We start from the raw sequence: 57199 nt of genomic DNA, 5'->3' as shown, positions 1-57199 counted from the left end.
GTTCGGGCATCACTCGGAAGCGAACGGGCACCGAGCATCGAGGCGGAGGCCAACGACATGTACGCACCGGAACGGCAGCAGGAGATCCTCCGGCTCGCACGTGACGGCGGCCGGGTGGACGTGCTGTCGCTGGCAGAGGAGTTCCAGGTCACCGCGGAAACGATCCGCCGTGACCTGAAGGCCCTTGACCGCGCCGGCCTCGTCCGACGGGTGCACGGCGGTGCCATCCCCGTCGGCCGTCTCGACTTCGAACCCGACCTCACCGAACGCGAGTCGACCGCCGCCGACGAGAAGGACCGCATCGCCAAGGCCGCGATCGCCGAACTGCCGACCGAGGGCACGATGATCCTCGACGCCGGTACGACGGTCGCGCGGGTCGCCGCCGCGATCCCGCTGGAGGCCGCCCTCACCGTCGTCACGCACAGCCTGCCCATCGCCGCCCGCCTGGCCGACCACCCGGGCATCCAGCTCCATCTGGTCGGGGGGCGCGTACGGCACCGCACGCGCGCCGCCGTGGACGCCTGGGCGCTGCGCGCTTACGGCGAGATCCGCGCCGACGTGCTGTTCGTGGCCGCGAACGGCTTCTCCGCCGAGCACGGTCTGACCACCCCGGACCTCGCCGAGGCCGCGGTCAAGCGGGCCGCGGTCGCCGCCGCCCGCCGCGTGGTGCTGCTGGCCGACTCCTCCAAGCACGGCCAGGAACACTTCGCCCGCTTCGGTGACCTGAGCGACGTGGACCTGCTGATCACCGACAACGGCCTGAGCCCCGAAGACGCCGCCGTCATCGAGCGTGGCGGCACGGAAGTAGTGCGCACATGATCCTCACCGTCACCCCCAACCCCTCCCTCGACCGCACCTACGAGGTCCAGGCCCTCAAGCGCGGCGAGGTCATCCGGGCCGACACCGAGCGCATGGACCCCGGCGGCAAGGGCGTGAACGTCTCGCGCGCCGTCGCGGCCGCCGGCCGGCGCACGGTCGCCGTCCTGCCCCTGGGGGGTGCGCCGGGCGCACTCGTCGCCGACCTGCTCGACGCGCAGGGCATCGAGGTCGCGCCCGTCCCGATCACCGGATCCACCCGCTCCAACATCGCGCTCGCGGAGGCGGACGGGACACTGACGAAGATCAACGCCCCCGGCCCCGCACTGTCCCCGGCCGAACAGGAACTCCTCCTGGACACCGTCCGCGAACAGTCACGGGACGCCGACTGGATCGCGTGCTGCGGCAGCCTGCCCCGGGGGCTCGCGCCCTCGTGGTACGCCGACGTCGTCACGCGGGCGCACGCTGGGGGCGCGCACATCGCGCTGGACACCTCGGGGCCTGCGCTGCTGGAGGCGCTGCGCGCGCGGCCGGACGTGGTGAAGCCCAACGCCGAGGAACTCGCGGAAGCCGTCGGGCGCCCCCTGGCCACCGTGGGCGACGCGCTGAAGGCGGCCGAGGAGCTGCGCGGCATGGGCGCGCGCGCCGTCCTGGCGAGCCTGGGCGCTGACGGGCAGCTCCTGGTGGAGGACGCGGGCGCCTGGTTCGCCACCGCGCGCGTGGACACCGTCCGCAGCAACGTCGGCGCCGGCGACTCCTCCCTCGCCGGGTTCCTGATCGCCGGCGGCAGCGGCCCCGAGGCCCTCGCCTCCGCCGTCGCCCACGGCGCCGCAGCCGTCCAGCTCCCCGGCAGCGTCATGCCGACCCCCGCCGACCTGGACCCGGCGGCGGTGACCGTGACGGCCGAGATCCCCCTCGACCGCGAACTGACGGAGCCGGCGCCATGAACGCCCTGATCCGCCGCCGTACGACGGCCCCGACCCGGCCGTGGCGAGACTCCCCGTTGCTCACCACGGCCGCCACCCCCACTCCCACCGCCTCCCCCCACAGCACCCCCGTCCCCCTCCCCGCCCACCCCACTCCCCGGGCGATACGCGTGCATAGGAGCCCGCGATGAGCGACATGATCACCGCGGACCTGGTCGATCTCGACCTGTCCGCCGACACCAAGGACGCGGCGGCGCGTGCCCTGGCCGAGCGCATGGTGGCCAAGGGCCGGGTGACCGACCTGGACGGCTTCCTCGCCGACGTGGCCGCCCGCGAGGCCCAGATGCCGACCGGTCTCGACGGCGGCATCGGCATCCCGCACTGCCGCAGCGCCCACGTCACCGCGCCGACCCTCGCCTTCGGCCGCAGCGCCGCCGGCATCGACTTCGGTGCCGCCGACGGTCCGGCCGACCTGATCTTCCTGATCGCGGCACCCGCCGGCGCCGACGACGCCCACCTCACGATCCTCTCCTCCCTGGCCCGCCAGCTGATGAACACCGAGTTCACCTCGGCGCTGCGCGCGGTGACCGACGCGGAGACGGCGGCGGCGCTGATCCGCGGGGACGAGACGCCGAGCGCGACGCAGGCGCCGGCGGAGCCTTCGGATGAGGGTGCGGAGCCGGAGACGAGCGCGGGCGCAGGCGCCGGGGAGACAGGATCAGCCGCGGGCGCGAGTACCGCGGCGGGCGCCGCTGAGGGCGCCGTGGGCGCTGCGGGTGCCTCTGAAGACTCCGCTGCGGCGTCGGTGGCGGCCTCCGCCGGCGCCGCGGCGGACACCACGGCACAGACGCCGGGCCCCTCCGCCCCCGTCCGGGCGGCCTCCGCGGGCGCCGCCTCCGCCGCGGACTCCGGCGAGCGGCCCTTCCGTATCGTCGCCGTCACCTCCTGCCCGACCGGAATCGCGCACACGTACATGGCGGCCGAGTCCCTGGAGAACGCGGGACGTGACGCGGGCGTCGAACTCGCCGTCGAGACGCAGGGCTCGGCCGGCTTCACCCGGCTGGACCCGGCGGTGATCGCGGCGGCGGACGCCGTGATCTTCGCCCACGACGTTCCCGTACGCGACAAGGACCGCTTCGCCGGCAAGCCGACCGTCGACGTCGGAGTGAAGGCGGGCATCAACCGCCCCGCCGCACTCATCACCGAGGTGCGCGAGAAGGCGGCGCGCGGCGAGACGAGCGCGCCGGCGTCCGCGCCGGGCAGCACGCCGGTCGAGCGGGCGGGCGACTCCACCGAGGGATACGGCACCAAGCTCCGCAAGTGGCTGATGAGCGGCGTGAGCTACATGGTCCCGTTCGTGGCCGCGGGCGGTCTCCTCATCGCCCTGGGCTTCGCGATCGGCGGCTACAAGATCAACAAGGCGCCGTCGGTGATGGACCACTTCATGTGGACGCAGGCCGACAGCTGGGGCGCCCTGCTCTTCCAGATCGGCGGCGTGGCCTTCGGCTTCCTCGTCCCCGTCCTGGCCGGTTACATCGCCTACGGCATGGCCGACCGGCCCGGCCTCGTCCCCGGCTTCGTGGGCGGCGCGATCTCGCTGACCATCAACGCGGGCTTCCTCGGCGGCCTGGCGGCCGGTCTGATCGCCGGTGGCGTGGTGATCGCCGTCCAGAAGGTGCAGATCCCCAAGGCGTTGCGCGGCATCATGCCGGTGGTGGTGATACCGCTGATCTCCTCGGCGATCGTCGGCTTCCTGATGTTCGTCGTCATCGGCAAGCCCATCGCCTCCGCCCAGAAGGGCCTCACCGACTGGCTGAACGGTCTCACCGGCACCAACGCGATCCTGCTCGGCGCCCTGCTCGGCCTGATGATGTGCTTCGACCTGGGCGGCCCGGTCAACAAGGTCGCCTACACCTTCGCCACCGCCGGCATCGCGGTCTCGAACCCGAGCGACTCCGCGATGAAGATCATGGCCGCGGTGATGGCGGCCGGCATGGTCCCGCCGCTGGCGATGGCCCTGGCCACCACCGTCCGCGGCAGGCTCTTCACCCAGACCGAGCGTGAGAACGGCAAGGCCGCCTGGGTGCTGGGCGCCTCCTTCATCTCCGAGGGCGCGATCCCGTTCGCCGCGGCCGACCCGCTGCGTGTGATCCCGTCGTCGATGGTCGGCGGCGCGCTCACCGGCGCCCTGTCGATGGCCTTCGGCGCCACCCTGCGCGCCCCGCACGGCGGCATCTTCGTGGTCCCGCTGATCGGCAACCCGTTCCTGTACCTCATCGCCATCGCCGCCGGCGTCTGCGCCACCACGGCCCTGGTCGTCCTCCTCAAGGGCATGCGCAAGCAGAGCCCCGACAGCACGGTCACCGACCCCGCCGCAAACGCGGCCACCACGACGAAGGAGACCAAGCAGCCCGTGGCGGCCTGACCGGCGCACCACCTCACACCGCACCTTGTCCCTTTGGTTCGCTGTGAGTTGTTCACGGCACATGCGAGTTGCGTCACGGTCCGGGGCCAAAGTCCCGGACCGTGGTGTGTACTGGATCGCATGCCTGCGCATGTCACGAGTCTCCAGCTGGCCGGCCTGGCCGTCCTCACCCTGGCCGGCGTGGTCTGGGCGATCAGCGTCCTGCGCCTGCTGCGCCGCTTCCGCGCGGAGGCCGTCCGAGAGCTCCGGGTTCCCCGCCTTCCGGTCCTCCCGTCCCAGCCGCAGTCCGGTCCCCAGCGGGAGTCGGTGGAACTGACCCCGGCGGAACGGGACGCCTTCGCCGGGCTGGTGCGGCAGCTCGGCGGTCACTGACCGGCCAGGGGCCCACGCAGGCCGCCCACGCGCTACCCCTGTCGCGCCGCGCGCCGCTCCATGGCGTCCCGGGCCGCGTCCTGCGACATGTACACCTCGCACATGTGCCGCCCGTCGGGCGTCGCCGTGTGCTCGACCTCCCACAGGGAGACCTCGCTGCCGTCCGGCAGCAGGAACGCGTGCTCGTACAACGCGTAGCTCAGACCCACGCGTCCGGCCCGCCCGGGGCGCCCGAACGCCTGCGTGATCTCGTGCGCGGTCGCCGTCGCCAGCAGCGCCGCCGTCCTCGCGCCGGGCCGGTCCGGGTTCTCCGCGCGGCGCAGCAGCCGGCGCGCGTGGTCCGCCGAGTCGTCGGAGGCGAACACGTGCCGGGGCTCCGGGACCGCCCACAGCCGCATCAGTGCCGGCAGCTCGAACTCCGGCGTCTGCGGTGGCACCCCGAGCCGCGCCGACGCCGTCTGCAGCTCCTCCTCGTCGACGTACACCTCGTGCTCGCAGATGCCGCCCGGCGTGGGGTTGTGCGCGAGCTCCCACAGCGTGACCGCGGAGCCGTCGGCGAGCAGCCAGGTGTGCCGGTACGTCTCCCGGTGCAGCCCCGCGCTGTGGTACGCGGAGTGCAGCGAACTGTCGTGCGCCAGCGCGCTGTCGAGCTGCCGTATCACCTCGTCGGGCAGCTCGAACGAGTTCAGGGCGCGGCCGAGGAGTCGCGCGAGATGCTCCTCCGGAGACTCGGGCGACCCGGCTGGTTCGTACGCTGCCGTCTCGTACGGAACGCTCAAGACAACTCCCGGCGTTGCTGCATGTCACCTTGTGGGTGCATACCGTAGCCCCTCGGTCGGACATCATGTCCGGGAACCGAGAAAACGTACGCCGGGAAAACGCGCGGGCCGCGCGAAAAGTTCCCGCGCGGCCCCATGGAACGTCAAAACCCGCCGCTCAGACGGCACTTCCGGCGGTCCAGGCGCTCCACGGCATGTTCCAGCCGTTGAGTCCGTTGTCCGGGGCGACCGTCGAGTCGGGGGAGTTCTTCACGATCACCACGTCACCGATCAGCGAGTTGTCGAAGAACCACTTGGCCGGCGTGGCGCCCTGCCCACCCTGCACATCCGCCAGGCCGACGCAGCCGTGGCTGGTGCCCTCGCGGCCGAAGGGCGGGTTGCCCGTGTTGTACCAGTAGTTGCCGTGGATGAAGGTGCCGGAGTTCGTCAGGCGCATCGCGTGCGGGACGTCCGGGATGTTGTACGCGTTGCCGAGGCCGACCGTCCGGCTGTCCATGGGCGTCTGCGTGAACTTCTCGGAGATCACCATCTGCCCGTTGTACGTGGTGTGGTCCGGGCTGCCGGTGGAGATCGGGATGGTCTTGATCGTCCTGCCGTCCCGCACCACGGTCATGGTCTGCGTGGTGGCGTCGACCGTGGAGACCTGCGAGCGCCCGACGGTGAAGGAGACGGTCTTCTTCTGCACCCCGTAGACGCCCTTGGCGCCCTGGACCCCGTCCAGGGCGATCTTCATCGTGACCTTGGAGCCGGCCTTCCAGTACTCCTGCGGCCGGAAGTCCAGCCGCCGGTCCCCGAACCAGTGCCCGACCACCTGCTGACCACTACTGGAGTCGACCGTGATGTGCGACTGCACGGCCTTCTTGTCGGTGATCGACTTGTCGAACGTGAACGACACCGGCATGCCCGCCCCGACCGTGGTGCCGTCGTCCGGGGAGTAGGTGCCGACGAAACTGTTGGCCGACGTGACAGTGGTGAAGATGGACTTGGTCGCGGTGATGCGCCCGTCGGCGTCCTTCGCGGTCGCGTCTATCTCGTACTTCGTCCCGCGGTCCAGCTGGTCCTTCGGCTTCCAGCTGGTGCCGTCCGCCGACACCGTCCCCGCCACGGCCTTCTGCGTCCCGGCCACGGACATCGTCACCTCGGTCAGCCTGCCGCCGCTGACCTTCACCCCGGTCGCGTTGATGGACGCGCCGGTCGAACCGTCCTTGGCCGAGATCACGATCTGGGCCGCCGACGCCTTGGGGGAGTCCTTGCCGCCCTTGCCGTCGCTGGTGGCGTTGGCGCTGCCACCGCAAGCGGTCAGGGTGAGGGTGCCGATCACCAGGGCGGCACAGGCCCCCAGTACGCGCCGCGCTGCAATGTCCGGCGTTGTCACGGGCTGCTCCAGGTTCGTGTGATGTGCGTGTTCCGTTCCGGTGCGTGGAGAAAGAGGGCACTGGCGGCCGGGAAGGTTCCCCCCGTTCCCCGTGAACGCCATCACGTGACAGAACCGCGACAATTCAAGCCCCGAGGGGCCGTCCGGCCCCGGTTTCTCACCACGTCACGTTCCCAACGGGCCGTGGAGCTACCGGCGTTGACCGCCATGCGCACCAAGAGCACGCGGGTGAGGGCGTCACCCACCCCCGCCCGCCTAGCGCGCCCCGTACAACTCCCCGTACGACGGCCACGTCCCGCCCGGCCCGTCGACCGACTCGGCGGCGCGCACGCCCCGCACGATCGCGCGCGTCACCACGTCCGCTCCGGCGGCGAGGAGGGCGTTGAGCTCCAACGGGTGCTCGGCGAGCGGGCGCGCGCCGGTCGCCAGCGCGAACACCGTGTCGCCGTCGTTCATGAGGTGCACCGGACGTACGGCGCGTGCGATCCCGTCGTGCGCCGTGCCCGCCACCTTCTGCGCCTGCGCCTTGGAGAGGTTCGCGTCGGTCGCGACCACCGCCAGCGTCGTGTTGAGCGGAGGCGGCGCGTTGTGCGCGGCGCTCTCGTCGAGACGCCGGCGCGCGGCCTCGTGCACGTGCTCCGCGGGACACTCCACCCGCCCCTGCGACAACTCCCCGTACAGCGCCCCCGTCCCGGGCTCGATCACCGACCCCGCGGCGTTCACGACCACCAGCGCGGCCACGGTGATCCCCGAGTCCAGCACCGTGCTCGCGGTGCCCACCCCGCCCTTGATCCGGCCCGCCACGGCACCCGTGCCGGCTCCGACACACCCCTGCGCCACCCGGGCGCCCGGCGCACTCGCCGCGGCGGCCTCCACCGCGGCGCGTCCGGTCGCGGCGTCCGGCCGCGCCCGGAAGTCCCCGCCGCGCCCCAGGTCGAAGACGCACGCGGCGGGCACGACCGGCACGACGTGCGCCGGGTCCGGGCCCACCCGTACTCCGCGCCGCCGCTCCTCCAGCCAGGCCATCACGCCGGACGCCGCGTCGAGCCCGTACGCGCTGCCACCGGTCAGCACTACGGCGTCGACCCGGTGCACCACGTTGCGCGGGTCGAGCGCGTCGGTCTCCTTGGTGCCGGGGCCGCCGCCGCGTACGTCCACGCCGGCGACGGCGCCGCCTTCCGGGGCGAGGACGACCGTCGTACCGGTGAGCCAGCCGTCCCCGCTGCGGGCGGTGTGCCCCACGCGCAGCCCTGCCACGTCCGTGATCGCGTCAACAGTCATGGGCGCCAGTCTCGCCTGCCGGGGCGCGCGGGAGGGCTCAGCCGGCCGGAGCGGTGGCGCCCGCCGCCCGCTCCCGGTGGACCATGCGCGCCGTCAGCATCACACCGGTCGCCACCGCGGCCGAGCACACGAACCCCGCCGCGAGCACCGCCCAGTCGCCCAGGAAGCTGCAGCAGATCACCAGCAGTGCCGTGACCGGCAGCACCAGCTGCTGGGCGATGCCGACCTTGAAGTGCCGCGAGTGCAGCAGCCAGACGGTCAGCAGGTACAGCGCCGTCGGCAGCGTCACGGCCGCCGACGCGGACAGGGTGGAGATGTGCGTCTTGCCGACCGCGTGCTCCACGGCCACCTCCAGGCCCGCGCCGATCGCCGCGGCGGAGGCGAAGATCAGGTAGTGGCCGTAACCCCAGAGGAAGGCCTGTCCGTTGGCGCGCAGGTGGCCGTGGATGGGCACCACGAAGTAGATCCACCACGCGGAGAAGACGATCAGCAGCCCGCCCGCCGCGATCGGCAGCAGCTCGCCCAGGGCGCCGTGCTCGTCCACGGCCGACTTCACGGCGACGGTCGCCGCGGCGACCGTCTCGCCGAGCACGATGATGGTGAACAGCCCGTACCGCTCGGCGATGTGGTGCGGATGCCAGGAGGTCTCGTAGCCCCTCTCCGCGTACAGCGGTACGCACATCTCCGCGAGCGCCATCACGAGGAAGACCCACGGCCGCGCCGGCCCGGGCAGCAGTACCAGTCCGAGCCAGCCCACCTGGCACAGCAGCACGCCGCACACGTAGCGCACCGCCGTGGTTCTCTCGGCGCCCTCGGCCGATCTCGCGGCTCTCAGCCACTGCGCGACCATCGCCAGCCGCATGATCACGTAGCCGATCCAGACCACCAGGTAGTCGTGCTGCTGGAAGGCCCGGGAAATGCCGGCGGCCAGCACGAGGACGCCGGCGACCTGCACCAGGGTGACGACCCGGTAGAGCGCGTCGTCGTTGTCGTACGCCGAGGCGAACCAGGTGAAGTTCATCCACGCCCACCAGATGGCGAAGAACTGCATGGCGTAGTTGAGGATTCCGTTGCCCGCGTGCCCCTCCGCGACGGCGTGCACCAGTTCCACGCCCGCCTGCGCGATCGCCACGACGAAGCACAGGTCGAAGAAGAGCTCAAGCGGGGAGGAGACCCGGTGCGCCTCGTCGCGCCCGCGCGCGGTGAGCCGTCGCAGGGGACCGGAGGGCCGTGGTGCGCCCGAGGAGGCGGGTGCCGGAGGGGAACTCGACGTCATGCCTCCCAGGACAGCAGAAATCCTGCCCGAAATCTTGTGCACCGATTCACAAAGACGCGGCGGTTCGAAGTCCTCCACAAACCCCAGGTCAGATGGCACGTCTCGGCCACCGACCGGCCGGCGCCGGGCCTTGGGGGCAGGGCCCCGGGAGGGCTGGGCGAGGGTGCCGGGACCGTACCCTTGAGCCATGAGCACCGCCCCCGAATCCGAGCCCCGCGCCCCGAAGCCCGCGCTGGTCTTCGACGACCCGCTGGACCAGCAGTCCTCGGACGACACCGACCGCGGATGGGGCGAGCGCACGGACGGCGACAGCGCCGCCGACCTGAAGCGCTTCCTCGACGAGAAGCCGCCCCACCACCTGTGAGCCGTCCGCGGCGGCCCTATCGCTCGTCGTGCCCCGATCCACGCTGCGCGACCAGCGCGTCGCGGATCTCCTTGAGCACCTCCAGCTCGGTCACGTCGATGACCTCCTTGGTGCCCTCCCGCGCCGCCTTGCGGGCCGCCTGCCGGGCCAGGTACTTCGACATCGGCAGGATCATCAGGAAGTACACGACCGCCGCGGTGATCACGAACGTCAGCGTGGCGCCGAGGACAGAGCCCCACAGGATCGGTACACCGCTCTTGACCGTGCCGTCCGGGCTGACCGCGCACGGGTCCTTCAGACAGGAGCTGTAGTGGTCCAGGTTCTGTGTGCCGATCGCTCCGACCAGCGGGTTGATGACCCCCTTGACCACCGAGTTCACGATGTTCGTGAAGGCCGCGCCGATGACCACCGCGACTGCCAGATCGACGACGTTGCCGCGCATCAGGAAGGCCTTGAAGCCCTGCCAGACGCTCGGTTCCTTCTTCGCGCTCACCTCGGGGACTCTCCTCGTATGCACAGGGTGTGGAACGAAACGCTCCGCAACCTACGGCACCGGGTGGCCGTCGTGTCCAGTCCCGCCGCTTGATCGAGCGACTTGACGGCAAGCCGCCGGGAAGGTGTCCGAGCCGGTTCAGCACAGCGTCACCGCCAGCCGCGCCGTCGCGCTCGCGCCGACGAGCCGCGCCGCCGTGGCACGCGGCACCGACAGCACGACCAGCGCCCCGCTCTCGGCGCCGCCCTCCAACGGCTCGGGCACCCTGGTCACCCGCGCACCGCGCGCGAGCACCCGGGCGACACCCCCGGCCGACGGGTCCTCGGCGGCGATGACATCGACGCGGTCGCCGGGCCGCAGCAGCCTGACCGTGGCCGCGTCGGCGATCCGCACCGGCGCCGTCACCGCCTCCACGGCCGCGTGCCGGCGTACGGGCACCGTGACCGGGTGTCCGCGGGCCCGGTCCACGCCGTGCGGATCGGCCCCGGTGCGCGGTCCCGCGGCGACGAGCGCGGCCGCCGTCACCGCGAGGCCGGCCGCGACGGCCCGCCTCCGGTGCCGTACGAGCCGCTGCAGCTGATACCGCCCGCCGCGCACGCGCACCGGAGGGAACTCGGGGACCTCACCGGTCGCCGGGGCATCCGTGCCCAGTGGGCGCGGAAGCCGGAGGGGAGGCGGGAAAGGCGGAGCAGGTGAAGGCGGAGTGACGGACGGATTCAGGGACGGGGACAGAGGCACGGAGATCACCGCCTGCGACGAGGAATTCGGCTTGCGATGCCACGATGAGGCCTCGCGCCGAATTCCGCCGGAGCCGGTGGACCACGGGCGGAGTGTGGACAACCCGCCCACCCGAACGGGGAATTCCGGGTCTTCCCGCGAAGGCGTTACGGCAGCTCGAAGCCCGGATCCATGCCGCCGAGCGCGTTCGTGCACAGGCAGTCCCGGGCCCCCGTCTCCGGCAGTGCCGCCACCGCGTCGAAGAGCACGCCGCGCAGCCGGTCCACGTTGGCCGCGAACACCCGCAGCACTTCCTCGTGCGAGACGCCCTCACCGGTCTCGGCGCCGGCGTCCAGATCGGTGACCAGGGTCAGCGACGTGTAGCACAGCTCCAGCTCCCGGGCGAGGGCCGCCTCCGGGTGACCGGTCATGCCCACGACCGACCAGCCCTGCGCCCGGTGCCACAACGATTCCGCACGGGTGGAGAAGCGCGGCCCCTCGACCACGACCAGCGTGCCGCCGTCCACCGGCTCCCAGTCCCGGCCCCGGGCGGCCTTCAGCGCGACGGCCCGTCCGGTGGGGCAGTAGGGGTCCGCCATCGAGACGTGCACGACGTTCGGCACGGTTCCGTCGGGGCGCGGCAACCCGTCGAAGTACGTCTGCGCCCGGGACTTCGTACGGTCCGCGAACTGGTCCGGCACGAGCAGGGTGCCGGGGCCGTACTCCGGCTGCAGCCCGCCCACCGCGCAGGGCCCCAGCACCTGCCGGACGCCGACGGAGCGCAGCGCCCACAGGTTGGCGCGGTAGTTGATGCGATGCGGCGGCAGATGGTGGCCGCGACCGTGCCGGGGCAGGAAGGCGACCCGCCGGCCGGCGACGTCACCGAAGAAGAGGGAGTCACTGGGCGGCCCGTAGGGGGTCTCCACCTGGACCTCGGTCACGTCGTCGAGGAACGAGTAGAAGCCCGAGCCACCGATCACGCCGATCTCTGCGTTCGCCATGACCAGCACACTAGCGGGCGGTGCGACCGCGGTGGACCCGGTGCCCGGAAGCACCGAAGACCCTGCCGTCGCACGACGGCAGGGTCCGGGGAAGACAGGTCAGGCCGCGGAGCTGCTCGTGGAGCTCGACGAGGACGGCTTGGAGTCGGACGCCGAGGAGCCGGTCGACGACGTGCCCGAGGACGTGCTCGAGGACTTCGACGCCGGGCTGCTGCTCGACGAGGAGCCGCGGGAGTCGTTGCGGTAGAAGCCGGAGCCCTTGAAGACGATGCCGACCGCGGAGAACACCTTCTTCAGGCGGCCATCGCAGTTGGGGCACTCGGTCAGGGCGTCATCGGTGAACTTCTGCACCGCCTCAAGGCCCTCGCCGCACTCGGTGCACTGGTACTGGTAGGTCGGCACTGTCTTCCTCCTGGCACTCTTACTCGATGAGTGCTAACGACGATCCATACTGACGTATTCCGGGGGATCAGTCCACCGTCACCGGCACGCGGTGACCGACGCCACGTGCGACGGTGCGGTTCTGCCGCTGCGCGACCAGCCGCGAGCGCAGCGCCAGCAGGGTCGCCAGCGCGAGCACGGTGCCGGCCATCGGCACCAGGAACCCCGCGCCGTCCCACAGCCGGTCCTCCAGCTGCCCGGCGACGGTGACGGCGGCCGCCTGCCCGAGCGCGACGGCGCCGGTCAGCCAGGTGAAGGCCTCGGTACGGGCACCGGCCGGGACCAGGCCCTCGACCAGCGTGTAGCCCGTGATCAGCGCCGGCGCGATGCACATGCCGACCAGCAGACCGAGCCCGGCGAGCAGCGGCACCGAGTGCGCCGTCCACAGGGCGGAGGCGACGACGGCGAGAGCCGTGTAGCCGACGACCAGGCGGCGCTGGGGGGCGACCTTCCAGGCGATCGCGCCGCAGACGATGCCGGACAGCATGTTCCCGGCGGCGAAGACGCCGTACAGGACGCCGTTCAGGCCGGGCTCGCCGATCGACTCGGTGAACGCGGCCAGCGACACCTGCATGCCGCCGAAGACGGACCCGATGCCCAGGAAGGTCACGACCAGCACACGCACGCCCGGCACGCGCAGCGCGGAGGCGTGCTGCACGCGCGCGTGCCCGCCGCCGCTCACCTGCGGCTGCGTGCCCTTCTGCGCGGCGAACAGCAGACCGCCGACGAGGGTGAGCGCGCCCTCCGTGACCAGGCCCGCCGCCGGTGTCACGGCGGTGCACAGGGCCGTCGCCAGCAGCGGACCGAAGACGAAGGTCAGCTCGTCCGTGACCGACTCGAACGCCGCCGCCGTGGTCATCAGGGGCGAGCCCTGCAGCTTCACGCCCCAGCGCGCGCGCACCATGGGGCCGACCTGCGGCACCGAGGCGCCGGTCGGGACGGCCGCCAGGAACAGCGCCCACAGGGGGGCGTGCGCCAGCGCGAGCGCGGTCAGCGACAGGCCCGCCAGCGTGTGCACCAGGACGCCGGGGACCAGTACGGCGCGCTGGCCGTAGCGATCGGCGAGGCGGCCGCTGTACGGCGCGAACAGCGCCATGGAGACACCGGTGACGGCCGCCGTGGCGCCCGCGGCGCCGTACGAGCCGGTGGTGTGCTGCACGAGCAGCACGATGGAGAGGGTGAGCATCGCGAACGGCTGGCGCGCCGCGAAACCGGGGAGCAGGAAGGTCCAGGCGCCGCGGGTGCGCAGCAGCTGTCCGTATCCCGGGCGGGACGAGGCCGGCGAGGTCTTCTCCGCTTCGGTGGTGGTGACCGTGGATCCCACGGCCCGTGCCTTTCTGCCGCCTGGTAGCGCGCGGGCCGGGTGGGCCGGGGCGCCGAGAGCTGTCCTCTTGCGCGGACTGCGGTAGATACCGGCGCCCACTACGGGTGGGGGGACTCGGCCGCCATACGGTCGCGCCAGCTCTGCGTCAGGCAGAGTTGGTTCGATCAGGGTGCGCCTTCATGCTACAGGGACCGCCGCCCAGCCCGGCTGTGAAAACGAGCACCACGGGGCGGGGACGCCTGGGATTTCACGGGATGTGAACCGTACGAAGCGCCGACTCAGTGCGAGCCGTGCGAGCTGTCCGCCCCGTTCGTGCCCAGCCAGCTCGCCAGCTTGCCGCCGTGGGCGACGGCGCGCAGGCGTCGTTCGGCCGCGTCGCGGACCGGGTCGGTGGCGACGACCAGCAGCTCGTCGCCGCGGCGCAGCACTGTCGTGGGCATCGGGACAAACGATTTTTCTTCGCGGACGACCAGGGTGACGGCGGCCCCGGGAGGCAACCGCAGCTCGTTCACCTCCACGCCGTGCATCCGGGAGCCCTCGGGGATCGTGACGGACAGCAGGTGTCCGCGCAGCCGCTCCAGCGGCGCCGACTCGATGCCGAGGTCGGAGGCCTCGCCCGCCTCTCCCAGGCGCAGCGTGCGCGCCAGCCAGGGCAACGTCGGCCCCTGGACGAGGGTGTAGACCACGACCAGGACGAAGACGATGTTGAAGATGCGGCGGCTGCCGGTGACGCCGTTCACCATCGGGATGGTGGCCAGGATGATGGGCACCGCGCCGCGCAGTCCCGCCCACGACATCAGCGTCTCCTCCCGCCACGGCACGCGGAACGGCGCGAGGCTGAGCACCACGCTCAGCGGCCGGGCCACCATGGTCAGGACGAGCCCGATGACCAGGGCGGGCCAGACGTCGTCGCCCAGCTCGTGCGGGGTGACGAGCAGACCGAGCACGACGAACATGCCGATCTGGGCGATCCAGCCGAGTCCCTCGGCGAATCCGCGCGTGGCGGGCCAGTGGGGGAGCTTGGCGTTGCCGAGCATCACCGAGGCCAGGTAGACGGCCAGGAAGCCACTGCCGTGCGCGAGGGCGCCGGCGGCGTACGCCGTCACGGCGATCGCCATCACGGCGATCGGGTAGAGGCCGGAGGCGGGCAGGGCCACGTGCTTGAGCCCCCAGGAGCCGAACCAGCCCACCGCGAGGCCTATGGCCGCGCCGATGGCCAGCTCCAGGGCGATCTCGCCGAGCAGGACGTACCAGTGCTCGACCGGGCCGGCCGTGGAGAACGCGACGACCAGGATGACCACCGGGGCGTCGTTGAAGCCGGACTCCGCCTCCAGCGTGCCGGTCACGCGCGCGGGGAGGGGGACTCTGCGCAGCACCGAGAAGACCGCCGCCGCGTCCGTCGAGGACACCACCGCGCCGATGATGAGGGCCTGCCGCCACTCCAGCCCGATCAGATAGTGCGCGCCGGCCGCGGTGACGCCCACGCTGACGGCGACTCCGGCGGTCGCCAGGACGGAGGCGGACGACAGGACCGGCCTGATCTCCTTCCACTTCGTGCCGAGGCCGCCCTCGGCGAGGATCACGACCAGGGCCGCGTACCCCATGACCTGGGTCACGGCGGCGCTGTTGAAGTGGATCTCGCCGATGCCGTCCTGGCCCATGAGGACGCCGATGGCCAGGTAGACGAGCAGGCTGGGGAGCCCGCTGCGGGAGGAGATCCGGACCGCCGCGACGGCGACGAGCAGGACCACGGAGCAGACGAGCAGGAGCTGGTTGAGGTGGTGAACAGTCAGCGGCGTTTCCTCCCCTGGGATCTCCGGTTACTTCATTACCTTACCTAACTCTTGACGCTTTCTTGACGCTCGGCGGGGCAAGATCGAACGTCCGTGCGCGCTGGTTCCCGACTCCGAGTCAAGGGGGACAGGGCCCTGCGCCTATGGTTGCTCCAGCGCTCATTCAAAGTCACAGCCCGACCTGCCGCTCGCGTTAGGACAGCAAGGACAGCGATGCCCCCCAACACCACCGCCACAACGGGTGACACCGCGACGACCGGTGCCGCGCCCGCCAAGTCCGGCAGGAAGAAGGGGCGCAAAGCCCGATTGCTGGTGCTGGTCCTGGTACTGGCCGTCATCGGAGGCATCGCCTACGGCGGGTACTGGTCGATCAGCACCGTCCGCGCCTCCTTCCCGCAGACCAGGGGTTCGATCACGCTGCAGGGCCTGTCGGGTCCGGTCGACGTGAAGCGGGACGGCAACGGCATCCCGCAGATCTACGCGTCCTCCGACGAGGACCTGTTCATGGCGCAGGGCTACGTCCAGGCGCAGGACCGGTTCTACGAGATGGACGTGCGCCGGCACATGACCTCCGGGCGCCTGTCGGAGATGTTCGGCAAGAGCCAGGTCAAGAACGACGAGTTCCTGCGCACCCTGGGCTGGGACCGGGTCGCCAAGCAGGAGTACGACACCAAGCTGTCGGCCGCCACCAAGAAGTACCTCCAGGCGTACGCCGAGGGAGTCAACGCCTACCTCCAGGGCAAGGACGGCAAGGACATCTCCCTGGAGTACGCCGCCCTGGGCTTCGTCAACGACTACAAGCCGCAGAAGTGGACCCCGGTCGACTCCGTCTCCTGGCTGAAGGCGATGGCCTGGGACCTGCGCGGCAACATGCAGGACGAGATCGACCGCGCCCTGATGACGAGCCGGCTCGGTCCGCAGCAGATCGCGGACCTGTACCCGGAGTACCCGTACAGCCGGAACAAGCCGATCGTGCAGGAGGGCCAGTACAGCTCGCTGCGCAGGTCCTTCCAGCAGGGCGGCGGCACCGGCTCCGCCACCGGCACCTCGCAGAGCACCGGCACGACGGGCACGGCCGGCGGCACCACGGGCGGCTCCGGCGGCACGACGGGCGCGACCGGCTCCTCCGCCTCGGGCCCGACCGGTTCGTCGCTCACGAGCCAGCTGGCGGGCCTCTACAACGTCCTGGACGACGTCCCGGCCGCCGTCGGCGTGAACGGCCAGGGCATCGGCTCCAACTCCTGGGTGGTGTCCGGGAAGTACACCATCACCAAGAAGCCGCTGCTCGCCAACGACCCGCACCTGTCGGCGTCGCTGCCCTCCGTCTGGTACCAGATGGGCCTGCACTGCCGCAGCGTCTCCACCAAGTGCCAGTACGACGTGACCGGCTACACCTTTGCCGGCATGCCCGGTGTGATCATCGGTCACAACGCGAACGTCGCCTGGGGCATGACCAACTCCGGCGTCGACGTCACCGACCTCTACCTGGAGAAGGTGACCGCGAACGGCTACCTGTACGACGGCAAGGTCCGGCCGTTCACGACCCGCGAGGAGACCATCAAGGTCGCCGGCGGCTCGTCCAAGACGATCGTCGTCCGCCAGACCCAGGACGGGATGCCGCTGCTGTCCGACCGTGACGACGAACTCGTCCAGGTCGGCAAGAGGGCCACGGTCAACACCGCCGCGCCCGACCGCGGCGACGGCTACGGCATCGCCCTGAGGTGGACCGCGCTCGACCCCGGCACCTCCATGGACGCCGTCTTCGCCCTCGACAGGGCGGCGGACTGGAGCGACTTCCGCCAGGCGGCAGCCCTGTTCGACGTGCCCTCGCAGAACCTGATCTACGCCGACACCGACAACCACATCGGCTACACGCTGCCCGGCAAGATCCCCACGCGCTCCTCCGTGGACGACGGCTCCATCCCGGCGCCCGGATGGAGCTCGAAGTACCGCTGGACCGGCTTCATCAAGCAGGACGAGCTGCCCTACGAGTACAACCCCAAGCGCGGCTACATCGTCACCGCCAACCAGGCCGTGGTCGACAAGGACAAGTACCCGTACACCCTCACCACCGACTGGGGTTACGGCACCCGCAGCCAGCGCATCACCGACCTGATCGAGTCCAAGATCAAGGACGGCGGCAAGATCTCCACCGACGACATGCGGCAGATGCAGCTGGACAACAGCAGCGAGATCGCCAAGCTGCTGGTGCCGAAGCTGCTGAAGATCAACCTCGACGACAAGAACGTGCGCGAGGCACAGAAGCTGCTGGAGGGCTGGGACTACACCCAGGAGTCCGACTCCGCGGCGGCCGCCTACTTCAACGCCGTCTGGCGCAACGTCCTCAAGCTCGCCTTCGGCAACAAGCTCCCCAAGGAACTGCGCGTCAAGGGGCAGTGCCTGTGGGTCGACAAGATCGACAGCACCGGTCCGGTCGACGAGGACAGCAAGGTGCGCGAGTGCGGTGAGCGCGACGCCGACCAGGCGCAGCCGGACGGCGGCGACCGCTGGTTCGAGGTCGTGCGCACCCTGATGGAGAAGCCGGACAGCGACTGGTGGAAGACGCCCAAGTCGGGCACCCGCCCCGCGGCGAACAACATGGACGAGCTCTTCGCCCGCGCCATGATCGACGCCCGCTGGGAGCTGACCGCCAAGCTCGGCAAGGACATCGACACCTGGAGCTGGGGCCGGCTGCACCGTCTGTTCCTGAAGAACCAGACCCTCGGCACCGACGGACCCAAGGCCCTGCAGTACATCCTCAACCGGGGCCCCTGGAAGCTCAGCGGCGGCGAGGCCACGGTGAACGCGACCGGCTGGAACGCCGCCGGCGGCTACGGCGTCGTCTGGGTGCCGTCCATGCGGATGGTCGTGAACCTGGCCGACTTCGACAAGTCCAAGTGGATCAACCTGACCGGCGCCTCCGGGCACGCCTTCAGCGCGCACTACACGGACCAGACGAGCCTGTGGGCCAAGGGCGAGCTGCTGCCCTGGTCGTTCTCGGGCAAGGCGGTCGACGACAGCACCAGCGACACGCTCGTCCTCAAACCGTGAGCGGCTCTTTGCCACGGCGCTGAGAAGGCCCTCCACGCGCGCGTGGAGGGCCTCTTCACATCCGGAACCGGTGCACGCCCGACGGCGTCACCACCGCGTGCACCGGCTTGTCGTGCGCCTCCGCGGGGACGTGCGCGACGACCTCCGTGTCGTACAGCAGCACCACGAGCCGGGGGCGTGCGCCCGCACGCTCCAGACGGGCCAGCACGCGGTCGTACGACCCTCCGCCGCGCCCCAGGCGCATCCCGCGGGCGTCGACGGCGAGCCCGGGCAGCAGGACGACGTCCGCGGCCGTCACGGCGTCCGGGCCAAGACGTGCGCCGGAGGGCTCGAAAAGCGCCATTTTCCCGCCGTATTGGACCCGCGCGAGGGAGTCCGGGCCGGCGTATTCGCCCCAGTCCAGGTCGTTGTCCGGCAGGAGCGCCGGGAGCAGGACACGCACGCCCCGCGCGCGCAGCGCGTCCAGCAGCGCCGGCGTGCCGGGCTCGCTCCCCACGGAGACGTACGCCGCCACCGTGCGCGCACCGGCCAGCTCGGGCAGCTCCAGGGCGCGCTCCGCCAGCGCGCGGCCCGTCTCGCCGACGTCATCGGCCGTCAACCTGTTCCTCACCGAGAGGAACTCCCGCCGCAACATTCGCTTGTCAGGCTCGCTCGTGCGTCCGTCGTGTTCCACGGGTCGTTCTCGCACCCTTCTTGAATGCTGTCATAAAGGGTCAACCAACCGGAGCCACAGTTTCCCCACAAAGGCACCGGATAAGGTTGCGGGCATGACTCAGTCGCACCCCAGGATCAGCAAGGCTGTCATTCCCGCGGCCGGCCTCGGCACCCGGTTCCTGCCGGCCACCAAGGCCACTCCCAAGGAGATGCTGCCGGTTGTCGACAAGCCGGCGATCCAGTACGTGGTCGAGGAGGCCGTGTCGGCGGGGCTCGACGATGTCCTCATGATCACGGGACGCAACAAGCGTCCCCTCGAGGACCACTTCGACCGCAACTACGAGCTGGAATCGGCGCTCGAGAAGAAGGGTGACGCCGAACGGCTCGCGAAGGTGCAGGAGTCCAGCGACCTGGCGACCATGCACTACGTGCGCCAGGGCGACCCCAGGGGCCTCGGCCACGCCGTGCTGTGCGCCGCCCCGCACGTCGGCCACGAGCCCTTCGCGGTGCTTCTGGGTGACGACCTGATCGACCCGCGCGACCCGCTCCTGCAGCGCATGATCGAGATCCAGGAGCGGCACGGCGGCAGCGTGATCGCCCTCATGGAGGTCGCGCCCGAGCAGATCCACCTCTACGGCTGCGCGGCCGTGGAGGCGACCGCCGACGGCGACGTCGTCAAGGTGACCGGGCTGGTCGAGAAGCCGGACCCGGAGGACGCCCCGTCCAACTACGCCGTCATCGGCCGTTACGTCCTCGACCCGCACATCTTCGACATACTCCGCAAGACCGAGCCCGGCCGCGGCGGCGAGATCCAGCTCACCGACGCCCTCCAGCAACTCGCCGAGGACGAGAAGGTGGGCGGGCCGGTGCACGGCGTCGTCTTCCAGGGCCGCCGCTATGACACCGGTGACCGTGGCGACTACCTGCGTGCCATTGTCAGACTCGCGTGCGAACGTGAAGACCTGGGCCCGGACTTCCGGACCTGGCTTCGCAGTTACGTAGCCGAGGAGATGCAGCAATCTTGAGCAGCGCCGCGACCAGCCCCGCCGGCCCGGACGACCTGTGGTCGGTGGACGAGCACCTGGAGGACATCCTCTCGACCGTCCGCCCCCTCGAACCCATCGAGCTGCAACTGCTCGACGCCCAGGGCTGCGTCCTGGTCGAGGACGTGACGGTGCCCGTGTCCCTGCCGCCGTTCGACAACAGCTCCATGGACGGGTACGCGGTGCGGGTCGCGGACGTGGCGGGCGCCGGTGAGGAGTTCCCGGCCGCCCTGGAGGTCGTCGGGGACGTCGCGGCGGGCGCGGCCGACCCGGTCCGGGTCGGACCCGGTCAGGCCGCCCGCATCATGACCGGCGCCCCGCTGCCGCCCGGCGCCGAGGCCGTCGTCCCGGTGGAGTGGACGGACGGAGGACTCGGCGAGGGCCCGGTGAGCGGCATGCGGGCGCGCAGTCTGGCCCCCGAGGGCGCCCGGGGGCAGGTGCGTGTGCACCGGCCCGTCGAGGCACGCGCGCACGTGCGCGACCAGGGCAGCGACGTGAAGGCCGGAGACCGCGCCCTGGAGGCCGGGACGATCCTCGGCCCGCCGCAGATCGCGCTGCTGGCCGCGATCGGCCGCGGCACGGTCCGGGTGCGCCCGCGTCCGCGCGTGGTCGTCCTGTCCACCGGCAGCGAACTCGTGCAGCCCGGCGAGAACCTGGCCGGCGGCCAGATCTACGACTCCAACAGCTTCGCCCTGACCGCCGCCGCGCGGGACGCCGGAGCGATCGCCTACCGGGTGGGCGCCGTCGCCGACGACGCCGAGACCCTGCGCTCCACCATCGAGGACCAGCTCGTCCGCGCCGACCTGCTGGTGACCACGGGCGGGGTGAGCGTCGGGGCGTACGACGTCGTCAAGGAGGCGCTGTCGTACGCCGGCGACGCGGACGAGGCGGGCAGCGGGGTGGAGTTCCGCAAGCTCGCCATGCAGCCCGGCAAGCCCCAGGGCTTCGGTTCCGTCGGCCCCGACCACACGCCACTGCTGGCGCTGCCGGGCAACCCGGTGTCGTCGTACGTCTCCTTCGAGCTGTTCGTCCGCCCCGCCATTCGCGCCCTGATGGGCCTCCCGGACGTGCACCGGCCCCGGGTGCGGGCCACCCTGAAGGCGGACAAGGCACTGCGCTCGCCCAAGGGACGCCGGCAGTTCCTGCGCGGTGCGTACGGCGACGGCGAGGTGGTCCCCGTCGGCGGCGCCGGCTCGCACCTGATCGCGGCGCTGGCGCATGCCGACGCCCTGATCGTCGTCCCCGAGGACGTGGAGTCCGTCGAGCCCGGCACCGAGGTGGAAGTGGTCCTGCTCGGCTGAGCCCCGCTGGTTGGAGGTACCGTGTCGCGCACAACAGGCCCGTGCACCGCACTGTGACGGGCCCGGACCGGGAGCGGCACACACCATGGCTGAGTCATTCCGGGGGGAGACCCCCGGACCCCCTGCGCAGGACGGACTGACGCACATCGACGAGGCGGGCGCGGCCCGCATGGTCGACGTGTCCGGGAAGGACGTGACGGCGCGCACCGCCCGCGCCGCCGGCCGCGTACTCGTCTCACCCCGCGTGGTCGAGCTGCTGCGCGGCGAGGGGGTGCCCAAGGGCGACGCCCTCGCCACCGCGCGTATCGCCGGGATCATGGGTGCCAAGCGCACCCCGGACCTGATCCCGCTGTGCCACCCGTTGTCGGTGTCGGGTGTGAAACTGGACCTGTCGGTCGCGGACGACGCCGTGGAGATCCAGGCCACCGTGAAGACGACGGATCGTACGGGCGTCGAGATGGAGGCCCTCACCGCGGTGACGGTCGCCGCGCTCACCGTGATCGACATGGTCAAGGCGGTCGACAAGGGAGCGGTCATCACGGACGTACGCGTGGAGGAGAAGACGGGCGGCAAGTCGGGCGACTGGAGCAGGGCATGAGCTACCGCGCTCTCGTGGTCACCGCCTCCAACAGGGCTGCCGCGGGTGTCTACGAGGACAAGGGCGGCCCCTTGATCGCCGACGGCCTCAGGAGCTTCGGCTTCGACGTCGACGGCCCCCGGGTCGTCCCGGACGGGGACCCCGTGGAGGCGGCCCTGCGCGCGGGCGTCGACGCCGGGTACGACGCCATCGTCACCACCGGCGGCACCGGGATATCGCCCACCGACCGCACGCCCGAGGCGACCCGTGCGGTGCTCGACCACGAGGTGCCGGGCATCGCAGAGGCCATCCGGGCGTACGGGCGCCAGAAGGTCCCGGCGGCGGCGCTCTCGCGGGGCCTGGCCGGGGTGGCGGGGCGGACCCTGATCGTCAATCTGCCGGGCTCCACGGGCGGTGTGAAGGACGGCCTCGCCGTGCTGGAGCCCCTGCTGGTCCACGCGGTCGAGCAGATCCGCGGCGGCGACCACCCCAGACCCAGTAGCGGGGGTGCGAGCTGAACAGCCCTTCCTGGCCCGTCGTGCTGGCGGACGGCGATGTCGTCCTCCGGCCGATAAAGCTGCGCGACCAGCGGCCCTGGCGTGAGGTGAACCGGCGCAACCGGGACTGGCTGCGCCCCTGGGAGGCGACCATTCCGCCGCCCACGCCGAGCGGACCGATCACGCACCGGCCGACCTACCGCCAGATGGTCCGGCACCTGCGCTCCGAGGCCCACGCGGGCCGGATGCTGCCGTTCGTCATCGAGTACCAGGGGCGGCTCGTCGGGCAGTTGACCGTCGCCGGGATCACCTGGGGTTCGATGTGCTCGGGGCACATCGGCTACTGGGTGGACGAGGCGGTGGCCGGACGCGGAGTGATGCCGACGGCCGTCGCGCTCGTGGCGGACCACTGTTTCCGCACCGTCGGACTGCACCGCATCGAGGTCTGCATTCGCCCCGAGAACCGGCCCAGCCGCCGGGTCGTGGAGAAACTGGGATTCCGCGAGGAGGGACTCCGGCCGCGTTATCTCCACATCGACGGGGCCTGGCGCGACCACCTGGTGTTCGCGCTCACCGCGGAAGAGGTGCCCGACGGGTTGCTGGCGCGGTGGAAGCGGGCACGGTCCCAGCAGGCGCGGCAGAAACCCCAGAACACCGGAAATTGAATACGTGTTCGAAATTGATCGGTTGTTGACCGTCTCGGGGGCATTGAATTCGCACCTACGGTGGTCCGCTGATCGCATCGGTCGCAAAAAAAGCTGGAAATATCAGCCAGATCGTGCGACACACCGGCCCAATTGGCGGATGGCCTCGCGTAAACCCCTCTACGGTGTGAGACGTGAGCAGCAGCGGCCTCATCTACGCAGTCATTGTCGGGGCCTGGGCCGCCTACTTGGTGCCGATGTGGCTCCGTAGGCAGGACGAGCTGAACGAGGCCCGTCCGACGGAACGCTTCAGCACCGCCATCCGGCTGCTGTCCGGACGGGCGGGAATGGAGCGCCGGTACGCCAAGGACCTGCGGGCGCGCTCCGCCCAGGAGGGGGAGCCGGACACCGGCGACCCGGACGCCGTCACCGACTCGGTGGACGTCCGGGCCTTCGCCATGCCTCCGACCCGCCGTCAGGCGCACGCCGACGCCGAGCCCGAGGCGACCGGGAGGGCGGAACCGGCACGCGAACAGGCCGCCGCGCCCGCGTCCGGCCCCGCGTCCGCGCCCAAGCGAGTGCCGCCCGTGCGGCCCACGCCCTCGGCGCAGGCGGCCGCGGCACGAGCCCGGCGCTCGAAGGTCCTCGCGCGCCGCAGACGCACCACCGTCGTACTCTTCCTCGCCTTCACGCTCGGCGCGATCGTCGCCGCCGTCGGCGGACTCGCCTTCCTCTGGGCGCCTGCCGCCCCGGCCGTGCTGCTCAGCGGGTACATCGCGTATCTGCGCTCCCAGGAGCGCCGTCGCTTCGCCTACCAGATGGACCGCCGGCGCGCCGAGGCCGCCGCCCAGCGGCTGCGGGAACGCCAGCCGCGTCGGCGTGCACCCCTCGACACGGGCTCCGCCGCCGACGAACCGGAGGAGGCCCCACAGGCCGGGACGGACACCGGGCTCGCCGCGCTCGCGGCGGACCGGCGCGCCCTGGTCGAACAGACGGATCACGCCGAGTGGGTCGACCAGCAGCGGGAACGGCAGCGGCGGCCGGGCGGGGACAGCTGGGACCCGGTGCCGGTGCCCCTGCCGACCTATGTGACGGCACCGGTCGCGCCGCGCGCCACGTCCGACGTGGACCTGGGGGCGCCCGACACGTGGAGCTCGGCGCGCTCCAGCTCGGTCGCGCCGGAGCACGAGGCGAACCACGCGCCGACGGCCGGGGCGGACGAGCAGGTGCCCGCGTCCGCGGACAGGCCGGCGGACGCTCGCGGCGACGCGCTCCCGCACGCCCGGAAGGGCTCGCGCGGCGCAGTGCCCGGCGCGGCCGCGGCGCGCCGCGCGCGCGAGCGCGGACGCACGCCCCTCTTCGACCAGTACGAGGACGGCGACCGCCCGCGCGCGGCCAACGAGTGACTGCCGTCACGCCGCCGGAAGCCCGCCTCTGACCAGTCAGGGAACGGATTTCCAAGCACCCCGATGGGGATGCTAGAGTTTCACTCGTTGCAAGGGCCTGTGGCGCAGTCCGGTAGCGCACCTCGTTCGCATCGAGGGGGCCAGGGGTTCAAATCCCCTCAGGTCCACGCAGCATGAAGCCCCAGTCGGCGAAAGCCGACTGGGGCTTCATCGTGTCTACAGCTGCTTCGCGAAGCAGCGGCTTTCCTCGTGGTGGCGGTAGTAGCCGAACTTGGTGCAGGGCTCGTATCCGCAGGACGTGTACAGCGCGATGGCCTCCGGCTGCTTGCTGCCGGTCTCCAGGACCATGCGGGCACGGCCGGCCGCGCGGGCGTCCTCCTCCAGGGCCGCGAGGATGCGACGGGCCAGACCCCGGCCGCGCATGTCCGCTATGACGAACATGCGCTTCAGTTCGGCGTCGCCGTCCTCGTTGCCCTCCTCGTTGCGGTCCTGGCTGCGCCAGCCGCCGGTGGCCACGGGCCGGTCGAACGCGTCGTACGCGATCAGGTAGACGCCGTGGGGCGGGTCGAAGTCCGCCGTGTCGAGGGCGGTGGCGTCCCCCTCGGAGCCGTAGCGCTCGGCGTACTCGGCCTGGACCTCGTCGTTGAGCTTCACGGCGTCGGGGTGATCGAAACGAACGCGACGTATATTCATGCTGGGTATCGTACTTCTATGCAGACGGTTGGCCTCGGGCTTTGAGGACCCCGACCAGTGTGCCGGTATCGTGCCGGGGTGCTGACTGTGACCTCGGTGAACGTGAACGGGCTGCGGGCCGCTGCCAGGAAGGGCTTCGTGGAGTGGCTCGCGCAGACGGAGGCGGACGTCGTCTGCCTGCAGGAGGTGCGAGCCGAGCCGCACCAGCTGCCCGAGGAGGTACGGCGGCCCGACGGCTGGCACGTCGTGCACGCCCCGGCCGCCGCCAAGGGCCGCGCGGGTGTCTCCCTCTACACGCGGCGTGAACCCGACCGTGTCCGGGTCGGGTTCGGCTCGGCCGAGTTCGACGGCGGCGGGCGCTATGTCGAGGCCGACCTGCCCGGTGTCACGGTCGCCTCCCTCTATCTGCCCTCCGGAGAGGTCGGCACCGAGCGGCAGGACGAGAAGGTCCGTTTCATGGGGGAGTTCCTCGCCCATCTCAAGGTGCTGCGCGAGCGGGCCGCCGCCGACGGCCGCGAGGTGGTCGTGTGCGGCGACTGGAACATCGCCCACCAGCAGGCGGACCTCAAGAACTGGCGCGGCAACACCAAGAACTCCGGCTTCCTGCCCGAGGAGCGGGAGTGGCTCGACCGGGTCTTCGCCGCCGGCGAGGGCGGCTACGTCGACGTCGTACGCGCCCTGCACCCCGGGGTCGAGGGGCCGTACACCTGGTGGTCGTACCGGGGGCGGGCCTTCGACAACGATTCGGGATGGCGCATCGACTACCACGTCGCCACGCCCGGTCTCGCCGGGAAGGCCGTCAAGGGCTTCGTCGAGCGTGCGGCCACGCATGCCGAGCGCTGGTCCGACCATGCGCCGGTGACCGTCGTCTACGACCTCTAGTCCCGCTTGCTGATCCGCCGGTCCAGGGCCAGGGAGAGTTCGGCCTCCACCACGCTGCGGGCCAGGGGGCGCAGTCGGTGCAGGTCCTCCTCGGGGGCGTGGCGCAGGATCAGGGTGGCGAAGAGTTCGGCCAGGGCGTCGGCGTGTTCGCGGACGCGGGCGCCGGCGGCGAGGACCTCGGCGAGCGGGATGCCCTCGCGGACCAGGGCGGAGGATACGTCGAGCAGACGTCGGCTGATGTGGACGATCTCGTCGCCGTCGGTGCCGAGGTAGCCCAGCTCCATGGCGGCGGCGAGATTCTCGGGGGTGACCTCGCCCTCGAAGCGGGCGGCGAGCTCCTCCGGGGTGAGGCGGACCGGCTCCTCCTCGGTGGGAGTGCCGACGCCGAGCAGGTCGGCGACGTTCCGGCCCTGGTCGAGGGCCTCCGCGAGTTCGGCGATGCCGTTCAGGGTGTGGCCGCGCTCCAGCAGGGCGGCGATCGTGCGCAGGCGGGCCAGGTGGTGGTCGTCGTACCAGGCGATACGGCCCTCGCGCCGGGGTGGCGGGATCAGCTTGCGCTCGCGGTAGAAGCGCAGGGTGCGCACGGTGATGCCGGCGAGACGCGCCAGCTCCTCCATGCGGTACTCGCGCCCGCCTTCCTTGCGTTCTGCGTCCTCTGCCACGCCCGCAGCCTATGTTGTACCGCGGGTAACTTTCCTTCCCCGCCCCCCTACCGCTCGGTACGGAGCTGCTCTACAGTCCCATTGCGCCAGTGTTCACTGGCAGGGTTTCTGGGTTCCTAGGTGATGCGTGGAGGCTTCGTCGATGGCCGAGCACGAGCATGTACGGGTGGCGGTGATCGGGTCCGGGTTCGGCGGGCTGGGGGCCGCCGTGCGGCTGCGCCGCGAAGGGATCACCGACTTCGTCGTCCTGGAGCGGGCGGACAGCGTGGGAGGCACCTGGCGGGACAACAGTTACCCCGGGTGCGCCTGTGACGTGCCCTCCCACCTCTACTCCTTCTCCTTCGCGCCCAACCCCGACTGGCCGCGCACCTTCTCGGGGCAGCGGCACATCCGCGCCTATCTGGAGCACGTCACCGACCTCTTCGGACTGCGCCCGCACATCCGCTTCGACTCCGAGGTCAAGCTGATGACCTGGGACGCCGAGAACCTGTGGTGGCGGATCGACACCGCGCGTGGCACGCTCACCGCCGACGTCGTCGTCTCCGCCACCGGACCGCTGTCCGACCCGAAGATCCCCGAGATCCCGGGCCTGGACTCCTTCCCGGGCAAGGTGTTCCACTCCGCCCGCTGGGACCACGACTACGACCTGCGCGGCAAGCGCGTGGCCATGATCGGCACCGGCGCCTCCGCCATCCAGATCGTGCCCGCGATCCAGCGCGAGGTCGGCCGGCTCACCCTCTTCCAGCGCACCCCGCCGTGGGTGATGCCCCGGGTCGACCGCGCCATCAGCGGCGTCGAGCGCCGGCTGCACCGGGCCGTGCCCTTCACCACCCAGCTGAGGCGCGGCCTGCTGTGGGGCATCCGGGAACTGCAGGTCCAGGCGTTCACCAAGCACCCCGACGAACTCGGCCTGATCGAGCAGCTCGCCAAGCGCAACATGGCCCGCGCCATCAAGGACCCGGCCCTGCGCGCCAAGCTCACCCCCGACTACCGCATCGGCTGCAAGCGGATCCTGCTGTCCAGCGAGTACTACCCGGCGCTGGCCAAGCCGAATGTGGACGTCGTCGCCAGTGGGCTGGGCGAGATCCGTGGGTCGACCGTCGTGGCGGCCGATGGCACCGAGACCGAGGTCGACGCGATCATCTTCGGTACGGGTTTCCACGTCACGGACATGCCGATCGCCGAGCGGGTGGTCGGGGCGGACGGCATCACCCTCGCCGAGTCCTGGAAGAGCGGCATGCAGGCGCTGCGCGGTGCCGCGGCCGCCGGCTTCCCGAACTGGATGACGATCATCGGGCCCAACACCGGCCTCGGCAACTCCTCCATGATCCTCATGATCGAGTCCCAGCTGAACTACATGGCCGACTATCTGCGGCAACTGAGCGTCCTCGGTGGCCGTACGGCCCTCGATGCCCGGCCCGCGGCCGTCGAGGACTGGAACCACAAGGTCCAGGAGCGCATGAAGCGCACCGTGTGGAACACCGGCGGCTGCACCAGTTGGTACCTGGACGCGAGCGGCCGCAACACCACCATCTGGCCCGGTACGACCTCCGAGTTCCGGCGCGCGACGCGGCGGGTGGACCTCTCCGAGTACGAGGTCGTCCGCAAGCCGGCCGTGGTGTCCGGGAAGCAGAGCGAGGCCGTCGCATGAGCCGCCGAACCTCCGTGCCGGCCGCGGCCTTTGGGCCGTACGCGCCGCCCACCCCCGCCCGCGAACTCACCGTCGTCTCCGCCGACGGTGCCCGACTGCACGTCGAGGTGCACGGCCCCGAGGGCGCGCCCTGCGTGGTCCTCTCCCACGGCTGGACCTGCTCGACCGCCTTCTGGGCCGCGCAGATACGGGAACTGGCCACCGATCACCGCGTGATCGCCTACGACCAGAGGGGCCACGGGCGCAGCCCCGCGAGCCCCGCCTGCACCACGCAGGCGCTGGCGGACGACCTCGAAGCGGTGCTGGAGCAGACGCTCGCGCGCGGGGAGAAGGCGCTGATCGTCGGTCACTCCATGGGCGGGATGACGGTCATGGCCGCGGCCACCCGCCCCCGTTTCCGTGAACACGCCGCCGCCGTTCTGCTGTGCAGCACCGGCAGCTCGCGGCTGGTCGCCGAGGCGCGGGTGGTGCCGCTCGGCGCCGGGCGGGTACGCACCTGGATCACCGGGCGGGTCCTCGGCTCGCGTGCCCCCCTCGGACCGGTCACGCCGGTCGCGAAGAGCATCCTCAGGTACGCCACCATGGGCGCCGGTTCCGCCCCGCACATGGTGGAGGCGTGCGCGCGGATCGTGCACGCCTGCCCGCGCGCAGTGCGCCACGCCTGGTCGCGCGTGCTCGAGGCGCTCGATCTCGACCACGGCGTACGGGAGTTGCAGGCGCCCACCGCTGTCGTGCACGGCGCCTCCGACAAGCTCACGCCCCCCGTGCACGCCCGCGCCCTGGTCGCAGCGCTGCCGCACTGCGTCGGCCTCACCGAGCTGACCGGCGTCGGCCACATGACGCCGATCGAGGCCCCCGACCTGGTGACCGGCCGGATCCGGGAGCTCGTCACCACGTACGTCGTCGCGGAGAGCACCCCCGAAGCAACGGATTCCGCGCAGATCAAGGAGGGCGCATGAGCAGGGTCGGTCTCGAAGGGCAGGTCGCGGTCGTCACCGGAGCGGCGCGCGGTGTCGGTGAGCTGCTGGCGCGCAAGCTCTCCGCGCGCGGTGCGAAGGTCGCGCTGGTCGGCCTGGAGGAGGAGGCGCTCAAGGAGGTCTCCTCGCGCCTGCACAGCGACAGCGCCCACTGGTACGCCGACGTCACCGACCACGAGGCGATGAGCCGGGTCGCCGAGGAGGTGAAGGCGCGGTTCGGGAAGGTCGACATCGTGGTGGCCAACGCCGGTGTGGCGACGGGCGGTCCGTTCGCCGACTCCGATCCGCAGGCCTGGCGCCGAGTGATCGAGGTGAACCTGATCGGTTCGGCGGTGACCGCGCGGGCGTTCCTGCCGGTGCTGGTGGAGAGCCGGGGCTATCTGCTGCAGATCGCCTCGCTCGCCGCGATCACCCCGGCGCCGATGATGACGGCGTACTGCGCGTCCAAGTCGGGCGTGGAGGCGTACGCGCACAGTCTGCGCGCCGAGGTCGGCCACCAGGGCGTGCGCGTCGGCGTCGGGTACCTGTCCTGGACCGACACCGACATGGTGCGCGGTGCCGACCAGGACGACGTCATGCGGGAGTTGCGGCAGCGGCTGCCGTGGCCGTCGAACAAGACATACCCGCTGGGGCCGGCGGTCGAGCGGCTGGTCGCCGGGATCGAGCGGCGCTCGGCGCACGTGTACGGGCAGTGGTGGCTGCGCGGCATGCAGGGCGTGCGCGGGTATCTCCCGGCGCTCATCGGGACGGTCGGGCAGCGCGAGATGAAGCGGTTCGCGCCGCGCCTGCAGGGGATGCGCTCGGGGCTCGTCGGCGCAGGTGGGGCGGCGGACGAGGCGGCGCGTGCTACGCACCGTGACTGATCCACATGCGTTCCGTGGTCGCCCGTGTGAATCTGAGTGAGGCCCCACTGAGGGGCCATCCCCAACTCACCCACCACGGGAGTGAACCCACATGGGTATGAAGGACAAGGCCAACGAGTGGCAGGAACAGGGCAAGCAGAAGCTCGGCGAGGCCCGTGAGCGGGCCGGCCAGCAGCAGTCCCAGCGTGGTCAGCAGCAGTCCCAGCGTGGTCAGCAGCAGTCGCAGCGTGGCCAGCAGTCGCAGCGCGGTCGCGAGAACATGCGCGACATCGAGGACACCGAAGCGGAGATGGAAGACCGCTTCGACCGGGACTACGACGCGTAGTCGCTGCACTCGGCTTTGGCCGGATCGGCGTGGGGCGCCCTTCTTCGCGAAGGGAGCCCTGCGCTGGTTTTCTACCGGCGAGGTGGCAGCTTCGGGCGGGAGCGGTTGGGGACCTCGCTGTGGTCGGGGGGAATGGCGGCGGGGTTGGTCTCCAGGAGGTCCAGGGCCAGTTGGATGGCGTCGTCCATCTGGGCATGACGGCCTTCCGCCCAGTCCAGCGGGGTGCGCATGATCTCCAGGTCGGGGGCGACTCCGTGGTTCTCCACGGACCAGCCGTAGGCGTCGAACCAGGCCGCATTCATCGGGACGGTGATGACGGTGCCGTCGCCGAGGCGGTGGCGGCCGGTCATGCCGACCACGCCGCCCCAGGTGCGCTGACCGACGACCGGGCCGAGCTTCAGCAGCTTGAACGCGGCCGTGATCATGTCACCGTCCGAGGAGGTCGCCTCGTCGGCCAGGGCGACCACCGGCCCCCTCGGCGCGTTGGAGGTGTACGACACCGGTTGCGCGTCCCGCGTCAGGTCCCAGCCCAGGATGGTCCGGGTCAGCTTCTCGATGACGAGTTCGCTGATGTGCCCGCCCGCGTTGCCGCGCACGTCCACGATCAGGGCGGGACGGGAGACCTCCATGCGCAGGTCGCGGTTGAACTGGGCCCAGCCGGAGCCGCCCATGTCGGGGATGTGCAGGTAGCCGCACTTGCCGCCGCTCAGCTCCCGGACCACCTCGCGGCGTTTGGCGACCCAGTCCTGGTAGCGCAGCGGCCGTTCGTCGATGAGCGGGACGACGGCGACCCGGCGGGCGCGGCCCGGCTTCCCCTCCGGCGGGGTGAAGGTCAGCTCCACGGTCGTACCACCGGAGCCGGCGAGGAGGGGGAACGGCCCGGTGACCGGATCGACCGGGCGGCCGTCGACGTGGGTGAGGACGGCGCCCTCGCGGATGCCCGTGCCGGCCAGCGGTGAACGGGCCTTGGAGTCCGATGAGTCGCCGGGCAGGATGCGTTTGACCGTCCAGCCGCCGTCGCGGCGCACGAGGTTGGCGCCGAGGAGACCCTGCCAGCGCTGGTAGTGGGGCGGGCCCTCGTTGCGGCGGGCGGCGGTGACGTAGGCGTGCGAGGTGCCGAGTTCGCCGAGGACCTCCCGCATGAGGTCGGCGAACTCGTCGGGGGAGGTGACCCGTTCGACGAGCGGCCGGTACTGGTCGAGCACGGCGTCCCAGTCGATGCCGCACATGCCGGGGTCCCAGAAGTAGGCGCGGATGATCCGTCCCGCCTCGTCGTACGCCTGGCGCCACTCGGCCGGCGGGTCGACCACGTGCAGGATGCGGCGCAGGTCGATCCAGACGGTGGTGTCGATGTCGCCCATCTCCGTGGCGGGCACCGCGCGCAGGTCGCCCTCGTCCACGACGACCAGCCGGGTGCCGTCGCCGCTCACCGTGAACCAGTCCAGGTGGTCGACCAGTTCGGACTTCTTGGCCTTGGTGAGGTTGAAGTACTCCAGGGTCGGCCGGCCGCTGATGTCGGCCGGGTTGGCGAAGGTCTCGCCGAGCGCGCCGGAGATGGGCCAGCGCAGCCAGACCAGTCCGCCGCCGGCGACCGGGTACAGCGCCGAGTACTTGGAGGCGATCACCGGGAACGGCGTGACCCGCATCGCCAGACCCTCCACCTCCACGGTCACCGTGCCGGCCTCGCCCGTCTCCTCCTCCTCGACGGGGTCGAGCCCGCCGGCGGCCGGACGGCCCTCCGGGTTCAGGGCGAAGGGCGAGGGGGTCGCCGAGTTCAGCGGGACGAGGTACGGGCGGCAGCCGAGCGGGAAGGACAGGTCGCCGGTGTGGACGTCGTACACCGGGTCGAAGCCGCGCCAGGAGAGGAAGGCGAGGTAGCGGCCGTCGCGGGTGAAGACGGGGTTCTCGTCCTCGAAGCGGCCGTTGGTCACGTCCACGATCATCCGGTCCTTGATGCGGGCCAGCTTGATCTGGCGCAGGGAGCGGCCGATGCCCGGGTGGGACCAGGTCAGCCACGCGCCGTCCGGCGAGAAGGCGAGGTCGCGGACGGGCCCGTTGATGGAACGGATCAACTCGGTGACCCGGCCTCCGACGTCCCCCGAGGCTTCGCCGCCCAGGTCGCCGACGGCTTCCGGCGATTCGGTGTCCTGCTCGCCGGTGGTTTCCGCGGGTCGGGTGTCCTCGACTCCGGCGGCTTCCGCGTGTTCGGTGCCCTGGCCTCCGGCGGCATCTGTGGCTCGGGCGCCCCGGTCTGCGGCGGCTTCCGCGGGTTCGATGCCCCGGTCTGCGGCGGCATCTGTGGCTTGGGCGCCCCGGTCTGCGGCGGCTTCCGTGGGTTGGGTGTCCTGGCCTCCGGTGGCATCTGTGGCTTGGGCGCCCCGGTCTGCGGCGGCTTCCGTGGGTTGGGTGTCCTGGCCTCCGGCGGTATCTGTGGCTTGGGCGCCCCGGTCTGTGGCGGCTTCCGTGGGTTGGGTGTCCTGGCCTCCGGTGGCATCTGTGGCTTGGGCGCCCCCGTCTGCGGCGGCTTCCGCGGGGTCGGTGCCCCGGCCTCCGGTGGCTTCCGCCGCGCCGGTGTCCTGACCTCCGGCGGCTTCTGCGGGTTCGGTGTCCTGGTGGTCGGCGCCTGCCACGCCTTCGGTGTCCTGGGCGTCGGTGGTGGCCGTGGGCCCGGTGTCCTGGGCGTCGGTGGTGGCCGTTGGTTCGGTGTCCTGGGCGTCGGTGTCCGTCGTGGCGCCGAGCTCCTCACCCGCCTCCTCCGCGACGTCGATCAACAGCAGGCGCCCGTCGTGCGACGCGATCGCCAGCCGTTCGCCCAGTGGGTCGGAGACCATCTCCAGGACGCGGCCCAGCCGGCCGGAGGCGAGGCGGTGGTGGGGGCGGTCGCCGGTCGCGCGGGGCAGCTGGGCGAGCTCGACGGCGTCCTCGCCCTCGGCGTCGGTGACGTACGCGACCTGGCCGGTCGTCCCCAGCATCTCCGGCAGCCGTACCCGTACGCCGGGCGTGTCGGCGATCGTACGGGCGGGGCCGTCGCGGTGAGTGAGCCAGTACAGGCTGCCGCGTACGACGACGGCGCTGGCCCGGCCGGTGTCGTCCACGGAGATGCCGTCGACGTTCTGCGCGGCCGGCACCTGGTAGCGGCGGCGGCCGGTGGCGGGCCCGGAGAGGCGGACGTCCAGCTTGCGCGGTACGGCGCCGGGGGAGAGGTCGTCCACCAGCCACAGCTCGCCCGCGCACTGGTAGACCACCCGGGTGCCGTCGCTGGAGGCGTGCCGGGCGTAGAAGGCGTCGTGGTCGGTGTGGCGGCGCAGGTCGGTGCCGTCGTGGGCGCAGGAGTAGAGGTTGCCGACGCCCTCGTGGTCGGAGAGGAAGGCGATCCGGCCGGCGACGAACATGGGGGAGGCCAGATGGCCGCCGATATCGGGCACGAGTTGCCGTCCGTGCAGCCACAGGCGGCCCATGGCGCCGCCGCGGTAGCGCTTCCAGGAGGCCGGTTCGTGCGGTGGGGTGCCGGTGAGCAGGAGGGTCTTGTGCTCGCCGGCGACGTCGGCGACCTGGATGTCGGCGACCGGCCCCCAGGGCAGCCGCCCGCCGGGGTCGCCGTCGGTGGGGACCTTGTAGGCCCAGGTGAAGTAGGAGAAGGGCTGACCGTGGGAGGCGACGGCCAGGATGTCGCCCTCGGGGGTCCAGCCGCACACCTGGGTGTCGGAACTGCCCCAGTACGTCAGCTGCCGCTCGGGGCCGCCCTCGACGCCGACGAGATGGATCTCGGGCACGAGGCTGTGCCAGGTCGTGTAGGCGATCCGGCGGCCGTCGGGCGAGAAGCGCGGGTGCCCGGTCTTCGTACGGTCCGCGGTGAGCCGCCAGGCACGGCCCGCCGTATCGAGCGGGGCCAGCCAGAGGTCGTCCTCGGCCACGAAGCACAGCAGGTCGCCGTAGAGGTGGGGATGGCGCAGATAGCTCACCACCCCATGCTTTTCCGCCCGGTGGGGCCCAGCAACTTATGCGGCGCTCACGGCCGTGACCCAAGACACGTACGAAACGGTTTCGTTTCGCATGGACTCAGGGTATCTTCATGGTGGTACGAAGCAGGACGCTCCGGAGTGGGAAGGTGAGTGGCATGACCGAGGTTGTCGCAGCGGCACGTCGCAGCCGGATCACACCCGAGCGTGAGGCCGAGTTGTACGGGGCAGTGCTCGACCTGCTCCGTGAGGTCGGCTACGACGCCCTCACCATGGACGCCGTCGCCGCCCGCACCCGGTCCAGCAAGGCCACCCTCTACCGCCAGTGGGGCGGCAAGGCCGAGCTGGTGGCGAAGGCGGTGCGGCACAGCAAGCCGGGCGGTTCCGCCGACGACGTCGACACCGGATCGCTCAGGGGCGACCTGCACGCCCTCACCCTGCGCTCGGACGACTGCGAGATGGAACAGAACTCCGCGCTCATGCGGGGCCTGGCGATGGCCGTCCACGGCAATCCCGACCTCCTGCGGGCGTTCAAGGACCATCTCATCGAGCCGGAGATGGCGGAGTTCCGCCGCGTGCTGCAGCGGGCGATCGACCGGGGCGAGGTCCGTGCGGACAACCCCGCGATCGACTACGTGATGCACATGATGATCGGCGGGTTCGCAGCCCGCTCGCTCATCGACGAGCAGCCGCCGACCCAGGCCTTCCTCCTGTCGTACATCGACGCCGTGGTCCTCCCCGCCCTCGGCGCCACCACCAGCTGATCGCCCTCTGATCCCCGAGCAAGCCCACCACCTGACGTCACCGCTCACGTCGTCGGGCTGATCACCCCTGCCCTGATGAACCCCACGACCTGACCGGGAGTACGCCTCCGTGGCCACGTTTCTGTACAAACTCGGCCGTCTCGCCTTCCGGCGACGGCACTTCGTCGCCCTGATATGGGTCGCGCTGCTCACCCTCGCCGGGGTGGGCGCCGCCTCCGCGCCGCCCGCCGGCAACACGTCCTTCTCCATCCCCGGCACCGAGGCGCAGAAGGCCTTCGACCTGCTGGAACAGCGCTTCCCCGGGATGAGCGCCGACGGCGCCACCGCACGGGTCGTCTTCAAGGCGCCCGGCGGCGAGAAGATGACCGACGCCGGCAACAAGGCGGCCGTCGAGAAGACCGTCAAGGAACTGAAGAGCGGCTCCGAGGTCACCTCGGTCGCCGACCCCTACGCCGGGCACGCCGTCAGCAAGAACGGCACGATCGCCTACGCCTCGGTGAAGTACAAGGTCTCCGGCATGGAGCTGAAGGACACCTCCCGGGACGCCCTGAAGGAGGCCGCGCAGCACGCGCGGGACGCCGGGCTGACCGTCGAGGTCGGCGGTGACGCGCTCACCGCGACGCCGGAGACGGGCTCCAGCGAGGCCATCGGCATCGTGATCGCCGCCGTGGTCCTCGTCATCACCTTCGGCTCGCTGCTCGCGGCCGGATTCCCGCTGCTCACCGCCCTCATCGGCGTCGGCATCGGCGTATCCACCATCACCGCGCTCGCCAGCGCCCTGGACCTCGGCACCACCACCTCCACCCTGGCGTCCATGATCGGTCTGGCCGTCGGCATCGACTACGCCCTCTTCATCGTCTCCCGCTACCGCGCCGAACTGGCCGAGGGCCGCGAGCGCGAGGAAGCGGCCGGACGGGCCGTCGGCACGGCGGGCTCGGCCGTCGTCTTCGCCGGTCTCACCGTCGTCATCGCCCTGGTCGGCCTGTCGGTCGTCAACATCCCGATGCTGACCAAGATGGGCGTCGCGGCGGCCGGCACCGTCGCCATCGCCGTCCTCATCGCGCTGACGCTGATCCCGGCGCTGCTCGGCTACGCGGGCCGCAGGGTCAAGCCGGCGGGCCAGAAGAGCAAGCTGCTCGGCGGCGGCCGTACGCCGAAGAAGCCGGGCCGCCCCAACATGGGCACCCGCTGGGCGAGCTTCGTCGTACGCCGCCCGGTCGCCGTCCTGCTGCTCGGTGTGCTCGGCCTCGGCGCGGCGGCGATCCCGGCCGCCTCCCTGGAGCTGGGCCTGCCCGACGACGGCTCCCAGCCCACCTCCACCACCCAGCGCCGCGCCTACGACCTGCTCTCCGAGGGCTTCGGGCCCGGCTTCAACGGCCCGCTGATGGTCGTGGTCGACGCCAAGGGCAGCGAGCACCCCAAGGCGGCGTTCACCAAGGTCGGCGACGAGATCAAGGGCCTCAAGGACGTCGTCACGGTCACCCCGGCCGTGCCCAACAAGGCCGGCGACACCGCGACCATCACCGTCGTACCCGGGTCCAAGCCGTCCTCGCAGACGACCGAGGACCTGGTGCACACCATCCGTGACAAGGGCGTCGACATCGCCCGGTCGACGGACTCCAAGATCCTGGTCACCGGTACGACGGCGATGAACATCGACGTCTCGCAGAAGCTGAACGACGCCCTCCTGCCCTACCTGGCGCTGGTGGTGGGCCTCGCGTTCCTGCTGCTGATCGTGGTCTTCCGCTCGATCCTCGTCCCGCTGAAGGCGGCCCTCGGCTTCCTGCTCAGCGTGCTCGCGGCCCTCGGCGCGGTCGTCGCGGTCTTCCAGTGGGGCTGGCTGTCCGGCCTGATGAACGTCGAGCAGACCGGCCCGGTCATGTCGATGATGCCGATCTTCATGGTGGGTGTCGTCTTCGGCCTGGCGATGGACTACGAGGTCTTCCTCGTGACCCGGATGCGGGAGGCGTACGTCCACGGCGAGAAGCCCAGCCAGGCCGTGGTGACCGGCTTCAAGCACGGGGCACGGGTCGTGACCGCGGCCGCCGTCATCATGATCGCCGTCTTCTCCGGCTTCATCGGCTCCAGCGAGGCGATGGTCAAGATGATCGGCTTCGGCCTCGCGGTCGCCGTCTTCTTCGACGCGTTCATCGTCCGCATGGCCGTCGTCCCCGCGGTGCTCGCCCTGCTCGGCAAGCGGGCCTGGTGGCTGCCGAAGTGGCTCGACCGCGCGCTGCCCAACGTGGACGTCGAGGGCGAGGGCCTGCGCGCCCAGTCGGAAGCGCGGCGCAAGGACGCCGACCCCGACGAGGAGAAGGAGCTGGTACGGGCCTGACGTACCGCTTCTGACAGAGCGGCCGGTGAGGGTGCCCGTGGGGACGGGGCTGCACCCTCACCGGCATTCTGTCGCCCCCCTGCAAAACGCCGTGAGCACGGCTCGGCCGATGGCGTAGCGTGCCCGGCATGACGACGACAGCCGCCACTGACGCCGACGAGTCCGGAGCCCACCCCCGTTTCGCCGAAGCCCTCCGCACCCTCGGCCTCGCCGACGTCCTCGCACGGACCCGGCGGTTCCCGGAGGCCACCCGGACCGCCGCCGAGGCCGCCGCGGCCATCGGGTGCGAGCTCAGCCAGATCTGCAAGTCGCTGATCTTCGCCGCCGACGGGGCACCGGTGCTGGTCCTGATGGACGGGGCCTCACGCGTGGACGTGGAGCGGGTGCGGGAGGAACTGGGCGCGGGCAAGGTCACCCGGGCCGACGCCGGTGTGGTGCGCGAGACCACCGGGTACGCCATCGGCGGTGTGCCGCCCTTCGGACACCGCACGCGCACGCGTGTCCTCGCCGACCGCTCGCTGCTCGCCCACGACGTGGTGTGGGCGGCCGCCGGTACGCCGCACACCGTCTTCCCGATCGAGCCCGGGGCGCTCGTCGCGCATGCCGGCGCCGACCTGGTGGACGTGCGCGAGCCGACCGCGTGACGCCACTCGTCACGGCCGCCGTCCTGCTGGCCGCGGTGACCCACGCGAGCTGGAACGCCATCGCGCACCGCATCACCGACAAACTGGTCGGCTTCACCCTGATCTCCGGCGGCGGGGTGCTGATCGGCCTGGCGACGGCGCCGTTCGTGGCGTTCCCGGCCGGACCCGCCTGGCCGTACCTGCTGGCCTCGGCGGTGGTCCACATCGCCTATTACGCCCTGCTGATGACCTCCTTCCGGCTCGGTGACTTCGGGCAGGCGTACCCCCTCGCACGCGGCAGCGCCCCGCTCGTGGTCACCGTGCTGGCCGCCCTGTTCGCCCATGAGGTGCCCGGCGCCTGGGCGATGGCCGGGATCGCCGTGTCCTGTGTGGGGCTCATGGGTGTCAGCCTGTGGGGGCTGCGCGGCGGCCGGCCCGACTGGGCGGCGATCGGCGCGGCCCTCGCGACCGGGCTGACGATCGCGGTGTACACCGTCATCGACGGCCTGGGCGTACGCGCGGCGCACTCCCCGCTCGGGTACATCGCCTGGCTCATGGCCATCCAGGGCGTCGTCGTCCCGGCCTACCTGTACGCACGCGCGCGTGCCGGCACCGTCCGGCTGCTCCGGCCGTACGCCGCCCTCGGCCTCCTCGGCGCCGCCCTGTCCGTCACCGCGTACGCCCTGGTCCTGTGGGCCCAGACCCGCGCCGAACTGGCGCCGATCGCCGCCCTGCGCGAGTCCTCGATCATCGTCGGCGCCGCGATCGGAGCGGTGCTCTTCAAGGAGCGCTTCGGCGGGCCCAGGATCGCGGCGGCCGGACTGCTCGTGGTGGGGATCGGGTTGATGATGCACGCCGGGTAGGTGGGTAGCCCGGTAGTGAGGAGCACCGGGCAGCAACAGGAACGACAGGGAGCCGTCAATGACCGACAAGCCGACCGTCACCGTACTGGGCACCGGCATCATGGGGGCCGCGATGGCCCGCAACCTGTGCCGGGCCGGGCTGGACGTGCGCGCGTGGAACCGTACGCGCGAGAAGGCCGAGCCGCTCGCCGCCGACGGCGCCCGCATCGCCGGCACTCCCGCCGCGGCCGTCGAGGGCGCCGACGTCGTCCTGACGATGCTGTACGACGGCAACACCGTCCTGGACGTCATGCGGGAGGCCGCGCCCGCCCTGCGGCCCGGCACGGTGTGGGCGCAGTGCACCACCGCCGGGATCGAACTGGTCGGCGACCTGGCGGCCTTCGCGGCCGAGCAGGGGCTCGTCTTCTACGACGCGCCCGTCCTCGGCACCAAGCAGCCCGCCGAGGCGGGACAGCTGACCGTGCTGGCGGCCGGGCCGCGGGAGGGGCGGGAGACGGTCGCGCCCGTCTTCGACGCGGTGGGCGCGAAGACCATGTGGACCGGCGACGACGGCGGCGCGGGCAGCGCCAGCCGGCTGAAGCTGGTCGCCAACAGCTGGGTGCTCGCCGCCACCGCGGCGGCCGGTGAGGTCCTCGCCCTCTCCCAGGCCCTCGGGGTGGATCCGCAGGGCTTCTTCGACCTCGTCGCGGGCGGCCCGCTCGACATGGGCTACCTGCGGACCAAGATCGCGCTGGTGCTCGACGGCAAGCTGTCCCCGGCGTCGTTCGCGGTGGCCACCGCCGAGAAGGACGCCCGTCTCATCGTGCAGGCCGGCGAGCACGGCGGCGTACGGCTGGACGTCGCCGCGGCGACCGCGGAACGGTTCGCGCGGGCCGCCGCACAGGGGCATGCGGACGAGGACATGGCCGCCGCCTACTTCGCGAGTTTCGACGGCAAGGACGAGTAGGGCGGGACGCCGGGCGGCCGGGGCGACGTCGACATGACGGGCCGGGGTGCCGGGGCGCACCCTGGAAGCAGCGGTTTTCGGAGGTGATCGTCATGATGCACACCGCTGTCGGATGGCATGTCGAGCTGGAGTTCATGGAGGACGATCAGCACACACGGGCAGCGGCCCTGGTGCGCTTGCCCGACGGAACGGAGGTACGGGCGCACGGGCACGCCACCCGGCACAGCGTCGACTCCAACCAGCCCAGGGTGGGCGAGGAGATAGCCGGCGCGCGTGCCCTCAACGAACTGGCCATGCAACTGCTGACCAAGGCGCACGACGAGATCGACGCGGCGTCCGGACGGACCTCGCACACGATCAACGTGTGAGCTTCTACGCGAGCGCCGTGCGTACCGCCCGTACCAGCGCCTGTGCCCTCGGGTCCGCCGTCACGCTCTTCCGGAAGCCGTTGGTGACATAGCCGAAGGCGATGCCGGTCTCCGGGTCGGCGAACGCGAGGGCGCCGCCCCGGCCCGGGTGGCCGAAGGAGCCGGGGGAGAGCAGCGGGGACGCCGCGCCGTGCAGCATGTAGCCGAGGCCGAACCGGGTGCCGACCACCAGGACCCGGTCCGGTCCGGCGGACTGCTCGCCGCGGGCCAGCTCCCTCGTCTCCGGGGTGAACAGCCGGGTGCCGCCGTCGACCTCGCCGATCAGCGAGGCGTAGAAGCGCGCCAGCCCGTCGGCGGTGGCGATGCCGTTGGAGGCGGGCAGGGCGGCCGCGCGGTAGGCGGGGTCGTTCTCGTCGGGGAGCGGGGTGATCGCGGCGAACGCGCGCCGGGTCAGCGAGTCCGGGTCGGCGTAGGCCTCGGCGACCGCGCGCTTGGGCCGGGTCTTCAGGCCGCCCACGGCCTCGGGTGCCTCGGCGGGGCCGACGCGGCCCGCGCGCGCCTGCTCCGGCTCCGGCAGGCCGAGCCACAGGTCCGCGCCGACGGGACGCGCGATCTCCTGCGCGATCCACTCGCCGACCGGGCGGCCGGTGATCCGCCGGATCAGCTCGCCGGTGAGCCAGCTGTAGGTCTGCGCGTGGTAGCCGTGGTCGGTGCCCGGCTCCCACACCGGCGCCTGGGCGGCGACCGCCGCGGCGCCGAGATCGGGGTCGGCGGCCTCGGCGGGGGTGAGCGGGCGGTCCAGTACGGGTACGCCCGCGCGGTGTGCCAGCAGGTGCCGTACGAGGGTGTGCTCCTTGCCGGCCGCCTTGTACTCGGGCCAGTACGTGCCGACCGGGGCGTCCAGGTCCAGTTCGCCGCGCTGGTGCAGGAGCAGCAGCGCCGCGGCGGCGACGCCCTTGGTCGCGGACCGCACGATCTGCGCGGTCCCGGGCTCCCACGGGGCCGTGCCTTCCGTGTCCTCGACGTTCTTCGCGCCGGCCCACAGATCGACGACCCTGTGCCCGTCGCGGTACACGGCGACGGCTGCGCCACGCTCCCCGAGCAGCGTGAAGTTCGCTGCGAACGCCTCCCTGACCGGCTCGAAGCCCTCGGCCACTGTGCCGTTCACGTCCACGCCCGCCGTCCTTTCGATCACTGTCCCATCGCCTGCGACAGTGGGTGGAACACCGGCTGCGCGCCTGGGATTCCTCGGTGGGATCAGCCCAGCAGGATCGTTACGTCGATGTTGCCGCGCGTCGCGTTGGAGTACGGGCAGACCTCGTGCGCCGCGTCCACCAGGCGGGCCGCCACGTCCGGGTCCAGGACCGGCAGGGAGACGCTGAGGGCGACCGCGAGGCCGTAGCCGCGGTGCTTGTTCGGTCCGATGCCGACCTTGGTGGCCACCGTGGAGCCGGTCAGGTCGTAGCCCTCCCGGTTGCCGACCAGGATCAGCGCGTTGTGGAAGCAGGAGCTGTAGCCGGCCGCGAACAGCTGCTCCGGGTTGGTGCCGTTGCCGTCGCCGCCCAGCTCCGGAGGCATCGCCACCTTCAGCTCGAGCTGGCCGTCCTGGCTGGTGACGTAGCCGTTGCGGCCGCCGTGGGCGGTGGCCTCGGCGACGTACATGATCTTCGTCGGACGGGTGTCGACAGCGGTGTCCTCGGTCATGGCCGGCCTCCCCCGGAACAAGTGGCGCACAAGTACATCGTGCACAAGGTACTGGCCGGTAGGTCAGCAGCTGGAGGCAGGGGGCCGCAACTGGGGGTAACGCGAGCTCAGCGCCGGTCGGCCGCCGCGTCGGCGCGCCCGGTGAGCCTCCACAACGCCTCGCGCAACCACGCGACCTCCTGCGCGCCGAGGCCCGTCGTGGTGAGCAGGGCGCCGGGTACGCGCTCCGCGCGCTCCCTGAGTTCCTCGCCGCGCCCCGTGCACGTGACGAGCACCGAGCGCTCGTCGCCGGCCGAGCGCTCCCTGCGCACCAGACCCGCCCCCTCCAGCCGCTTCAGCAGCGGGGAGACGGTGCCGTAGTCCAGCCGGAGGGCGCGCGCCAGCTCCTTCACGCTGGTCTCGCCGCGCTCCCACAGCACCAGCAGCACGAGGTACTGCGGGTAGGTGATCCCGAGGTCGTCCAGGAGGGGACGGTAGGCGGCGGTCACGGCGCGCTGTGCCGCGTACAGCGCGAAGCACAGCTGGTCGTCCAGCAGCAGCGACCCCTCGGCGGCGCGGTCCTCGTTCGTCACCCGCCCATTGTCACGGACTTCGGGTCGAAGCCGAAGGGCAACTCCAGCCGGTGCGCCCGCATCAGCTCCGCGTCGCAGAGCAGTTCGCCGGTCGGGCCGTCGGCCGCGATCACGCCGTCGCTGAGGACGAGGGAGCGCGGGCACAGCTCCAGGGCGTACGGCAGGTCGTGGGTGACCATGAGCACGGTGACGTCCAGGGAGCGCAGGATGTCGGCGAGTTCGCGGCGCGCGGCCGGGTCGAGGTTGGAGGACGGCTCGTCCAGGACGAGGATCTCCGGCTCCATCGCGAGCACGGTGGCCACCGCCACGCGCCGGCGCTGCCCGAAGGACAGGTGGTGCGGCGGGCGGTCGGCGAAGTCCCGCATGCCGACCCGTTCGAGGGCACGGTGCACCCGTTCCTCCAGCGCGGCGCCCTTGATCCCGGCGGCGGCCGGTCCGAACGCCACGTCCTCGCGCACAGTCGGCATGAACAACTGGTCGTCCGGGTCCTGGAAGACGATGCCGACCTTCTGCCGGATCGCGGCCATGTGCTGCTCGCCCACGGGCAGCCCGGCCACCGTCACCGTGCCGGTGCCGCCCCCCAGGATGCCGTTGAGGTGCAGCACCAGCGTGGTCTTGCCGGCGCCGTTCGGGCCGAGCAGCGCGACCCGCTCGCCACGTGCGATGGTGAAGTCGACGCCGAACAGGGCCTGGTGGCCGTCCGGGTAGGCGAAGGCGAGGCCGGAGACCTCCAGCGAAGCGGTGGCAGTACTCACAGGAACCATCCCAGCAGGCAGACGACGAGGGCGGTCGAGGGGAGCGCGAGCGCGCGCCGCCACTGCGCGCCGGACGCGGTCACCTCGTCGATGACCGGCATGGAACCGGCATAGCCGCGGCTCACCATGGCCAGGTGCACGCGCTCGCCGCGTTCGTAGGAGCGGATGAACAGCGCGCCGGCGGACTTGGCGAGCACGCCCCAGTGCCGCACGCCCCGGGCCTCGAAGCCGCGCGACTCCCGGGCGATCCGCATCCGGCGCATCTCGTCGGTGACGACGTCGCCGTAGCGGATCATGAAGGACGCGATCTGGACCAGCAGCGGCGGAAGCCTCAACCGCTGGAGCCCGAGCAGCAGTTCACGCAGTTCGGTGGTGGCGGCCAGCAGTACGGAGGCGGCGACGCCGAGGGTGCCCTTGGCGAGCACGTTCCAGGCGCCCCACAGCCCGTTCACGCTGAGCGAGAGGCCCAGTGCGTGCACCCGCTCGCCCTCCGCCACGAACGGCATGAGCACCGCGAACGCCACGAACGGGACCTCGATCAGCAGTCGCCGGAGCAGGAAGACGGCGGGCACGCGCGCGTGGTACGCGACGCGGGCGAGGAGGAGGGCGTACACCGCGAACGCCCACATCGCCCCGCGCGGGGTCGACACGACGACCACGACGAACAGGAAGGCGGCGGCGAGTTTGGTGTGCGGCGGCAGGCCGTGCACGGGCGAGTGCCCGTGCCGGTAGAGCCGGTGGGCGTGTCCCGCGCCCACGTCACAGGCCCGTGTTCACGGGGGAGACGTCCGAGCCCCGCCGCCGGCGCACCGCCCAGAACACCGCGCTGCCCGCCACGACCGTGACGCCGACGCCGATCACGCCCGCGAGACAGCCGGACAGCCGGGCGTCGGAGACGTCCCTGACGCCGTAGCCGGCGAGCGGGGAGTCGGCGGCGGCGTGCTTCCGCTCCTTGGTGTCGATGCCCTTGTCGTGCGCGACCTTCTCCAGGCCGTCGGGATTCGAGGAGGCGTAGAAGCTGACGAAACCGGCGAGCACCAGCGAGGTGACCAGACCCGTCACCCACAGCGCGCGCCGGGACGTGCGCGCCGCCACGGGTGCCGTGGGAGCCGGAGCGTCCACCAGCCCGCCGTTCACCCGAAGCTTGAGCCGTTGCCGCAGGCCGCGCGCGCCGTGCACGAGGTCCGGGCGCACGGCGATCACCGCACCGACCGTGAGCGCCGTGATGACGGCCTCGCCGAGGCCGATGAGGACATGGACGCCGATCATCGCGGTCGCGACCTTGCCGATGGAGACGTCGGTCGTGCCGCCGACCGCGTAGAGGAGGGTGAAGACGACGGCGGCGGCCGGCACGGAGACCAGCGCCGCGACGAAGGAGGCGACGGTCACCGAGCGCCGTCCGCGGGGCAGCACGGCGAGCAGCGCCCGGAAGACGGCGTACGACACGACCGTCGTGGTGAGCGCCATGTCGGTGACGTTCACACCGAGCGCGGTGAGCCCGCCGTCCGCGAACAGCACGCCCTGCATCAGCAGCACCACGGACACGCACAGCACGCCCGTGCAGGGGCCCACCAGGATCGCGGCGAGTGCCCCGCCCAGCAGGTGGCCGCTTGTTCCGGCCGCGACGGGGAAGTTGAGCATCTGTACGGCGAAGATGAACGCCGCCACCAGACCGGCCAGCGGGGCGGTCCGTTCGTCGAGCTCACGGCGGGCCCCGCGCAGGCTCACCGCGAGGGCGCCGGCGGCGACCACCCCGGTGACGGCGGAGGTGGGGGCGTCGATGAATCCGTCAGGTACATGCACCGAATGATTTTAGACCGTTGTTGCGAACGCTTTGCAAGAACTAGGAGCTCGTACGAGCAGCTGCAAGGAGATGAATGCCTCCAAAAGGCGCAAAACGGAAAATGTGGCACATTGGATAAGAAGCGAATGCATAGCTTCCGTGCAGGTCACTCAGGGTGAGAGGGCGGTCCGATGTCTGTGGTCGAGCAGTACGCGCGCGCCCATATCGTCACGGACGAGGAGGATCCCGGGTCCGTACCGGTGATGCTGCGGTATGACCCCGACTCCGATCCATGGTCGGTCCGGATCGACCTGCCAGTACCCGGCCCGCACGAGTGGACCTTCTCCCGCGCGCTGCTGGAACGGGGACTGCGGGCACCGGCCGAGAGCGGCGCCGTACGGGTGTGGCCGTGCGGGCGCGTGCAGGCCGTCGTCGAGTTCCACACCGACCACGGTGTCGAGGTGGTCCAGTTCGAGTCGAAGGCGCTGGCGAGATTTCTGCTCCGGACGTACACGGCGGAGCCGGTGGTGCGGAGCTGATCAGCCGCCCATCTTGAGGAGGGCCGCCACGATCGGGCCGGCGGTGTCGCCGCCGTGCCCGCCCGCCTGCACCACGCCCGCCGCGGCGAGATCGCCCTTGTAGGCGGTGAACCAGCCGTTCGGCTTCTTCTGCCCGTCGACCTCGGCGGAGCCCGTCTTGGCGCCGTAGTCCCCGCTCATGCCCGCCATCGCCTTGGCGGCCGTGCCGTAGTCCGCCGTGAACCGCATGACGTCCTTCAGCTGGGACCGCGTCTGCGACGACATCGTGCGCGCGGCCTTCGCCGGCGTGCGGTGGTCCACGTCCGGGGAGACCAGGTACGGCTGGTGGAAGGAGCCCGACGCCACCGTGGCCGACACCGACGCCATGTTCAGCGGGTTCATGCGCACCCCGCCCTGCCCGATCAGCGAGGCGCCCATCTGCGCGCCGCTCTGCACCGGGACGGAGCCGTCGAACGACGGGACGCCGATGGCCCAGTTGTCCATGCCGAGGCCGTAGACCTGCTGGGCCTCCTTCGTCAGGTCGCCGTTGGACAGCTTGGGCGCGAAATCGATGAAGGCGTTGTTGCAGGAGGCGCCGAAGCTCTGCTTGAACGTGCCCTTCTTGATCTCGGAGTTGTCGTCGTTGTGGAACGTCCAGCCCGCCAGCTTGTACGTCTTGGGGCAGGGGTGGGACGCGTCCGGGGTGATGAGCTTCTTCTCGAACAGCATGGTCGACGTCACGATCTTCATCGTGGAACCGGGCGCGAGAGAGCCCTGGAAGGCGACGTTGAAGCCGTGCTCGCTGTTGGCGACCGCGAGGATCTCACCGGTCGAGGGCCGTACGACGACCACGGAGGCCTTCGACCGCTTGCCGACCTGCTGCTCGGCGGCCGCCTGGAAGGTCGGGCTGAGCGTCGTCCTCACCGTGCCCGGCGTGCCCTTGCTCAGCTCCACCAGCGTCTTGTCGGAGAGCTTCGCCTGCTGTGCGGCCTTGCCGCGCACCACGCGCAGCTCGATGCCGGCCTTGCCGCCCGCCGTCTTGCCGTACTTCTCCCGCAGCCCGTCCAACACCGAGCCCAGGGAGGGGTACTTGGCCGTCGTCAGCTCGCCGCCGTCCCGGTCCAGCGCCTTGATCGGAGGGGTGCCGGACTCGCCCGTGACGAGCGTGTCGCCGTCCTTCAGGTCCGGGTGGACGACCGAGGAGTGCCAGTCGACCAGCGGCTTGCCGTCGCTCGCCCGGCGCACCACGGTGAGCGAACTGCCGTACGCCAGCGGCTTGCTGAGGTTCTGGTACGACACCGTCGCCTTGACGGAGAACGGCACCTTGGCGCCCGTGGCCGTGCCGGCGGTGAGTGTGACGCCCTTCAGGTGGGCGTCCTTGGCGTAGCCGGTGAGCAGCTTGGCGGCGGCCGAGGCGTCGTCGGTGGTGGCGGCCGCCTCGGTGAGCCTGCCCTGCTGCCAGGCGGTGAGGAAGCGGGTGGAGGCCGTGCGGATCTCGGCGGTGCTGAGCGGGCCGGTCTTGACGGCCTTGTGGTCGGCTCTGGCGGACGCCGGCTCGTCGGCCGCCGCCCCGCCGCCGGTCAGCGCGTAGACGCCGAAACCGGCGCCGCCGACGACCACGGCGATCAGCCCGCCGAGTACGGCGGGTCTGGTCGTCTTCCCTCGCTCGGCGACGCGCCTTCTCTTGCCCACAGCCTCAGTTCCTCCGTGCCTTCCCCGGGGTCCCCGTAAGCCCTCACACTCCTCAACGACGGCACTCACCTTAAGGTCCCCACCTTGGCGGGTGATGTCGGCGGCCGATCCGTAGCACGGTTGCGACAATCCGCACGGCGTCCACGAGCGCCGCGAGCCGATCGTGTCGGGTCCCGGCCAGGGTTTGGCCGGGCCGCGGTTACTACCAGGTTCGCTCGTCCGGAGCATGGAGCCTGTCGGCCACGTGAAGGACGGCCCGGCATCCTGCCGGGCCGTCCTGGCGTGTCCGCCCGGCTAGACCCAGGTGTCCAGCCACATCCGCGACCGCCAGGAGTCGATCGGGATGGCCGTGCCGGTGTAAAGGGGCCAGAAGTAGATGAAGTTCCAGGCGATCAGCAGCACCAGCACGCCCGCCGCCGAGGCGCCGACCACCCGGCGGGTCTCGGAGGAGCCCGGCGGGCCGATGATCGCACCGATCATCATCGCCACCGCCAGGCACAGGAACGGCAGGAAGACGACCGCGTAGAACAGGAAGATCGTCCGCTCCTGGTACATGAACCAGGGCAGATAACCGGCCGCGATCCCGCACGCGATGGCACCGGCCCGCCAGTCGCGGCGGAACGCCCAGCGCCACAGGACGTACAGGATCGCGAAGCAGGCCGCCCACCACAGCAGCGGCGTGCCGATCGCCAGCACCTCACGGGCGCACTTCTGTCCGGCGTTCGCGGGGCAGCCGTCGGCGCCGGGGTTGGGGGACTCGTAGAAGTACGACACCGGGCGGCCCAGCACGATCCAGCTCCACGGGTTGGACTGGTAGGTGTGCGGGGAGGTCAGGCCGACGTGGAACTCGTACACCTCGTGCTCGTAGTGCCACAGGCTGCGCAGCCAGTCCGGCAGGAAGGTCCAGCTGCCGCCCTTGCCGTCGGTGGCCGCCCAGTTGCGGAAGTAGCCGCCGGTGCCGTCGGCCGGGGAGAGGATCCAGCCGGTCCAGGAGAGCAGGTAGACGGCGATCGCCAGCGGGACCGTGGCCAGGAAGGCGATGCCGGTGTCGTACTTCAGGGCCGCCGCGTACGGGCGCCGGGCCCCGGCCGTCCTGCGCGCACCGACGTCCCACAGCACCGCCATCACGCAGAACGCGGCCAGGATGTACAAGCCGTTCCACTTCGTGCCGATGGCCAGGCCCAGCATCAGCCCCGCCGCCCAGCGCCAGGGACGCAGGCCGAAGCGGAACGTATCGGCCACCTGCTCGTCCGGCCGGACCCGGCCGTCGGCGTCCACCGGCAGCGCGGCGGCCAGTCTCTCCCGTGACCGGTCCCGGTCGATGACCAGACAGCCGAACGCGGCCACCACGAAGAACATCAGCACGCCGTCGAGCAGCGAGGTCCGGCTCATCACGAACTGCAGGCCGTCCACCGCCATCAGCGCGCCCGCCAGGCAGCCGAGGAACGTCGAGCGGAACATCCGGCGCCCGATCCGGCACAGCAGCAGCACGCTCAGCGTCCCCAGCAGGGCCGTCATGAACCGCCAGCCGAACGGGTCGAACCCGAACATCAGCTCGCCGAGCCCGATGACGTACTTGCCGACCGGCGGGTGCACGACATAGGCCGCGTCCGTCGGGATCACGAGGTGACCGTGGGTCTGCAGCACCAGGTCGTTGGCGTTCTTGTCCCAGTTGACCTCGAAACCGCGGTGGACGAGCGCCCAGGCGTCCTTGGCGTAGTACGTCTCGTCGAATATCACCGCGCGCGGGCTGCCCAGGTTCCAGAACCGCATCAGGCCCGCCATCAGCGTCACCAGCAGCGGACCGCCCCAGCCCGACCAGCGGGTGATCCGCTCGGCGAGGACCGGCGGCACGCCGAGCGTCTGCCACAGCCGGGGGCCCGGCTCGGCGTACGGGGGCACCAGCCGGTCGCGTACGTCGCCCGAGGGCGCGTCCTTGGCCGCTACGTATCCGAATCGGCGCAGCCGCTGCTGCCACGACGGCCGCTGGTCGTGCGGCGTCTGGCCCTGCCGGAGGTCCATGGAGGACGCGGTACTGGTCACCGCGCCATGGTAGGGAACCGTTCTGTGCGAGTCCCGTGCATGTGCGGTACCGGTCGGGATGCGGTGGTTCTCCCGGGGTACGGGGGCGGGCCGCGCGGCGGCCGGGGGCTGGGAGGATGGGGGTGTGACTGGAACCCTTGTCCTGGCAGGTACCCCCATCGGCGACATCGCGGACGCGCCGCCGCGGCTGGCCGAGGAGCTGGCCGGCGCCGACGTCGTCGCCGCCGAGGACACCCGGCGGCTGCGCCGGCTCACCCAGGCCCTCGGCGTCACGCCCAAGGGCCGCGTGGTGTCGTACTTCGAGGGCAACGAGACCGCACGGACGCCGGAGCTGGTCGAGGAGCTGCTCGGCGGCGCGCGTGTGCTGCTGGTGACCGACGCCGGGATGCCGTCGGTCTCCGACCCGGGCTACCGGCTGGTCGCGGCCGCCGTCGAGAAGGAGATCCGGGTCACCGCCGTGCCCGGGCCGTCCGCCGTGCTCACCGCCCTGGCGCTGTCAGGGCTGCCCGTCGACCGGTTCTGCTTCGAGGGCTTCCTGCCGCGCAAGGCGGGCGAGCGGCTGTCCCGGCTGCGGGAGGTCGCGGGCGAGCGCCGCACCCTCGTGTACTTCGAGGCCCCGCACCGGCTCGACGACACCCTCGCCGCCATGGCCGAGGTCTTCGGCGCCGACCGGCGGGCCGCCGTCTGCCGCGAGCTGACCAAGACCTACGAGGAGGTGCGGCGCGGTCCGCTGGCCGAGCTGGCGCGCTGGGCCGCGGAGGGGGTCCGTGGGGAGATCACCGTGGTGGTCGAGGGGGCGCCGGAACGCGGACCCGAGGAACTGGACGCCGCGGAACTGGTACGTCGGGTACGCGCGCGTGAGGAGGCCGGGGAGCGGCGCAAGGAGGCCATCGCGGCGGTCGCGGCGGACGCCGGGCTGCCGAAGCGGGTCGTCTTCGACGCCGTGGTTGCAGCGAAGAGCTCCGCCGGGGGAGCCGGAGCCGGATAGCACCGGTGGGCCCGGGGTCCGTGGCGGGCCGCGGGGCCGTTCCCGCGGGTCGCGCGGTCGCCCGCGCCCCTTTCGGGGCGCTGCCCCGGCGTGCGCCCATAGGCCCTGTGAGCAGGGGCGTTCTCGGGTGAGCGGACGAGCCATGGGACGGCAAAGGGCTGTCGCCGATGGCAAAGGGAAACGGGGCCGACCGGGGGCTTTTCGGCAAGGAAGACTCAAATCGCCTCCAACACTCGACAGCCCTGATGCATTCGCGCTGGTGAAGGCGTCCACTGGTCGAAGGGATGTATTCGTCCCCCGACCAGCGGACAAGAGGAGCTGGCATGAGTGAGATCGCAGGGCAGACCGGCCTCCGCGGCACGCCCACAGCCGTCGTTCACGAGTCGTACGCGTTCGCCTGCATGAGGTGCGGGCACGGCTGGGAGCAGTCGTACGAGATAGAGCACCACACGGATGCCGAGGGGCAGGAGTTCGTGCTCTACGTGGCCGACGGCCGGGTCGTGCCGTCGCCGCTGAGCCGGCCCAGCTGCCACAACTGCGACGGCCACGTGGTGCGGATCATGCGCGCGGGACAGGTCTCGTCGGTGCGCGGCGCCGGGGAGCGGCACCACAGCGTGCCCCAGGCGGGCCCGGTCGAGGTGCCCGAGCTGCCCGCGGCACCCAAGGAGCCGCACCACTGGCACCTGTCCGACCTCCTGCACCCCTTCCAGCACAAGGCCGGCTGAGCGGAGCACCGGCCGTCGGGGGCATGCTCCTTTCGTAGGATCGGAGCATGCCTTCGAACGCCGGCCAGACCTCCAAGGGCGACAAGAACGCCGCACCGCCGCTCCCGCCGCCGCTGCGGGTCCCGGTCGCCGATTCGCACACCCACCTCGACATGCAGTCGGGCACGGTCGAGGAAGGCCTCGCCAAGGCCGCCTCGGTGGGGGTGACGACGGTCGTCCAGGTCGGCTGCGACATCAAGGGCTCGCAGTGGGCCGCCGAGACCGCGGCCGCGTTCGACGGCGTCCACGCCACCGTCGCCCTCCACCCCAACGAGGCCCCGCGCATCGTCCACGGCGACCCCGACGGCTGGTCGCGGCAGGGCGCCCGGGAGCCGGGCGGAGACGCGGCGCTGGACGAGGCCCTCGCCGAGATCGACCGGCTGGCCCGGCTGCCCCAGGTGAAGGGCGTCGGCGAGACGGGGCTGGACCACTTCCGCACCGGCCCGGAGGGCAAGGCCGCACAGGAACGGTCCTTCCGCGCCCACATCGAGATCGCCAAGCGGCACGGCAAGGCGCTCGTCATCCACGACCGCGACGCCCACGCCGACGTCCTGCGGGTCCTGAAGGAGGAGGGCGCCCCCGAGCGCACCGTCTTCCACTGCTACTCCGGCGACGCCGAGATGGCGGAGATCTGCGCCCGCGAGGGCTACTTCATGTCCTTCGCCGGCAACGTCACCTTCAAGAACGCCCAGAACCTGCGGGACGCCCTCGCCGTCGCGCCGCTGGAGCTGGTCCTCGTGGAGACCGACGCACCGTTCCTGACCCCGGCGCCGTACCGCGGCCGGCCCAACGCGCCGTACCTCGTCCCGGTCACGGTCCGTGCCATGGCCGCCGTGCGCGGCACCGACGAGGACGCGCTGGCGACGGCCCTCGCCGCGAACACCGCCCGTGCCTTCGGGTACTGAGCCGTCAGTTCGAGTGTTGAACGCGGGCTCGGCGCGCAACAGTACGTAGTCGCGTCGCTTTGGAGAGTGACGACAGCTCCGCTAGGTTCTGGGGGCCCGATCCGGACCCCCTCTGGCACCTCTGGAGCGTGTCGGCGTGAGCAAGTCGCAGTACGAGACGTTCGAGAACCACGAGCCGTACCCGCCGTACGGCCGTCCCGACGCCTCCTTGTACACCGCGGAGACCCTGGCGTACGGACTGTCCAAGGACACCTACCGGCCCGCCTACGAGTCGGAGGCGTACTTCGTCGGCGAGCCGGTGCTGCCACGGCAGGGCGGCAGCGCGCCGGGCAGGGGCCGTGCGCCGAACGACGACGGCACGGCGGACGAAGACGGCTCGGCGCACGACGCAAGGGAGTGCGAGAGCGAGGTGCCCGCCGGAGTGGGCGGGCGGGCCGCGCGTCGGCGCAGGGCGCGGGGCGCCGAGCGCCCGGAGTCCGCCGTGCGCCGCCTGCTGCCGCAGGCCCTGGTCGTGGCCTTCCTCGCCGGCGGCACCACCGCGTTCGTCGCCAAGGACAAGGCGGTCGAGCTGAGCGTCGACGGCAGGCACCGCACCCTGCACACCTTCGCCGACGACGTGCACGAGCTGCTCGCCGAGGAGGGCGTGCGCGTCGGCGCGCACGACATGGTCGCGCCCGCCCCCGGAGCGGCGCTCGCCAGCGGGGACGCGGTCGCCGTGCGCTACGGACGCCCCGTCCGGCTCACCCTCGACGGTCAGCGGCGCCAGGTGTGGACGACGGCGCACACCGTGGAAGGGGCGCTCGACGAACTGGGGGTGCGCGCGGAGGGCGCGTACCTGTCCACCTCGCGCTCGAAGAGCATCGGGCGCGCCGGGCTCGCGCTCGACGTGCGCACCGAACGCGCCGTCACGATCATGGCGGACGGCCGGACCCGGACCATCCGCACCAACGCGGCCACCGTCCGGGAGGCCGTCGAGGAGGCCGGGATCGGCCTGGAGGGCCAGGACACGACCTCCGTCCCGCCCGAGAGCTTCCCGCGCGACGGACAGACGGTGACCGTGCTGCGGATCAGCGGCGCCCGGGAGATCCGCGAGGAGCAGATCCCGTTCGCGGTCGAGCGCACCGACGACCCCACCCTCTTCAAGGGCACCGAGGTCGTCTACCAGGCCGGGCGGCCCGGACTCCGGCGCGACACCTATCTCCTGCGCACCGTGAACGGCGTCCAGGAGAAACCGCGCCGCGAGACCTCCGAGGTGGTGCGCAAGCCGCGCAAACAGGTCGTGAAGGTCGGCACCAGGCCGCTGCCGAGCTCGGTGGACGGCGCCGACGGCCTGGACTGGGGCGGCCTCGCCGCCTGCGAGTCCGGCGGCCGCCCGCACGCGGTCGACCCCTCCGGGACGTTCGGCGGGCTCTACCAGTTCGACGCCCGCACCTGGCACAGCCTCGGCGGCAGCGGACGCCCCCAGGACGCCCCGGCGGAGGAGCAGACCTTCCGCGCGAAGAAGCTGTACATGCGCCGGGGTGCCACGCCCTGGCCGCACTGCGGGACACGGCTGCGCGGCTGACGCGGGCGGGGAGAGCAGGGACGGGCCGCGACCGTTGCCGGGGGTGGAAGCCGGACACCGGGACAGCCCGCGCCCCCCGGGGGGGCAGGCACCTGGCAACCCGGCCATCCCCGGCCCCGTACCCTTGTCCCGTGAGCAGCCCCACCCCCGACGCCCTCCTCGGCCCCGCCGACATCCGCGAGCTCGCGGCAGCGCTCGGTGTCCGCCCCACCAAGCAGCGCGGCCAGAACTTCGTGATCGACGCCAACACGGTCCGCCGTATCGTCCGCACCGCCGAGGTCCGCCCCGCCGACGTGGTCGTCGAGGTCGGCCCGGGGCTCGGCTCCCTCACGCTCGCGCTGCTGGAGGTCGCCGACCGGGTCACCGCCGTCGAGATCGACGACGTACTCGCCGCCGCCCTCCCCGCGACCATCGGGGCGCGCATGCCGGCGCGCGCCGACCGGTTCGCGCTCGTCCACTCCGACGCGATGCACGTCACCGAGCTGCCCGGCCCCCCGCCGACGGCGCTGGTCGCGAACCTCCCCTACAACGTCGCCGTGCCCGTGCTGCTGCACATGCTCGACACCTTCCCGAGCATCGAGCGCACCCTCGTCATGGTGCAGTCCGAGGTCGCCGACCGGCTGGCCGCCGCGCCCGGCTCGAAGGTGTACGGCGTGCCGTCGGTGAAGGCCAACTGGTACGCCGATGTCAAGCGGGCCGGTGCCATCGGCCGCAACGTCTTCTGGCCCGCGCCGAACGTCGACAGCGGGTTGGTCTCCCTCGTCCGGCGGACCGAGCCGATCAAGACCACGGCCTCCAAGAAGGAGGTCTTCGCCGTCGTGGACGCGGCCTTCGCGCAGCGCAGGAAGACCCTGCGGGCGGCGCTGGCCGGCTGGGCCGGGTCCGCCGCCGCCGCCGAGGCCGCCCTGGTCGCGGCGGGTGTCTCGCCGCAGGCGCGCGGGGAGTCGCTGACGGTGGAGGAGTTCGCGCGGATCGCGGAGAACAGGGAGGCGGGCGCGTGAGCGTCACGGTACGGGTTCCGGCCAAGGTCAACGTCCAGCTGGCGGTCGGCGCCGCCCGCCCCGACGGGTTCCACGACCTCGCCAACGTCTTCCTCGCCGTCGGCCTGTACGACGAGGTGACGGTGACCCCCGCGGACGAACTCCGGATCACCTGCGAGGGCCCGGACGCCGACCAGGTACCGCTCGACGACTCCAACCTCGCCGCGCGCGCGGCGATCGCGCTCGCCGGGCGCCGGGGCATCGAGCCGAACGTCCACATCCACATCGCCAAGGACATCCCGGTCGCCGGCGGCATGGCGGGCGGCAGCGCGGACGGCGCGGGCGCGCTGCTCGCCTGCAACACGCTGTGGGGTACGGCGGCCTCGCGGGCCGAGCTGCTGGCGATCTGCGCCGAGCTGGGCAGCGATGTGCCGTTCAGCCTGGTCGGGGGCGCCGCTCTCGGCGTCGGGCGGGGCGAGCGGCTGACCACCCTGGAGACCGGTGGCACCTTCCACTGGGTGTTCGCGATGGCCGAGCGGGGGCTGTCCACACCGGCGGTCTTCCGGGAGTTCGACCGGCTCGCGGAGGATCGGGAGATTCCCGAGCCGGTGGCTTCGGCGGAGCTGCTCCAGGCGCTGGCGAAGGGGGACGCTGAGGCGCTGGCCGCGGCTGTGTCCAATGATCTTCAGCCTGCGGCGCTGTCCCTGTTCCCGGAGCTGGCGGACACGCTGGAGGCGGGGCGGGGGGCGGGTGCGCTTGCTGCGCTGGTGTCCGGGTCGGGGCCGACCACGGCGTTCCTCGTGCGGGATGCCGAGGCGGGGGAGAAGGTGGCGGCGGCCCTGCGGGCGTCCGGCACGTGCAGGGCGGTGCGGACGGCGGCGGGGCCGGTGGCGGGGGCGACGGTGGTCTGAGGATCTAGGGCCGCCTGTCGATTGTGGTCAGGTCGATGTCGATGGACGCGGGCTTGTCGACCTTGATCTGGTCGCGATGCGTGCCCATGTGCACGTAGGACTTGGTCAGTGTGTCGAGCTCGTAGACGTGGATGACGGGCCCACCGGTGGTTCCGTTCTGCTCGACGCGCCAGAAGTTTGGGATGCCCGCAGCGGCATACTTCTGCGGTTTGGTCGTACGATCGCGGGATTCAGAGTCGGGGGACACCACCTCCACGGCAAGCAGGACGTCCTCGGCATGAAACCTGGTCTGGTCCAGCCCGGTGACCGCGTCGGCTCGGACTACGCTGACATCAGGTTCGGGACCGTTGCGGTTGTCGAGGATGACGGTCATCTCCCGTTCGACACTGAACTCCGGGCCGAGAGAGCTGCATAGACCGGTGACCAACAGGTCGATCACGCGGTAGTGAAAACGGCGCTGCGGACTTACGAAAACCAGGCTCCCGTCGATCAGCTCGGTGTGCGGCGGGAGATCAGGCAGCGTGAACAGGTCGTCCACGGTGTAGCCGTCCTGCGGCGGCACCGGCCACTGGACGCGGTGCTCTACGGACTCGGCGGTCATGGTTCCTCCCATGGACGGGATCCTGCTGCCTGCCCTCCACGGTAGCGGCCCGTTCCCGATCACGTCATCACAAAGAGTGACCACCCCCTCGCGCCCCGCCCCTCATCCCCGAGGGCCTACGCTAGAAGGTCGACCGATCCCCGCGCACAGGAGTGAAATGGCCGTCAACCTGGTCAATGTCGAGAACGTCAGCAAGGTGTACGGCACCCGTGCCCTGCTCGACGGCGTCTCGCTCGGTGTGTCGGAAGGGGACCGGATCGGGGTCGTCGGACGCAACGGCGACGGCAAGACCACCCTCATCCGCATGCTCGCCAAGCTGGAGGAGGCCGACACCGGACGTGTCACGCACTCCGGCGGACTGCGGCTCGGCGTGCTCACGCAGCACGACTCCCTCGACCCCGCCGCCACCGTCCGGCACGAGGTCATCGGCGACATGGCCGACCACGAGTGGGCGGGCAATGCCAAGGTCAGGGACGTACTGACCGGGCTGTTCGGCGGGCTGGACCTGCCGGGCTTCCCCAAGGGGCTCGACACCGTCATCGGACCGCTCTCCGGTGGTGAGCGGCGCCGTATCGCGCTCGCCAAGCTGCTCATCGAGGAACAGGACCTGCTCGTCCTCGACGAGCCCACCAACCACCTCGACGTCGAGGGCATCGCCTGGCTCGCGAAGCACCTGCGGAACCGGCGCTCGGCGCTGGTGTGCGTGACCCACGACCGGTGGTTCCTGGACCAGGTGTGCACCCGCATGTGGGACGTGCAGCGCGGCGACGTGTACGAGTACGAGGGCGGCTACTCCGACTACGTCTTCGCGCGTGCCGAGCGCGAGCGGATCGCCGCCACGGAGGAGGCCAAGCGGCAGAACCTGATCAGGAAGGAGCTGGCCTGGCTGCGGCGCGGCGCCCCCGCCCGTACGTCCAAGCCGCGCTTCCGGGTCGAGGCCGCCAACGAGCTG

At 71.7% G+C, this 57199-nt stretch carries 54 protein-coding genes and 1 tRNA gene (1 of these 55 only partly in view); 32 read left to right on the top strand and 23 right to left on the bottom strand.

Translation table 11 applies throughout. The features are described from left to right. Positions 1–57 precede the first annotated feature (57 nt). The 4 genes from AB0D93_RS06815 to AB0D93_RS06800 all read left to right on the top strand — a co-directional run bounded on the left by AB0D93_RS06815 (position 58) and on the right by AB0D93_RS06800 (position 4539). On the top strand, positions 58–819 hold the full coding sequence (locus AB0D93_RS06815) for a DeoR/GlpR family DNA-binding transcription regulator (protein ID WP_362114124.1): 762 nt from the start codon (positions 58–60) through the stop codon (positions 817–819). Beyond that, a complete protein-coding gene (gene pfkB, locus AB0D93_RS06810) occupies positions 816–1763 on the top strand; it encodes a 1-phosphofructokinase (protein WP_362114121.1) in 948 nt (315 codons plus the stop codon). Before AB0D93_RS06815 ends, pfkB begins: the two co-directional genes overlap by 4 nt. Before the next feature lie 166 nt (positions 1764–1929). Beyond that, positions 1930–4167 carry a fructose-specific PTS transporter subunit EIIC gene (locus AB0D93_RS06805; protein ID WP_362114118.1) on the top strand — a complete coding sequence of 746 codons (2238 nt, stop codon included), beginning with the start codon at positions 1930–1932 and terminating at the stop codon, positions 4165–4167. Positions 4168–4287: 120 nt separating this feature from the next. Further along, entirely contained in the window at positions 4288–4539 is a 252-nt protein-coding gene (locus AB0D93_RS06800; protein WP_362114115.1) for a hypothetical protein, read from the top strand. Between the two features lie 32 nt (positions 4540–4571). Here AB0D93_RS06800 and AB0D93_RS06795 read toward each other — a convergent pair whose 3' ends face one another. The 4 genes from AB0D93_RS06795 to AB0D93_RS06780 form a co-directional block, all read right to left on the bottom strand. Beyond that, positions 4572–5318, bottom strand: coding sequence for a DUF6227 family protein (locus tag AB0D93_RS06795; protein ID WP_362114112.1), 747 nt, complete (start codon positions 5316–5318; stop codon positions 4572–4574). 157 nt (positions 5319–5475) lie between these two features. Then, on the bottom strand, positions 5476–6693 hold the full coding sequence (locus tag AB0D93_RS06790; RefSeq protein WP_362114109.1) for an Ig-like domain-containing protein: 1218 nt from the start codon (positions 6691–6693) through the stop codon (positions 5476–5478). 255 nt (positions 6694–6948) lie between these two features. After that, positions 6949–7974 (bottom strand): P1 family peptidase, encoded by a 1026-nt coding sequence (locus AB0D93_RS06785; protein WP_362114106.1) that lies wholly within the window; start codon positions 7972–7974, stop codon positions 6949–6951. A 37-nt stretch (positions 7975–8011) separates the two neighbouring features. After that, complete coding sequence (locus tag AB0D93_RS06780; protein ID WP_362114103.1) at positions 8012–9250, bottom strand: low temperature requirement protein A; 1239 nt, start codon at positions 9248–9250, stop codon at positions 8012–8014. A 187-nt stretch (positions 9251–9437) separates the two neighbouring features. Here AB0D93_RS06780 and AB0D93_RS06775 point away from each other — a divergent pair, with 187 nt between their 5' ends. Next, positions 9438–9614 carry a hypothetical protein gene (locus AB0D93_RS06775; protein ID WP_107471064.1) on the top strand — a complete coding sequence of 59 codons (177 nt, stop codon included), beginning with the start codon at positions 9438–9440 and terminating at the stop codon, positions 9612–9614. Positions 9615–9630: 16 nt separating this feature from the next. Here AB0D93_RS06775 and mscL read toward each other — a convergent pair whose 3' ends face one another. From mscL to AB0D93_RS06745, 6 genes are all read right to left on the bottom strand, one after another. Further along, positions 9631–10107, bottom strand: coding sequence for a large conductance mechanosensitive channel protein MscL (gene mscL / locus AB0D93_RS06770; RefSeq protein WP_362114099.1), 477 nt, complete (start codon positions 10105–10107; stop codon positions 9631–9633). A 138-nt stretch (positions 10108–10245) separates the two neighbouring features. Further along, the gene (locus AB0D93_RS06765; protein WP_362115077.1) at positions 10246–10827 is read right to left on the bottom strand and encodes a hypothetical protein; all 582 of its coding nucleotides are present in this window, start codon (positions 10825–10827) and stop codon (positions 10246–10248) included. A 164-nt stretch (positions 10828–10991) separates the two neighbouring features. Further along, complete coding sequence (locus AB0D93_RS06760) at positions 10992–11825, bottom strand: S-methyl-5'-thioadenosine phosphorylase (protein WP_362114096.1); 834 nt, start codon at positions 11823–11825, stop codon at positions 10992–10994. A gap of 99 nt (positions 11826–11924) precedes the next feature. Then, entirely contained in the window at positions 11925–12227 is a 303-nt protein-coding gene (locus AB0D93_RS06755; protein ID WP_362114093.1) for an FmdB family zinc ribbon protein, read from the bottom strand. Positions 12228–12294: 67 nt separating this feature from the next. Continuing rightward, positions 12295–13590, bottom strand: coding sequence for an MFS transporter (locus AB0D93_RS06750; protein ID WP_362114090.1), 1296 nt, complete (start codon positions 13588–13590; stop codon positions 12295–12297). A 278-nt stretch (positions 13591–13868) separates the two neighbouring features. Further along, a complete protein-coding gene (locus AB0D93_RS06745; protein WP_362115074.1) occupies positions 13869–15404 on the bottom strand; it encodes a potassium/proton antiporter in 1536 nt (511 codons plus the stop codon). Between the two features lie 192 nt (positions 15405–15596). On the opposite strand from AB0D93_RS06745, the gene AB0D93_RS06740 reads away from it, so the two are divergent. After that, the gene (locus tag AB0D93_RS06740; RefSeq protein WP_362114087.1) at positions 15597–18434 is read left to right on the top strand and encodes a penicillin acylase family protein; all 2838 of its coding nucleotides are present in this window, start codon (positions 15597–15599) and stop codon (positions 18432–18434) included. Between the two features lie 55 nt (positions 18435–18489). Here AB0D93_RS06740 and AB0D93_RS06735 read toward each other — a convergent pair whose 3' ends face one another. Next, positions 18490–19068 (bottom strand): 5-formyltetrahydrofolate cyclo-ligase, encoded by a 579-nt coding sequence (locus tag AB0D93_RS06735; protein WP_362115071.1) that lies wholly within the window; start codon positions 19066–19068, stop codon positions 18490–18492. 133 nt (positions 19069–19201) lie between these two features. Here AB0D93_RS06735 and galU point away from each other — a divergent pair, with 133 nt between their 5' ends. The 7 genes from galU (at position 19202) to AB0D93_RS06700 (ending at position 24723) form a co-directional block, all read left to right on the top strand. Further along, a complete protein-coding gene (galU, locus tag AB0D93_RS06730) occupies positions 19202–20113 on the top strand; it encodes a UTP--glucose-1-phosphate uridylyltransferase GalU (protein ID WP_362114084.1) in 912 nt (303 codons plus the stop codon). Further along, positions 20110–21432: a gephyrin-like molybdotransferase Glp gene (gene glp / locus AB0D93_RS06725; RefSeq protein ID WP_362114081.1), complete on the top strand. Its 1323-nt coding sequence runs from the start codon at positions 20110–20112 to the stop codon at positions 21430–21432. Before galU ends, glp begins: the two co-directional genes overlap by 4 nt. An 85-nt stretch (positions 21433–21517) precedes the next feature. Next, entirely contained in the window at positions 21518–22030 is a 513-nt protein-coding gene (moaC, locus tag AB0D93_RS06720; protein WP_362114078.1) for a cyclic pyranopterin monophosphate synthase MoaC, read from the top strand. Further along, entirely contained in the window at positions 22027–22527 is a 501-nt protein-coding gene (locus tag AB0D93_RS06715) for a MogA/MoaB family molybdenum cofactor biosynthesis protein (protein ID WP_362114075.1), read from the top strand. Before moaC ends, AB0D93_RS06715 begins: the two co-directional genes overlap by 4 nt. Positions 22528–22547: 20 nt before the next feature. Then, complete coding sequence (locus AB0D93_RS06710; protein WP_362114072.1) at positions 22548–23171, top strand: GNAT family protein; 624 nt, start codon at positions 22548–22550, stop codon at positions 23169–23171. Between the two features lie 173 nt (positions 23172–23344). Next, positions 23345–24556 (top strand): gephyrin-like molybdotransferase receptor GlpR, encoded by a 1212-nt coding sequence (glpR, locus tag AB0D93_RS06705; RefSeq protein ID WP_362114069.1) that lies wholly within the window; start codon positions 23345–23347, stop codon positions 24554–24556. A gap of 93 nt (positions 24557–24649) precedes the next feature. Next, positions 24650–24723, top strand: a tRNA-Ala gene (locus AB0D93_RS06700). Positions 24724–24772: 49 nt separating this feature from the next. Here AB0D93_RS06700 and AB0D93_RS06695 read toward each other — a convergent pair. Then, positions 24773–25249, bottom strand: a complete 477-nt coding sequence (locus tag AB0D93_RS06695; protein ID WP_362114066.1) for a GNAT family N-acetyltransferase — start codon at positions 25247–25249, stop codon at positions 24773–24775. Between the two features lie 78 nt (positions 25250–25327). Here AB0D93_RS06695 and AB0D93_RS06690 point away from each other — a divergent pair, with 78 nt between their 5' ends. After that, on the top strand, positions 25328–26131 hold the full coding sequence (locus AB0D93_RS06690) for an exodeoxyribonuclease III (protein WP_362114063.1): 804 nt from the start codon (positions 25328–25330) through the stop codon (positions 26129–26131). On the opposite strand, the gene AB0D93_RS06685 is transcribed toward AB0D93_RS06690, so the two are convergent. Beyond that, positions 26128–26748, bottom strand: coding sequence for a MerR family transcriptional regulator (locus tag AB0D93_RS06685; protein WP_362115068.1), 621 nt, complete (start codon positions 26746–26748; stop codon positions 26128–26130). The genes AB0D93_RS06690 and AB0D93_RS06685 overlap by 4 nt on opposite strands. 187 nt (positions 26749–26935) lie before the next feature. Between AB0D93_RS06685 and AB0D93_RS06680 the strand changes: the two genes are divergently transcribed. The 4 genes from AB0D93_RS06680 to AB0D93_RS06665 all read left to right on the top strand — a co-directional run bounded on the left by AB0D93_RS06680 (position 26936) and on the right by AB0D93_RS06665 (position 30609). Further along, complete coding sequence (locus AB0D93_RS06680; RefSeq protein WP_362114060.1) at positions 26936–28444, top strand: NAD(P)/FAD-dependent oxidoreductase; 1509 nt, start codon at positions 26936–26938, stop codon at positions 28442–28444. Further along, positions 28441–29403: an alpha/beta hydrolase gene (locus AB0D93_RS06675; protein ID WP_362114057.1), complete on the top strand. Its 963-nt coding sequence runs from the start codon at positions 28441–28443 to the stop codon at positions 29401–29403. The genes AB0D93_RS06680 and AB0D93_RS06675 overlap by 4 nt, the downstream gene beginning before the upstream one ends. Continuing rightward, entirely contained in the window at positions 29400–30284 is an 885-nt protein-coding gene (locus AB0D93_RS06670; protein ID WP_362114054.1) for an SDR family oxidoreductase, read from the top strand. Before AB0D93_RS06675 ends, AB0D93_RS06670 begins: the two co-directional genes overlap by 4 nt. Positions 30285–30375: 91 nt before the next feature. Next, entirely contained in the window at positions 30376–30609 is a 234-nt protein-coding gene (locus AB0D93_RS06665; RefSeq protein ID WP_362114051.1) for a hypothetical protein, read from the top strand. 71 nt (positions 30610–30680) lie between these two features. On the opposite strand, the gene AB0D93_RS06660 is transcribed toward AB0D93_RS06665, so the two are convergent. Further along, positions 30681–34571, bottom strand: a complete 3891-nt coding sequence (locus AB0D93_RS06660; RefSeq protein WP_362114048.1) for a S41 family peptidase — start codon at positions 34569–34571, stop codon at positions 30681–30683. Between the two features lie 155 nt (positions 34572–34726). Between AB0D93_RS06660 and AB0D93_RS06655 the strand changes: the two genes are divergently transcribed. The 6 genes from AB0D93_RS06655 (at position 34727) to AB0D93_RS06630 (ending at position 40467) form a co-directional block, all read left to right on the top strand. Continuing rightward, the gene (locus AB0D93_RS06655) at positions 34727–35332 is read left to right on the top strand and encodes a TetR/AcrR family transcriptional regulator (protein ID WP_362114045.1); all 606 of its coding nucleotides are present in this window, start codon (positions 34727–34729) and stop codon (positions 35330–35332) included. A gap of 109 nt (positions 35333–35441) precedes the next feature. Next, positions 35442–37667 carry an MMPL family transporter gene (locus AB0D93_RS06650; protein ID WP_362114042.1) on the top strand — a complete coding sequence of 742 codons (2226 nt, stop codon included), beginning with the start codon at positions 35442–35444 and terminating at the stop codon, positions 37665–37667. A gap of 128 nt (positions 37668–37795) precedes the next feature. After that, the gene (locus tag AB0D93_RS06645; protein ID WP_362114039.1) at positions 37796–38311 is read left to right on the top strand and encodes a YbaK/EbsC family protein; all 516 of its coding nucleotides are present in this window, start codon (positions 37796–37798) and stop codon (positions 38309–38311) included. Next, positions 38308–39153: a DMT family transporter gene (locus AB0D93_RS06640; protein WP_362114036.1), complete on the top strand. Its 846-nt coding sequence runs from the start codon at positions 38308–38310 to the stop codon at positions 39151–39153. The genes AB0D93_RS06645 and AB0D93_RS06640 overlap by 4 nt, the downstream gene beginning before the upstream one ends. 58 nt (positions 39154–39211) lie before the next feature. Further along, entirely contained in the window at positions 39212–40099 is an 888-nt protein-coding gene (locus tag AB0D93_RS06635; RefSeq protein WP_362114033.1) for an NAD(P)-dependent oxidoreductase, read from the top strand. Between the two features lie 92 nt (positions 40100–40191). Next, positions 40192–40467 (top strand): DUF1876 domain-containing protein, encoded by a 276-nt coding sequence (locus AB0D93_RS06630; RefSeq protein WP_362114030.1) that lies wholly within the window; start codon positions 40192–40194, stop codon positions 40465–40467. 4 nt (positions 40468–40471) lie between these two features. Here the strand turns inward: AB0D93_RS06630 and AB0D93_RS06625 are convergent, their stop codons facing one another. The 6 genes from AB0D93_RS06625 to AB0D93_RS06600 form a co-directional block, all read right to left on the bottom strand. Next, on the bottom strand, positions 40472–41641 hold the full coding sequence (locus AB0D93_RS06625; RefSeq protein ID WP_362114027.1) for a serine hydrolase domain-containing protein: 1170 nt from the start codon (positions 41639–41641) through the stop codon (positions 40472–40474). A gap of 83 nt (positions 41642–41724) precedes the next feature. After that, entirely contained in the window at positions 41725–42171 is a 447-nt protein-coding gene (locus AB0D93_RS06620; RefSeq protein WP_362114024.1) for an organic hydroperoxide resistance protein, read from the bottom strand. A 107-nt stretch (positions 42172–42278) separates the two neighbouring features. Next, positions 42279–42743 (bottom strand): MarR family transcriptional regulator, encoded by a 465-nt coding sequence (locus AB0D93_RS06615; RefSeq protein WP_362114021.1) that lies wholly within the window; start codon positions 42741–42743, stop codon positions 42279–42281. Beyond that, positions 42740–43507, bottom strand: a complete 768-nt coding sequence (locus AB0D93_RS06610) for an ABC transporter ATP-binding protein (RefSeq protein WP_362114018.1) — start codon at positions 43505–43507, stop codon at positions 42740–42742. The genes AB0D93_RS06615 and AB0D93_RS06610 overlap by 4 nt, the downstream gene beginning before the upstream one ends. Further along, positions 43495–44256 (bottom strand): cobalt ECF transporter T component CbiQ, encoded by a 762-nt coding sequence (cbiQ, locus tag AB0D93_RS06605; RefSeq protein ID WP_362114015.1) that lies wholly within the window; start codon positions 44254–44256, stop codon positions 43495–43497. Before cbiQ ends, AB0D93_RS06610 begins: the two co-directional genes overlap by 13 nt. Before the next feature lies 1 nt (position 44257). Further along, positions 44258–45301, bottom strand: a complete 1044-nt coding sequence (locus tag AB0D93_RS06600) for an energy-coupling factor ABC transporter permease (RefSeq protein WP_362114012.1) — start codon at positions 45299–45301, stop codon at positions 44258–44260. A 171-nt stretch (positions 45302–45472) separates the two neighbouring features. Here AB0D93_RS06600 and AB0D93_RS06595 point away from each other — a divergent pair, with 171 nt between their 5' ends. Continuing rightward, the gene (locus AB0D93_RS06595; protein WP_362114009.1) at positions 45473–45820 is read left to right on the top strand and encodes an SsgA family sporulation/cell division regulator; all 348 of its coding nucleotides are present in this window, start codon (positions 45473–45475) and stop codon (positions 45818–45820) included. On the opposite strand, the gene AB0D93_RS06590 is transcribed toward AB0D93_RS06595, so the two are convergent. Continuing rightward, entirely contained in the window at positions 45821–47491 is a 1671-nt protein-coding gene (locus tag AB0D93_RS06590) for a penicillin-binding transpeptidase domain-containing protein (RefSeq protein WP_362114006.1), read from the bottom strand. It abuts the gene before it with no gap. Positions 47492–47785: 294 nt separating this feature from the next. Then, positions 47786–49534: a phospholipid carrier-dependent glycosyltransferase gene (locus AB0D93_RS06585; protein ID WP_362114003.1), complete on the bottom strand. Its 1749-nt coding sequence runs from the start codon at positions 49532–49534 to the stop codon at positions 47786–47788. Between the two features lie 124 nt (positions 49535–49658). Here AB0D93_RS06585 and rsmI point away from each other — a divergent pair, with 124 nt between their 5' ends. The 6 genes from rsmI to AB0D93_RS06555 all read left to right on the top strand — a co-directional run bounded on the left by rsmI (position 49659) and on the right by AB0D93_RS06555 (position 55646). After that, complete coding sequence (gene rsmI / locus AB0D93_RS06580; protein ID WP_362114000.1) at positions 49659–50522, top strand: 16S rRNA (cytidine(1402)-2'-O)-methyltransferase; 864 nt, start codon at positions 49659–49661, stop codon at positions 50520–50522. Positions 50523–50845: 323 nt separating this feature from the next. After that, the gene (locus AB0D93_RS06575; RefSeq protein ID WP_362113997.1) at positions 50846–51247 is read left to right on the top strand and encodes a hypothetical protein; all 402 of its coding nucleotides are present in this window, start codon (positions 50846–50848) and stop codon (positions 51245–51247) included. Between the two features lie 47 nt (positions 51248–51294). Next, complete coding sequence (locus tag AB0D93_RS06570) at positions 51295–52191, top strand: TatD family hydrolase (RefSeq protein WP_362113994.1); 897 nt, start codon at positions 51295–51297, stop codon at positions 52189–52191. A 136-nt stretch (positions 52192–52327) separates the two neighbouring features. After that, positions 52328–53755, top strand: a complete 1428-nt coding sequence (locus tag AB0D93_RS06565) for a ubiquitin-like domain-containing protein (protein WP_362113991.1) — start codon at positions 52328–52330, stop codon at positions 53753–53755. A 131-nt stretch (positions 53756–53886) separates the two neighbouring features. Further along, positions 53887–54756, top strand: a complete 870-nt coding sequence (gene rsmA / locus AB0D93_RS06560; protein WP_362113988.1) for a 16S rRNA (adenine(1518)-N(6)/adenine(1519)-N(6))-dimethyltransferase RsmA — start codon at positions 53887–53889, stop codon at positions 54754–54756. Then, positions 54753–55646 carry a 4-(cytidine 5'-diphospho)-2-C-methyl-D-erythritol kinase gene (locus AB0D93_RS06555; RefSeq protein ID WP_362113985.1) on the top strand — a complete coding sequence of 298 codons (894 nt, stop codon included), beginning with the start codon at positions 54753–54755 and terminating at the stop codon, positions 55644–55646. The genes rsmA and AB0D93_RS06555 overlap by 4 nt, the downstream gene beginning before the upstream one ends. A gap of 4 nt (positions 55647–55650) precedes the next feature. Here AB0D93_RS06555 and AB0D93_RS06550 read toward each other — a convergent pair whose 3' ends face one another. Next, the gene (locus tag AB0D93_RS06550; protein ID WP_362113982.1) at positions 55651–56247 is read right to left on the bottom strand and encodes a Uma2 family endonuclease; all 597 of its coding nucleotides are present in this window, start codon (positions 56245–56247) and stop codon (positions 55651–55653) included. Positions 56248–56404: 157 nt separating this feature from the next. Between AB0D93_RS06550 and AB0D93_RS06545 the strand changes: the two genes are divergently transcribed. Further along, positions 56405–57199, top strand: partial view of an ABC-F family ATP-binding cassette domain-containing protein gene (locus AB0D93_RS06545; protein ID WP_362113979.1) — the start only. 1014 nt of this gene lie beyond the right edge of the window; only the first 795 of its 1809 coding nucleotides appear in the window; the start codon lies at positions 56405–56407; its stop codon lies beyond the right edge, outside the window.

This window comes from Streptomyces sp. NPDC048191 (genome assembly GCF_040652655.1).
Taxonomy (GTDB): domain Bacteria; phylum Actinomycetota; class Actinomycetes; order Streptomycetales; family Streptomycetaceae; genus Streptomyces.
The sequence above is the reverse complement of the archived record's forward strand: the minus strand, read 5'-3'. Positions and strand labels throughout refer to the sequence as shown.

What these genes read in the sequence shown, in the direction of transcription:
- AB0D93_RS06815 (WP_362114124.1), top strand. Translation starts at nt 58, where the DNA reads ATGTACGCACCGGAACGGCAGCAGGAGATCCTCCGGCTCGCACGTGAC.
- pfkB (WP_362114121.1), top strand. Translation starts at nt 816, where the DNA reads ATGATCCTCACCGTCACCCCCAACCCCTCCCTCGACCGCACCTACGAG.
- AB0D93_RS06805 (WP_362114118.1), top strand. Translation starts at nt 1,930, where the DNA reads ATGAGCGACATGATCACCGCGGACCTGGTCGATCTCGACCTGTCCGCC.
- AB0D93_RS06800 (WP_362114115.1), top strand. Translation starts at nt 4,288, where the DNA reads ATGCCTGCGCATGTCACGAGTCTCCAGCTGGCCGGCCTGGCCGTCCTC.
- AB0D93_RS06785 (WP_362114106.1), bottom strand. Translation starts at nt 7,974, where the DNA reads ATGACTGTTGACGCGATCACGGACGTGGCAGGGCTGCGCGTGGGGCAC.
- AB0D93_RS06780 (WP_362114103.1), bottom strand. Translation starts at nt 9,250, where the DNA reads ATGACGTCGAGTTCCCCTCCGGCACCCGCCTCCTCGGGCGCACCACGG.
- AB0D93_RS06775 (WP_107471064.1), top strand. Translation starts at nt 9,438, where the DNA reads ATGAGCACCGCCCCCGAATCCGAGCCCCGCGCCCCGAAGCCCGCGCTG.
- AB0D93_RS06760 (WP_362114096.1), bottom strand. Translation starts at nt 11,825, where the DNA reads ATGGCGAACGCAGAGATCGGCGTGATCGGTGGCTCGGGCTTCTACTCG.
- AB0D93_RS06740 (WP_362114087.1), top strand. Translation starts at nt 15,597, where the DNA reads ATGCCCCCCAACACCACCGCCACAACGGGTGACACCGCGACGACCGGT.
- AB0D93_RS06735 (WP_362115071.1), bottom strand. Translation starts at nt 19,068, where the DNA reads ATGTTGCGGCGGGAGTTCCTCTCGGTGAGGAACAGGTTGACGGCCGAT.
- galU (WP_362114084.1), top strand. Translation starts at nt 19,202, where the DNA reads ATGACTCAGTCGCACCCCAGGATCAGCAAGGCTGTCATTCCCGCGGCC.
- moaC (WP_362114078.1), top strand. Translation starts at nt 21,518, where the DNA reads ATGGCTGAGTCATTCCGGGGGGAGACCCCCGGACCCCCTGCGCAGGAC.
- AB0D93_RS06715 (WP_362114075.1), top strand. Translation starts at nt 22,027, where the DNA reads ATGAGCTACCGCGCTCTCGTGGTCACCGCCTCCAACAGGGCTGCCGCG.
- AB0D93_RS06695 (WP_362114066.1), bottom strand. Translation starts at nt 25,249, where the DNA reads ATGAATATACGTCGCGTTCGTTTCGATCACCCCGACGCCGTGAAGCTC.
- AB0D93_RS06685 (WP_362115068.1), bottom strand. Translation starts at nt 26,748, where the DNA reads ATGGAGGAGCTGGCGCGTCTCGCCGGCATCACCGTGCGCACCCTGCGC.
- AB0D93_RS06680 (WP_362114060.1), top strand. Translation starts at nt 26,936, where the DNA reads ATGGCCGAGCACGAGCATGTACGGGTGGCGGTGATCGGGTCCGGGTTC.
- AB0D93_RS06675 (WP_362114057.1), top strand. Translation starts at nt 28,441, where the DNA reads ATGAGCCGCCGAACCTCCGTGCCGGCCGCGGCCTTTGGGCCGTACGCG.
- AB0D93_RS06670 (WP_362114054.1), top strand. Translation starts at nt 29,400, where the DNA reads ATGAGCAGGGTCGGTCTCGAAGGGCAGGTCGCGGTCGTCACCGGAGCG.
- AB0D93_RS06665 (WP_362114051.1), top strand. Translation starts at nt 30,376, where the DNA reads ATGGGTATGAAGGACAAGGCCAACGAGTGGCAGGAACAGGGCAAGCAG.
- AB0D93_RS06655 (WP_362114045.1), top strand. Translation starts at nt 34,727, where the DNA reads ATGACCGAGGTTGTCGCAGCGGCACGTCGCAGCCGGATCACACCCGAG.
- AB0D93_RS06645 (WP_362114039.1), top strand. Translation starts at nt 37,796, where the DNA reads ATGACGACGACAGCCGCCACTGACGCCGACGAGTCCGGAGCCCACCCC.
- AB0D93_RS06635 (WP_362114033.1), top strand. Translation starts at nt 39,212, where the DNA reads ATGACCGACAAGCCGACCGTCACCGTACTGGGCACCGGCATCATGGGG.
- AB0D93_RS06630 (WP_362114030.1), top strand. Translation starts at nt 40,192, where the DNA reads ATGATGCACACCGCTGTCGGATGGCATGTCGAGCTGGAGTTCATGGAG.
- AB0D93_RS06620 (WP_362114024.1), bottom strand. Translation starts at nt 42,171, where the DNA reads ATGACCGAGGACACCGCTGTCGACACCCGTCCGACGAAGATCATGTAC.
- AB0D93_RS06610 (WP_362114018.1), bottom strand. Translation starts at nt 43,507, where the DNA reads ATGGTTCCTGTGAGTACTGCCACCGCTTCGCTGGAGGTCTCCGGCCTC.
- AB0D93_RS06595 (WP_362114009.1), top strand. Translation starts at nt 45,473, where the DNA reads ATGTCTGTGGTCGAGCAGTACGCGCGCGCCCATATCGTCACGGACGAG.
- AB0D93_RS06575 (WP_362113997.1), top strand. Translation starts at nt 50,846, where the DNA reads ATGAGTGAGATCGCAGGGCAGACCGGCCTCCGCGGCACGCCCACAGCC.
- AB0D93_RS06570 (WP_362113994.1), top strand. Translation starts at nt 51,295, where the DNA reads ATGCCTTCGAACGCCGGCCAGACCTCCAAGGGCGACAAGAACGCCGCA.
- AB0D93_RS06550 (WP_362113982.1), bottom strand. Translation starts at nt 56,247, where the DNA reads ATGACCGCCGAGTCCGTAGAGCACCGCGTCCAGTGGCCGGTGCCGCCG.